The following is a 57671-nucleotide window of genomic DNA, read 5'->3' as shown; positions in this document are numbered from 1 at the left end:
CTTCCGGCAGGAGGGCGTCGAGATCTTCAACTCTTTCCCCATTCCGCCCGACTTCGCCGCCTTCTGGCGCCAGGCCGCCCAGCAGGGACTCACCCAGCAGATCAAGATCTGCCAGGTTGCCAAGACGGGCCTGTTTCCTTCCGACATCGAGGCGCTCGGCGATCTCGGCATGAACATCGGCAGCGCCGCCTATTGGCACAAGGCCTTCCCCTACAAATCGACGCTGACCGGCGTCTCGGGAACCGAGCTTGCCGATGGCTATGAAGCGACAAGCGGCAAGCAGTGGACGCAGCAGCTCGGCGCCAGCCTCGCGCTTCTCGATGCAGGCTTCGACGCGCTGAAGGCGAGCAGCGACGTCAAGAGCAAGGAGGCCGTTGCCAAGGCGCTCGCCTCGCTGAAGACGACGACGATCGCCGGCAAGGTCGACTTCACCAGCGGCCCCGTCGCCAATGTCTCGCCCGGACCGATCATCGGCACGCAATGGGTCAAGGCGGCCGAAGGCTCGAAATTCGCGCTCGACTACGTCGTCACCGAAAACGCCACCGACCCCAACGTCCCGGTCGGCGCCAAGCTCATCGCCTACAACGGATAACGCACGGTGCAGCAGCAAACTCAAAATCGGCCGGGAGGGGTCTTCCTCTCGGCCAGGGGAATCCACAAGCGGTTCGGCGCGCTCGTGGTCTTGGAAAATCTCGATTTTTCCATGGGCGACGGCGATGCGGTCGGCATCGTCGGGCCGAACGGCGCCGGCAAGACGACGCTGCTCTCCGTGCTCGCCGGCGCCTTCCCGCCGAGCGCGGGCACGATCACCTTCGACAGCGCCGACGTCACCAGCCGGACGGCGGCTGAGCGCTGCCGCTCGGGGCTGGTGCGCACCCACCAGATTCCGAAGCCTTTCAGCGGCATGACGACTTTCGAAAACGTCTTCGTCGCCGCCTCCCACGGCAATGCCGCAAGCCGCGACGAAGCCTATGCGCGGGTGGTGGATTCGCTTTCGCTCTGCGGCATGCTCGGCGTCGCCAACCGCCCGGCCGATACGCTCGGCCTGCTCGATCGCAAACGGCTGGAGCTTGCCCGCGCGCTCGCCACGCAGCCAAGGCTGCTGCTGCTCGACGAGATCGGCGGCGGGCTCACCGACGGCGAGGCGAGCGAACTCGTGGAAACCATTCTCGAATTGCGCCGCCGCGGCATCGGCATCGTCTGGATCGAGCATATCGTCCATATCCTGCTGCAGGTGGCCGAGCGGCTGATCTGCATGGATGCCGGGCGGATCATCGCCGATGGCGAGCCGAAAGCGGTCATGAGCAACGCCGAAGTCGTCAAGGCCTATCTCGGAGGAACGCCGGCATGAGCCTTCTCTCCATCCGTAACCTCGACGTCCGCCACGGCCTGCTGCAGGCGGTGCGCAGGGTCAGTTTCGATATCGCCAAGGGCGAGGTGCTGGCGCTGGTCGGCGCCAACGGCGCAGGCAAGACGACGCTGCTTCGCTCGATCGCCGGCGCCCACCTTCCCGCCTCCGGCGAGATCCTTCTCGACGGCGAGGATCTCGCCGCCATCCCCTCCCACAAGCGGATCGCCAGGGGCATCGCTTTGGTGCCAGAAGGCCGGCGCCTCTTTTCGCAGATGACCGTCGAGGAGAACCTGCTTCTCGGAAAGAGCTGCGGGCGCAAGGGCGAGTGGAGCGTCGATCGTGTCCTCGACGCCTTTCCGAACCTGAAGCCCCGCCGCCATGCCAGGACAGGGCATCTCTCGGGCGGGGAGCAGCAGGCGACCGCGATCGGCCGCGCCCTGATGAGCAACCCGGATATTTTGCTGTTGGACGAGGTCTCGCTCGGGCTTTCGCCGCTCGTCGTCGACCGCGTCTATACCCAGCTGCAAGCCCTGCTCACATCGGGGACGACGATCGTGCTCGTCGAGCAGGATCTCGCCCGCGCCATGAGCGTGGCAAGCCGGGTCATCTGCATGCTGGAAGGACGCATCGTGCTCGACAGGCCGGCGGCGGCCGTCACCCGCGAGCACGTCACCCAGGCCTATTTCGGATTGCACCGGGCCGCCGGCGAAAGGAGCGCATCATGATCAATTCCCTGATCCAGGGCATCCTGCTCGGCGGCTATTACGCCGTCATCGCCTGCGGACTGTCCTTCATGTTTTCGGTCATGCGGATCATCAATCTCGCGCATGGCAGCCTGGCGATCGCCGCCGCCTACGGGCTGTGGCTGCTCGCCGCCAAGGCCGGCATTCCGCCTTTCGCGGGCCTGCTGATCGTGCTGCCGGCCATGGCGGTCCTCGGCTGGCTGTTGCAGCGTTTCATCCTGGAACGCAGCGCCCGCGGCGGCACGCTGCTGCCGATCCTGACGACCTTCGGCCTGTCGATCGTCATCGACAATCTGCTGTTCGAACAGTTCGGCGCCGACACGCGCTCGCTCGCGCCCTTCATCGGCAATCTATCCTATGCATCCTGGCAGCTGCCGGGCCACATCTTCGTCGGCAAGCTCGCCGTCATGATGATGGTAACGGCGATCCTCCTTCTCGGCGCTCTGCAATTCTTCCTCAGCCGCTTTGCACTCGGCCGCGCCATCCGTGCCACGGCCGAAGATCCCGATACGGCTGGGCTCGTCGGCATCGATGCACGTAGGGTGAATGCCGTCGCCACCGCGATCACCATGGTCACGATCGGGATCGCCGGCGCCTTTCTCGGAATGCGGGCGACCTTCAGCCCCTATGCGGGCGGGCCGCAGCTGCTCTTCGCCTTCGAGGCGGCCGTCATCGGTGGAGCCGGATCGCTCTGGGGCACGCTTGCCGGCGGCATCATTCTCGGCCTTGCCCAGTCGCTCGGCGCGCAACTGCATCCGCAAGGCTTCCTGATCGGCGGCCACGCCGTATTCCTGCTCGTCCTTTTCGTCAGGCTGTCCCGGTTTGGCATGCCTCGGCTCGACAGGCTCGGCGCCTTCCTCAACCTTCGAGCACGTCTCAGGAGCCCGACATGACACTCGTCTCCAACGGAATATCGATCGAACGCTGGACGACATCGTCACGGATGGCGCTCGGCGCCATGGCCGGCTTGCTCGCCCTGCTGGCGCTCGCTCCCATAATGCTCGGCGCCGGCGCGATCGACCGGATGACGGCCCTGTTCATCTACGTGATCCTGGCCGCCATGTGGAATGCGCTCGCCGGTTTCGGCGGACTCGTCTCCGTCGGCCAGCAGGTGTTTTTCGGCCTCGGCGCCTATTTCACCATTCGCCTCGCCGATGCCGGCCTCGATCCCTTCCTCTCGGTCTTTGCCGCCGCGGTGGTGACCGGCGCGCTGTCGATCCCGCTTTCGCTTTTCATGCTGCGGCTGAAGGGCGGCGAATTCGCGATCGGCATGTGGGTCGTCGCCACGCTCGCCCATCTCCTCGTCAATCTCGACAGCCTCATCCAGGGCGAAACGGGAACCTCGCTGATCTCGCTCAACCTCTATGACAGCGGCATGCGGCGGGCGGCGATCTATTGGCTTGCGCTCGCCTCCATGGCGGCCCTGCTCGGCGCGCTCTTCATGCTGATGAGAAGCCGCGCGGGAGCGGCCATGCAGGCGATCCGCGACAATGAGGAGGCGGCGACCTCGGTCGGCGTACGGGTCACCGCGACCAAGCGGCTGCTCTTCGTACTCGCCGCCTTCGGCATCGCGGTTGCCGGCGGCCTGTGGCTCGCGAGCGCCACCACCTTCCAGCCGAAGACCTATTTCAGCGTCCAGTGGACCGCCTACATGATCTTCATGGTGCTCGTCGGCGGCATCGGCAAGTTCGAAGGCGCGATCCTCGGCGCTCTTCTGTTCTTCGTCATCGAAACCTTCTTCGGCAGCGCCGGCGTCTGGTATCTGATCGGTCTCGGCGCCACCGCCCTGATCTTCTCCCTCTACCTGCCGCGCGGGCTTTGGGGCGAAATCGAACGCCGCTTCGATTTCCAGCTTCTGCCCGTCGGCTATCGGCTGAAACTTCCCGGTCCGAATAAGATCAAATGGGAAGAATGAGCCTGCTTGCCTCCAGTTTCTCTTGTGAAAGGTGACATTCATGCTTTTTGGTAAAACGATCCTGGTAACCGGCGTGGCTTCCGGCATCGGCGCGCGCACGGCGGAACTGGCGGGCCAGATGGGCGCCGAGGTCATCGGCATCGACGTGCGCGAACCCGCCCATGGAGGCGCCGCCTTCATCCGGGGCGATCTATCCACGCCACCGGGCGTTGCCGAGATCGTCGCACAGCTGCCCTCGCGCCTCGATGCGCTCGCCAATGTCGCCGGCCTCTCCGGCAACACCGGCGTCGTCTCGACGCTCGCCGTCAATTTCTACGGTCTTCGCGCCCTGTCGGAAGCCGTGGCACCGCGCCTGCGCGAAGGCGGCGCCATCGTTAACGTCGCCTCGATTGCCGGCTATGGCTGGCGCGCCAATCTCGAGCGGGCAAAGATCCTGACCGGCATCGAAGGCTTTCCCGATGTCTCGGCGGTCGCCGCCGAACAAAGCCTCAAGGACGAGGAGGGCTATCCGCTTTCCAAGGAACTGCTCCTGCTCTGGACCATGCGCGCGGCGCACCAGCCGCTGTTCAAGGCGCGCGGCCTCCGCGTCAATGCGGTGAGCCCCGGGCCGGTGGAAACGCCGATCCTCAAACAGTTTCGCGCCGTGCTCGGCGATGCGAGAGTCGACAGCGACATCACCCGCGTCGGCCGCGCCGGCACCGCCGCCGATATCGCGCCCGCCGTGCTCTTTCTCTGCTCGGATGGCGCGCGCTGGATCAACGGCACCAATCTTGCCGCCGACGGCGGCCTCGAAGCATCCATCAATGCCGAAGTTCTCGGCTTCTAATTCTGTTTCTGAGGAGATCCCCGATGAATATTTCCCTGCTCATAAACGGCGCGGACCGCGCGGCCTCCGGCGGCCGGACCTATGACCGCCTCGATCCGTTCACCGAGAAGCTCGCCAGCCGCGCCGCCGCCGCAAGCCTGGAAGATGTCGCCGCCGCCGTCGACGCCGCTTCCGCCGCCTTCGCCGCCTGGTCGAAGACCGGCCCCGGCCAGCGCCGCACCATCCTGATGAAGGCGGCCGACATCATGGATGCCAAGGCCGGCGAGTTCACCCGGCTGATGATCGAGGAGACGGGCGCGACCGCGCCCTGGGCCGGCTTCAACGTCATGCTCGCCGCCAATATCCTGCGCGAGGCCGGCGCCATGACGACGCAGATATCAGGCGAAATCATTCCCTCCGACAAGCCGGGCACGCTCGCGATGGGCGTTCGCCAGGCAGCCGGCGTGTGCCTCGCCATCGCCCCCTGGAATGCACCCGTCATTCTCGCCACCCGCGCCATCGCCATGCCGATCGCCTGCGGCAACACCGTCATCCTCAAGGCATCCGAGCAGTGCCCCGGCACCCACCGGCTGATCGCCACGGCGCTGACCGAAGCAGGCCTTCCCGCCGGCGTCATCAACGTCCTCACCAACGCACCGGAGGATGCGCCTGAAATCGTTGCCGCGCTGATCGCCCATCCCGCCGTCAAGCGCGTCAATTTCACCGGTTCGACCAAGGTCGGCAGGATCATCGCGGAGACCTGCGGCAAATATCTCAAGCCCGCCCTTCTCGAACTCGGCGGCAAGGCGCCGCTCGTCATTCTCGACGACGCCGATATCGACGGCGCCGTCAATGCCGCAATCTTCGGCGCCTTCATGCATCAGGGCCAGATCTGCATGTCGACGGAGCGGATCATCGTCGACGAGGCGATCGCCGATGAGTTCGTCGCCAAACTCGCCGCCCGCGCCAGCCAACTGCCGGCCGGCGACCCGCGCGGCCATGTCGTGCTCGGTTCGCTGATCAGCCTCGACGCCGCCAAGAAAATGGAAGGGCTGATCGCCGATGCGACGGCCAAGGGCGCAAAACTCGTGGCTGGCGGCAAGCGCTCGGGCACTGTCGTCGAGGCGACGCTGCTCGATCGCGTCACACCTGAAATGCGCGTCTATGCGGAAGAATCCTTCGGGCCGGTCAAGCCGATCATTCGCGTCTCCGGCGAAGAGGAAGCGATCCGTATTGCCAACGACACCGAATACGGCCTGTCGTCCGCCGTTTTCAGCCGCGACGTCCAGCGGGCGATGGCGGTTGCGGCACGGATCGAATCCGGCATTTGCCACATCAATGGGCCGACACTGCATGACGAGGCACAGATGCCCTTCGGCGGCGTCAAAGGCAGCGGCTACGGCCGTTTCGGCGGCAAGGCGGCGATCGCCGAATTCACCGACCTGCGCTGGATCACGGTGGAGGATTCCGCCCAACACTATCCCTTCTGAGGGAGGCGCCACCGCGCCGCAATGGTTATTCCGTTGTGGCGCGGGTCCGCTCAGACCGAGAAGCGGGCCAGCGCCTCGGCAAGCTTCAGCCAGAGATCATGGGGCGGCGAAGGAATCGGCCGCGAATCCTCGTCGGAGGCCCTGACTTCGTAAGCGAGCTCGGTCGAGCCGGAGCCCGCCAGCATCCGGCGGAATTTCGTGGCCCTGTCCGTAAACCGATCCGAACCTCGTTCCCCGAGCACCGTACGGATCGTCACCAAGGCGAGATTGAAGTTCTTCTGCAGTTGCCCAAATGCGCCGCGATGTTTGTCCCGCATGCCTGCATGGAGATCTCCGTGAGCGAGAGCGGCCATCGCCGCATTGAAATCGCAGAGGTTGTCGTCGATCGACGCAATCAGCTCATTGAGAACAGCTGCCGAGCGGCGAAGATCCGCATCCGCATAGTCGGCGCTCATGCGCACCGTCAGATCACCGCTCATGACGGCAGGCACCAAGGCCGCGATTTCAGCGCAGAATCTGGCTTTCTGATCCGGATCCGGGACCGGGTTCACGGTCATATCCCGCCCCCGGCCATTCGTTGTCTCGACCATGCGCGCCAAGCCCTAGAGCAAAGCACCGTTGCGGCGAGAGCCGCAGCAAAGCATGAGAGCAAAACCGCTATGAACCATATCGTATTTCCATATGCCTACCTATCGCGCCTGTGCCACATCTGAGCGAGCCGGATCGCCCGGGTGGCGGAAACCGGCCTCATCCAAGGCGGTAACGCTTAAGGAAATCCTTCGCTGCCTCCGCAGCGGCCGGTTTTTCGCGCAGATCGGATAGTCCCTGCGTATTTTGATCACGATCGAGCCGTGGATACGTGCGGACATCCGCATTTCTCCCGCGTTGGTCGGTTGAAGCGCGTGACGCGGCAATATATTCCCCGGCCGACAGAAACCCAGCACCGCCGCCGGCGGGCTTTGACAGCTTTCTTGAGGCCGAGAATAGATGAAAATGCCGCAGCGGAAATTCGTCGTCGAATTCAAGTCGGGACGGCGACAGCCAAAGGCGCGGACGACCTCGATCTGGGGCGACACGGATTTCAAGGCCCTGGCGCGCGAAGTGGAGGACCAGTCGCCGCATCCGTTCAACGCAACCGAAACCGCCGCCGAAAGCCGCGACACCTTGCCCGAGCCGCTGAACCAACACCCCATCGGCCAGATCGATGCGAAGGCCGCGGAGGCGGCGCCGTCGGAACCGGCGCAACAGCAGGCCGCCATCTTGATTGCCGAAGCCACCGTGCCCGCGCAGGAGAGCCAGCCGGCATCGAAGCCTGCAGCCGCGTCGAAGCGCGCGCCGCGCAGATATTCGAAGCGCGAGCCGGCCGCGGTCGCATCCGCCTTGACCGTCGAGGCGAACCCGCGTCCGCAATTCGAAGCCGAAGACGCTCCGGCTTCCAAACAGGACATTGCCTTCCTCGAAGCGGAAAACAAGCGGCTCAAAAGCCTGCGGGCCGAACAGCTCCACGCCGAAAATCTTCAGCTCAGGACGATGCTCGCCCGCTTCGAGAGCTAAGCACGCCGGCTACACCGTCAGCCGAAGACTGTTCAAGGTGCGCGGCGGCGTTCAGCTCTCCAGCCATCGGGCGAGAAGCTTGACGAAGGCGGTCGAGTGGGGCTAGGCCGGCTCTCAGCATCTAAATTTCCATGCTCGCCGCGGTCAGTGCGCGATATTGTCGCCATGCTGATAGAATGTGAACGCGTTGCCGTCGTAACGGAATGCATGGCGGTTGGTCGCTATCCACAAAGCGTTATCAGACACGCTGTCGAGGCTGATGATCTGGGTCTTGCCGTCCAGCTTTTCGCCCGTAAGCAGCCTCACACGAGAGCCTTCGAGCACATAAAGACCATGCAAGGTGCCCAGATAGATCTTCCCTTGGAAGCTACGGACTGACCAGATGTAATCGCCAGGGAAAAACTCCCCCAAACTGCGGAAGCCCGCACGGGCATTGCCGATCAAAACAGTGCCGTCTTCGCCCACGACCAGCACTTCATCTGCTGAGATGCAATGCATCGCGGTTAGAATGGCATCTGTTTTGGTATCGATCTTAGCCCAGGCCTTTCCGTCGTAGTGAAAGAGGTTCCCACCATTGCCGCAAACATAGACATCCGTCTCGTTTGCGCCATCAATATCATTGAAATTAGGCGCTTGCCGCATCGATTGCGTAAACTGGCGCAGCATGTCATCGGAAACCGACGCCGCATCTGGAAACGGCAGGCTCAGGGCGTTTTTGCCGAGTTCCGCCAGTTCTCTGTCGATAGGCGCCCAACCGATCTCGTCGCGCCGATAGACCTGCCCGTAGTTGCCGCAGACAAACAAGGTAGAACCGATCTCTCTGATTCGTGTCACCGCGCCGAGAGCGCGCTTTCCCATCAGGCCTGCGTCGGAGATTTTTTCATAGATCTCCTCCGCAGAGTTCGCGATCTCGACGTCGCCCTCTCCCGTCAGAGCGCAGGCTGCGCGTCTCTTCCCTTCCCGCTGCCGTCGCAGGCCTAGCGACACCACCTGCTCGTTGGGCCAATCCCGATAGTGCCATACCTCCTCCGTTTCCGGGCACAGGTAATAAAGGCGGGTAAATTCCGCATCCTGCGGCAGTTCATCAGGGATCGTCGCAATAACGAAGATTTCGTCGGCTGCGGCGCAAGCGACAACGAATTTAACAGGTACGACCATTGGCCTCCAGAGAGCAAAGCGGGCGCCAGATGTCCCTTAGTCGTGCGGAGTGCACCTAAGCATCAATTGTCGATCAGACGGTCGTGACCGATCGTACGAACAGCTTCGAGATGCCCAAAGGCACCCCGACCGCCCTCCTTCGGATCGACGTAGCGTTCAAATGTAAATGATCCCATCTGCGTCAGAACGCCGAGATATTCGATGAAGCCGCCGATTGAGAAATCCTTGGCGGCACCATCACCGCCGAGCATGAGCTGCCGCTTTGACTTGACCCGCGTCGACGTCAGCAATGTTTCACGTGCTCCTGAAGGGGAACGCACGTCTGCCACGCTGTAGCAACCGCACGTCGGCACAAACTACCGGACGACACCCGCGGGGATCGTTTGAGATACAATTTGCTGCTGTCCTCCGACTTCAACTGCAAATGAATAGTAGATCTCGTCAGGCACGCGCGAGACGGCCTCGGAAATTTTGAGCTTCTGATAATGATCTGCCGTATTTCTTGCCGCATTCCTGTCTCGGAAATAGATCTCGTTCTCCGAAAGCTCACCCAGGCTCCGACGGAGCTGCGGTGTGAGGGCTTTACCGCTGTCGTCATAAATCGCCTTGTATGAATCCGCGCTCGTTGCCCCCAGCAATATGTTCCAGATGTCCTCCGGCGTAGACCTTGCCTCCAGAAACAGCTCGACCGCGTTGTGGGGCATCTCCACACCGGCCGCGCGATAGATCTCCTCCAGATCGTGGGGCGGGAGATCGGTTCGGGTTCTGCTTGTCAAATCCATCAGCAGCGCGACATCGAGTGAAAAAATGAAGTGCCGTCCGTTCCTATGCCAAAGATTGATGGTTCCCAGGCTTGAATATCCGAAGGCAGCAAGATCATCGGCATTCAATTCCGGCACAGCGGTCAGTATCTGGCCAGAGAACCCCTCGAAAAGAGCCGGCGTGCACAACCAATAGTTCCTGTTTGCATAATAACCCACGCCATGTTGGATACAGAACTCTCGCAAGTCCTCCGGAACGCGCTCAATGGCGCTGTCCCGCTTCGGCCTCGGAAATTCTCCTTGCTTCCCGGGGCTTGCCTCGTGCCTCAAGAAACTCCGCTACGCTCATTCGTATTTCAAACCGCGATTGGAAAATAAACCAATACTCTCTGCCTCGTCGGAATTTATCAGCCGCGACCTCATCGGCTCTGTGGCCCGATCGTTCGGCGCGGCGTCACTGTACCAAAACCGCCTTCTCCTTCAGCGGGCGGTGCATAGTCGTAATAGGTTGGCGGTTCCATTGACGCCAAAAAGACCAGATGCTCGACCAATGGCATCTTCTGAAGATTCTTCAGAATATTGCGGCCGCCCAGATTAAGCGCAGGCGCAAAGCCGTAAATTTCTCCCCATGTGAGAGGCCCCAGAGTTTCCAAAGCTCGAGGCATCATGTTTTTCCGATTTTCATCCTCCCATGGTGGCGTGGCCGGTGAGAAACGCCCTGAAAAACACAGACCCAGCATAACTTCGTCGGTCCATTCACGCTGGTTTTCCTCATCATACTCGCGAGGATCAACACTAACCTTGTTCATCAGGAGGTGCAGCCTGATCATGGCGTCGCCATACCAGATATCGATTTCCCCAAAGGCGGTGTAGCCGAAGGCATACATCTTTTCGGGATCGAGCTCCGGATCGCCGCGAAAGACATAGTCCAGCACCGGCTTGGGCAAGGATGGATCGCAAAGCCAATACTGACCGTTGGACCAGCTGCACCAGCCATGATCTGCCCAGAAACGGAGAAGAAAATCCGGCAACTTGCCGCGGTAGGCTTCTACGTTAGCATCACTCGGACGAATAACGTTCTCGATCTTGTAAGCCGAGAGAAATTCGTCGAACCAGTTGATCTCGAAAATGTTGTAATTTGATTTCTCAGTCACGTCTTATGCTTCAGAAGGAGCCTCGAACTTTAGCCGACACAACAATTGAAGCGGGGCATGGTAATCTCTGAAAACGAAAAAGCGGACGACATTTTTATCAGCCGGGCGGCTCACTCATCCGATGGGACGTACTGATGTATATTGCCCTCGCTCCAATCTCATCAGGTGGAACGTCCCCAACTGGGCCAGAATGGCAAAATGCTCCAGCGCCGCCACGCGTTTGATGTTCTCGACATCACGCAGTGGACTGTTCAGACCCACTGTGGCAATTGCGGGGAAATAGCCATAGCACTCTGCCCGTTCCAGATCACCATGCATGGCGCGACAACGATCGAACATGGGCTGATCTCGCGCGTCGAACTCCTCGTAATCCTTGCTTTCATAAGGCAAGAGAGAGCGGGCAAGAATATTCGGATCCGTGCTCCTTTGCCGATTTGCGAGATGTGCCGGGAGCACCAGTTGAGTCGGCGCCAGTTTGCTGGATGTCAGACGCAAGTCGACAAGATCGATCTCGAAGTGGTCATGGCGTTCCGACCAGCATACAAGCCGACCAAACGCAGAGTGGCCGATAACGAAACAATCCTTATGGCTGAAATCAGGATCTGCCTCGAAAACCAATGCAAGAATCGGTGAGAACTCAGCAGGATCACAATATTGAAGTTTGCGATTAAAATAATCGCCAAATCCGAAAGTACGCAAGAACTCCATAAAGCTACCGGGCAGATGGCGTGAAAGGCGGGCATCTTGCTCGGCAGTTAGCGGGATGCATCGCTGTGGAGAGCCGATGCGTGCAACCCTGTCCGAAAAATTCTTGTCCATTGCCATTCACGATACCTCGATTCCTACTCGCCGCAAATTTTTAGCTCGACATCCATCAGACTGCCAGCTTTTCCCTCCGACCGCATTTTATTCGCCATTTCTTTGACAGATTCCGCGCGACCTTTTTGAGCCCACATTGGGCCGATTCGCTGATTTTCCGCACCACCACCTATTCCGAGATCTGCTGGGTCACCGCCGGCAATCATGTCAAGATAATGGGTTGCGTTGACACGCGACATCTCCTCTTCAATGTCGGCTTCCGACAGACCTGCACTTTCAAGTGACCTGCGATAATCCGCCCTAACCGCATCCTGGGCTTTGCCATCACGCAGCAGATTGGTGAACGGTCCCTTTTTTCCGCTCGCCTCCCAGGCTTCTCGCGCGTGATCAAGGACCTTATGAGCGTACGCCATATCATCCGCGGTCATTTTGTTGATTGTATCCTGTTGCTCCTCGAGTTGCCGGCGGAATTCATCGCGCTTAACGCCTTTTGGCAGTTCGAAACACCTTACGTGGAGCTTATGTGTAACTCGCGCGCCATCCTTGCCATCTGTGCTCTCGCCTGGATTATTCCGCCGGGGGACGTGAGCATCGCCTGCCGCGTCTTCAATACGTTCAGCTTTATGAATCGCACTCGCCGCGTCACCTACCTCTTCAAGAGCTTCACCAGCGTGCTTAAGAGCCTTGATCTTTTTGCCTGGAGAGAAAATACTCGCGAGTACACCAACGCCAGCACCAGTGGCACCGGCCATCCCGTGTTTCTCATATCCCTGCCCGACGCTATCAATTGCGCCTTCTACTTGATCGACGGCCCATCCACCCGCAGACTTCGCGCTTCCAATGGGATCATTCACGACCTGCTCGCCCATGTGCAAGAGGCCAGATCCGATGTTCTGCGCCCCCTGCCAAATCTCAGCGCCAGTCGGAAGACTGTCATAGAGTCCTTTTGCATCACTGACGATCTTTGAGGGATCGTTGATCCACTCGCCCGTCCTTTTTACAGCCCCATCCAGCAATGCGGCTTCATCCGATGTCGCCTTCATTCCGGCCCAGAAATCGTCGGCAGCTTTCTTCGCGCCGTCATACCAAGCCTTGTTTTGTCCGTCGGTCGCATTAGGCGGAGGTTTCACATCTGTCGAACGAACGTAGCAGTATTCGCCGTCAGTATTGCCTTTGTTCATCGTGCAGCGGTCCGCGTGACGCTGTACGGGCTTCCCATTGACATGCACGATCGGTGAAGAAGTAACCGGCTCAACGACGTCTCCAACCGTATTTGATTTGCAGCCAAGCCCGGTACCTGGTTCGTCGCCATAACAGCGCGAAAATTTTGATTCATGGTGTTTTATGCGCTCACCATTTGCAAAAACATCCGGCGAATAGTTGGTATCATCGTCGGCCTTGCCCCAAATCGGGAAAGGACAGGGCTTGTCCGGAGCACGGCAGACGTCTGGCGAAAGACTAACTGCGAGCGCATCTTTATTATCCGGTATGATTTCCGGTGGTGAAGGGTTGGCTGCGGCAGGACGTGGCTGCTCCGCTGACTTCTCCTCCGTTCGTTTGGGAGGTGGCCAAGGACCATCGTATGCAAGGATGGGATTGCGACCATCGGACGTATTTGTGAGCAAGGTGCCCGACATTGGCGGCCCGACGATTTTCGTATCGGCAGGAAGCCCATAAAGAGCGGAAAAGTCTGCGTCATAAATTGGATCAGGAAATTGCCGTTCGCCCATCAAGCCACCCCTTGAGCGGAGCTTGCAAAGGCAATGCGCGGCAACCCTCGGCGCTCGGGCCAAGGGAAGCCAATTCGCCATGTTAGAAAAACACGTCCTACGCCAGGCCGCAGGTCAAAATGGACACCGTCAAGCACCATCTGACCGCGCGCTGCCCCCCTGCCCTGATCGAGAACAACTTCAAGCTGAATATCGGGCAGACGACCGTAAAAAATCTCGATCCCCGGCAGGAGATGGTCCAGCTCGAATGGCTCATTGCCCTCTAACCAGGGATCTGCCACCAAATCCGGGTGCGCCGCCTGCCAAAAGGAAAAGTCGAAGTCGCGCGGCAGCAACGGATGCCTTTGTGTCAGCCAAGCGTCGTCATAAGTACCGGCCTTATTAATCCGATCTCCCCAGAACGGTGAAAGCAGCCCAAAACCGGCAGGCGCGGGTCTACCGCCTACGGAGCGAATGGGCATATCCACGTCTTCAATCTGGGGTGCCTGCCATTCCGATCTATCGCGAAATCGAGCTTCATCGACAAGCCCGATTCCTACCGGATTTCGATCGCAAACCTCGCCCCCTTCGAGGCTGCCGCCAAATGCAAGTCGCCAGTCGATTGGAACAAAGCTGACCGGTTCACCATTGGTAAGTTCCCAGCCTTCAAGTGCATCTTCCTTGTCCCGCTCGAACAAGCCGCGCCAGGTTTTGCGAATCTTGGGGCGCCACCAACGCGGCCCGTGAACACGCAAGCGCTTTTCTACTGGCCCCACCCTAAGGCCGCATGTCCAGGAGGAGGAGGCTATTCCATTTGGCGCAAATGCAGCGCCGAGGAAAGTCACGTCCGTTCCCGGCTTGAATGGAGCCAGGTCAGTACACGCCATCTGCGGCGTTTGATGCGGATCTCCCTCATAGACATCCGACATTACCAGCGGACGCTGAATACTGTCTGGAATCAGAGGACCGCCGTTCATCAGCTTAAAGGTGCCGCGGGCGACAACCACACCAAGCAGATCACCCGTCAGATTATATTGGCGAAAGGCAAGCGAGGGAAAGGGCGTGCGGTTGTCGACCGACATCAGCGCATCAACCTTTCGCCGTCGCGTCGGATGTCGAAGGTGTTGCCTCGGAGAACCCGCCGCCCGGCTTGTTCAAATCAACGATTTTACCGTTTATCTGCGTCGGTCCAGACGCCGTGAAGTTGAAATGCGTGCCCAGGAGGAGAATGGTGCCATCCTTGCGCATGATGAATTTCGATGCGCCGCACTCGATGACAAACTCCTCACCGACGATAGTCTTTTTAAACTTCCCTACCTTTTCAAGCGATGTCTGTCCGACATTCGTGACCTTGCTAACGCCAATCTGTTCGGCGCGGGCTATCCCGACCGTATCGGACTTGAAAGAGCCGACGATCGTATTCATGATACCCGGTAGGGGGAACAGGCCGGAAGCAGAACTCCCCACTCCGCTACCTGAACCAGCGAGAGCGGTACCTGCATCTGCCCGGGGGCTGGCGCCTGAAACAACGCCTTCGCGGCTGCCGAGACCGCCCGCGCCAAGGAAGCCCAGCGCTGACGAAGCAATCGTACCGGCAAAAGCAGCAAGCCCGGCCCCGCCACCGCCCGCGATCTCTCCGGCCTGACCGAGGAGCCCGGCTGTCTGTCCCGCCAAGCCCTGCACGGAACTCATCAACGCCATCGCCATCGGCCCCGTGCCGCCGACGACCGTGTTCACCGAACCGCCGATCTCGTGCTTCTGGTTGCCGCTCACTTCCACTGCGCGGTTGCCGCCGATGGCAGAGACCTCGTGGCGATCGACGCGTTTGGTGCGATCGTTCAGCACGCGCGTCGTCTGATCCTTCTGCGCATGGAAGAACATGTTCTCCTGGCCGGCCTCGTCCTCGAAGGTCATTTCGTTGAAGCCGGTGCCCTTGTGCGTGTTCGAGCGCATGACCATGCGGGTCTTGTTGGCCGGCAGATCGTAGGGAACGGTGTTGGAAGGATTGGGCACCACGCCTGTCACAAGCGGCCGGTCGGGGTCGCCGTCGACGAAGGCGACCATCACCTCCATGCCGATGCGCGGAATGACCTGCGCGCCCCAGGTGCCGCCGCCCCAGACCTGGCTGACGCGCACCCAGCAGGTGTCGGAACCGTCCTTCTTGGCCTTGCGGTCCCAGGGGAACCACAGCTTGATGCGGCCGTACTGGTCGGGGTGGATCTCCTCGCCGGCGGGCCCAGCGACGATTGCCACCTGCGTGCCTTCGATGCGCGGCCGCTTGGTTTCGCGATGCGGCGTCATCGGCACCCGCGACGGCACCGCCTCGAAGGTGTTGGTATATTCCGGCTCATTGCTGTTGGTCTCGTAGGAGCGGTCGACGACGGTATGGGTCGCCTTCACCACCACATGCTCGTCATACACGTGATCGGGATGGGCGACCTCATAAGGCGTGAAGCGGCGCCCTGCCTCCAGTATGCGGGATGTGGAATCGCCGAAGACCCGGTCGTGATCGGCTTCGGAGGCCTGCATCCTGAGTTTTTCGGCCCGCTCGGCCTCGGCGACGGAGGAAATGCGCGCCGGATATTCGTAGAGTTCGCGCTTGGTCGCCTCTGGCATCTGCACGAGCGACGGCGTCATGGTGCCGGGCACCATGCGTGGGGTTTCGAAGTTCCAGTCGGCGCCGGCGCGCTGTCCCGGCACATAGGAATAGCGCCGGCTCCACTCTGTGATGTGGTTGCGGTCGGCCGAACCCTGCGCCAGGCGGACCCGGGCCTCGCCCTGCGCCGAGGGCGACGGGCCGAGCCAGGATTGGGCGCTGTCGGCCACATGCAGCTTGTGTTTGCCGTCCTCGTGCGAGAACCAGTAAAACAGGCCGTCTTCCTCGAAGCGGCGGGTGAGATAGGCAAGGTCGGTTTCGTTCCACTGCACCGAATAATGCTGCGGCGGCGGTGGCGTGATTACGCCCGACGTATCGGGCGCCGGGATGCCATGCTCGGAAAACAGCGTTTCGACGATGTCGACGGAGGTCTTGTCCATCCAGATGCGGCAGTCGGATCGGCGCGATAAGAGCCACATTTGCGGCCTCAGCACCATGGAATAGGAGCGCAGGCCGCGGGTGATCGGCGGGCCTTCGTTGAGCTCGGTCACCAGACCGTTGAACGGCCGGCGCACGCCACCCTCGCCATCGCCCTGCTGCACCTCCACGGAAACATCCATCAGCCGGCCGATCAGCTCCTCCGGCTTGACGGATGGCTTCTTGGCGCGCGCCGAAACCTTGATTTCGAAGAGCGAAGAAATGCCTTCCTCGATCGTCACGCGCTCCGGCAGAAGCTGGTCCTCGCCGAGCGGCGAAACGATCTTCAGAATACGGTTCGCCTGGATGAAATCGGCGGCGAGGGATTGCAAATCGTCCATAACATCACGTTCCGTCTTGGAAAGCCGAATTACTGCTGCTGCGGCCGAGGATGGGTCTTGAGGTAATCCGCCAGCGCCTGGAAATATCGTCCCAGCATCTCGCCATTGGCCTGGTCGGACACCCGCCTGTAACTTTCGACGAGCGCGTCGCGCTTGGCCTTTCCGCCCGAGCTCTCATAGAATTCCGTCAGCACCGACAGGTCTTCCGGCGGCAGGGTGGCCAGCACGAAGGTCAGCCGCGCCTTTTCGTCGGCCCGCGCCATGTCCTTGGGAAGCGGCTTCTCGTTTTCGCTTCTCGCACGCAGCGAGGCGATCACGCCCTTCATCTCGGATTGCAGATTGTCCTGCGAAACCGACGCCAGTTTTCCGGCATCGGCGCTGGAGAGGGCCTCCAGCGACAGATACATGGCTTGCGAGGTGACGGCGCTTTCCACGGCAAGATCCGGGCCGGCCATCAGATCGGCAAGCGCTTTGATAGCGGGGCCTTTGTCAGGGTCGGCAAGGCGTGTTTCGATCTCCTTCGCGGCTGCCTGATCCTGCGCCTGGTACATGCGCGCGACCTTTGCCTGCCCCTCTTGCCATGCCGCGGCCGCTTTGGCGAAAGCCTTGGGATCTGCGGCATCGCCGCCAGCCGCAGCCACCGCTTTCGAGATTTCGGCAAGCATGCCATCGGCGTCGAAGGAAGACCGCGCAGCGGTCTCGAGCAGCGGCTGCGCATCCGAGGTGAGAACGCTCCGGTCGGCGGCAGCCTTGGCGACGCTTTCAACGGCGGCCGGCGTGGCAAAAAGGCGCGACGATACCGCTTCGATCTCAAGCAGGGAGCGATCGGTGGAGTCGGATGCGCCGATCATGGCGGCAGCGCTCGCGACCATGACGCCCGCGAAAGCGGCCGCAACCAGGGGCCATCGCATGCGCCCCATCAATCCCTGCTTGAAAAGACCGGTCAACAGCATCGACACCGCCTTAGATCATCCTGACATCGGTGAGCTGCTTCGGCCGCGCATCGGCGGAAAGCCGGTTGATGATCTGCTCCGCCTTCGCCATCTGGGCGCCGCTCGTGGGGTCGATGAACAGCTTCTCGAGGGAATTCTGCTCCGGATAGAAGGAGGAGTTGCCGGTGAGGCGGCTGAGCGTGTTGATGCGTTCGCGCACCACCGATCCGATATTGTCGTATTCGATACGCTGACCGGGATCGTAGGGCTGGAAGGGCCGGCCCGTCAGGCGCGGCGAAATGGATTTCGGATAATCGGTTGCCGAGGGCAGCTGCGGAATGGCCTTCTTGCCGTATTCGATGTCGCGGCCGATGCCGCCGACAGTGCCGCCTGTGGAAGGTGCATAGGTCACGAGCTTGTCGGAATCCAGAACCGCGCTCATGTAGAACAGCAGCTCCATCTTCTGGGACAGCCGGTTTTCGTCCACGCGCCTGCTTTCGGGCGGATTGCAGAACGGCGTCTGAGCGACCAGCTCGGCAAGCCTGGATTTGCCGGCTTCGCTGATCGTGTTGTCATGCTGCACGCCCCTGACGAAATCGTGCACGCAGACGTGGTTGATGGCGATGAAATCGTCGATCCGCGTCTTGAAGTTGAGGGCAGTCGGCGCGGAGGCGACCGGCGCGCTGCTCGTCAGTTTTTCCGCGGCGCTCGTCACCTGCTTGTTGGCGAGCTTCTTGGCTTCGTCGAGCACGCCGCCGAGCGCAAACATCACCACCTTGTTGCTGACGGCGGCATGCATGACGTTGAAGGTACGGTTGAGGTTGTTGTTGCAGATCACGCTCAACGCGGCGCGGCCGGCCAGCACACGCACCGAGGTCGTCGCGAAGGCCGCCATCATGATGCTGCCGGTCAGGATCGACGCGGAAAACACGAAGAGCTCGGCCAGCATCCGGTCGCGGGCTTCCTGGGCTTTCGTCGTTTTCTGAAAATTATCGATGGCGAGATCGTAGGCCCTGACATAGGGACTGGAAACGTTCGTCTCCCACTGCGACTTGTACTTGGGCAATTCTACCAGAATATCGTTCAAACGCTCAGTTGCAGCCGACACGATCATCTCCATTGTCAAAGCGCGAGGATGTCTCTCAAATCATCTGCGGAAACAGCATGTTTCAGCGCCTTCCCCGAGGGCGGGGAAGGCAGCCGGAAACATGGAGTTGCAGTGCCAGCAACAAGGCTGGCACTGCCGATGTCGAGAGGCTTAGGCGGCCTTGGTGGTGGCGAGATCGTAGGAGGCGATCATCGGCGACTGCGGCGAGTGCTTGTCGTCGTAAGGCGTGTACTTCACTTCCATCTTGGTGAAGTTCAGCTTGATCGTCTCGACCGGGCGGTCGCCGTTGGAATCGATCGAGTAGCTGGCGATCAGCGTGTTCTCGAGCGAATATTCGATATAGGTGTCGCCGGGATTGCCCGTCGTGACGAGGTGGATGACGGAGCGCTTGCCGGTGCGGCCCGAGCAGGCCTCCTGGAAGAGCTTGGTCGACGAGGAGTCGCTCACCTTGGTGAGGATCACTTCCGAAACGGTCGGCTCGGAAGCCTCGCGGTTCGCGGCCGAACCGGCGGAGGTGTTCATGTTGCGGGAAACGTTCCAGTGAATGGCTTCGATGTCCATCCACTTGCGATGCTGCTCGTGAGTCGCATCACCCTGGATCCCGTCGATCTGAAGATAAATCGGCATGCTGTCAGCTCTCCTATTGGCGGTTGAGTGCCTAGTTGCGTCTAAGGCGTAGTTGCCTTTCTTTTCGCTGCTCCCCGAGTACGTTTGCGGCTCGGGGTTACTTCATCCGACAACCGGCTTTCCCCCGGCGTGCCGAATTCCTGTGGGGCGGCCTCTTCGGCATCAAGGCCGAATTGATGGCCGTCGTAACCGATGGTGATCCCCGTAATCTTCTTCTGCTGCGCGACCGCTTCGAGGAAAAACGTCGAAAGAACGGGCAGCAGGTCGCGCGCGATCATCACCTCGATGGCGCGGGCGCCCATCTCGCTGGTGCGGGCGCGGGAAATCAGCGCCTCGCGCGCCTGCGGCGAGAGCGAAAGCGTCGTCCCGTAGGTCGTCCCGACCCGCTCGCGGATGCGGCCGATCTGGATATCGACGATGCCGGACAGCGTCTCGGACCCAAGCGGCATGAAGGGCAGCACGGTGGTGCGGCCGAGGAAGGCCGGCTTGAAATGCTTCTGCAGTTCCGGCAGCAGCATCGCTTCCAGCACATCCGCCTCCGGCATGGTCTCGGGATCGGCGGCAAGGGCTGCGATCATCTCCGAGCCGGTATTGGCGGTCATGACGATAGTGGTGTTCTTGAAATCGATGTCGCGGCCTTCGCCGTCGCGCAGCGTTCCCTTGTCGAACACCTGGTAGAAGATTTCCTGAACGCCGGGATGCGCCTTGTCGATCTCGTCGAGCAGCAGCACGCCATAGGGCCTGCGCCTGACCGCTTCCGTCAGCACGCCGCCTTCGCCGTAGCCGACATAGCCGGGCGGCGAGCCGAGGAGCATGGAAATCTTATGCTCCTCCTTGAACTCGGACATGTTGATGGTGGTGAGATAACGGCTGCCGCCATAGAGCATGTCGGCAAGCGACAGCGCGGTTTCGGTCTTGCCGGTGCCGGACGTGCCGACGAGCAGGAAGACGGCCGGCGGGCGGCGGGGATCGGAGAGCCCGGCGCGCGCCGCGCGCATGGCCGAGGCGATCCGACCGATCGCCGCATCCTGCCCCAGCACCCTTTCCTTCAGGCGGGCATCGAGCGTCTTGACGGTCTCGATCTGGTCGGCGAGCAGCTTGCCGAGCGGAATTCCGGTCCAGCGGGCGACCACGGCGGCGACGACTTCCTTATCGACGACGCGCGGCAGCAGCGGCGTGCGGTCCGTCACTGCCGCCAGGCTGCGTTCGGTCGCGGCGAGGGCTGCCCGCGCGCTTTCCGCCGTCATGGCCTGCGGCGGGAATGGCGCGACATTCGTGCCGTCGCCAGAATTGTCGGCCGGCGCCAGCGGAGTGACGGCATCGTCGGGAGAGAAGAATTCTTCCAGCCGGTCGGCCTCGCGGACGAGCCGGTTCTCCTCGTCGAATTTCGACCGGAGCGCCTCGATTTCCGCGAGGATCTCCCGCTGCTTGACGGCGATCTCTTCAAGCCTGGCGAGCTTTTCCGGTGTCTCCGGTTCGCGCGCCAGCCAGCTTGACTCGGCTTCCAGAAGATCGCGTTCCTCGGAAAGCGATTTCAGCGCCTCCGGCATCGTCTGGCGCGCAAGCGCGACCGCCGCAGCGGCCGTGTCGATCAGGCTGATCGCCTTGTCGGGCAGCTGCCGGTCCGGCAGATAGCGCGCCGAAAGCCGGACGGCGGCGACGATCGCCTCGTCGCGGATGCGGACCTTGTGATGCGCTTTCAGGCTTTCGGCCACGCCGCGCAGCATGCGGATCGCCGATTCCTCGTCGGGTTCGCGAACATGCACGGTCTGGAAGCGGCGGGTCAGGGCCGCGTCCTTCTCGATGAAGCGCTTGTATTCGCCCCAGGTCGTCGCCGCGATCGTGCGCAGCTCGCCGCGCGCCAAAGCGGGCTTCAGAATGTTGGCAGCATCGCCCTGGCCCGCCTGCCCGCCGGCGCCGATCAGCCCATGGGCTTCGTCGATAAACAGGATGATCGGCTGCGGCGAGGTCTTCACCGCGTCGACCACGCCATGCAGCCGCCGCTCGAATTCGCCTTTGACGCCGGCGCCTGCCTGCAGCAGGCTCAGATCCAGGAGCAGCAGTTTCACATCTTTCAGCCGGTCCGGCACGTTGCCGGCGGCGATCTCCAGCGCCAGCGCTTCCGCCACCGCGGTCTTGCCGACACCCGCCTCGCCGACGAGAATCGGGTTGTTCTGCCGCCGGCGCGTCAGGATGTCGATCAGCTGCCGCAGCTCGCGATCGCGCCCGATAACCGGATCGATACGGCCCCCGCGGGCATCCGCCGTCATGTCGTGGGTGTAGAGGCGCAGGAACTCGTTGTCCCCGGACGAGGTACCCGGCACGGAAAGCTGTTCGGACGCGCTGGGCGCCGCCTTCTCCAGCAACCTATCGAGTGCCGCCCTGTCGAGATTGCGCAGGGAGGGGGCAATGCCGCGGATAACGGCGCGCAGCGCCGAATCGCTCGTCAGCGCGGCAAGCAGATCGGCGAGAAGCACGACATTGCGCCCGCATTGCAGCGATGCAACCAGCCAGGACTCCCGGCCGAGGGAAAGCAGGTTGGGCGAGAGCGCGAGTGCTGCGCCGGCTTCCCGGGGGACGTCGGCGATTGCGGCATCGAGCTCGGCTCTCAGCGCTTGGGAAGAAACCGCGAGCTCTTCGAAAACGGCGGAAAAGCCCGCAATATCAAGAAGGGAGCGAAGCCAGTGGGCGATGTCCACCATGGCGTGCTGATGACGCACGGCGAGCGACGCCGCTGTCTCAAGACCGACACGTAGATTGGGCTCAAGCGTTCTTATGAGACGATTGAGATCGATATGAGACATCCGCAAGTCCTGTTTATACGTCGAAATTCGGCGCGCTCTCGTGATGCGAAGCAACAACTAGGGCGCTCATAAACCCTTGTCCAGAACAAAAACGACTCTATTTAAAAAAATGAGCATAAAGAAAGTCGTCATAAATCCGTCATCGTTCTGAAACGGTTGACAAGCCAATACAGGCCGCCCAAAATGCCATCTCTCCGCAGTATGCTCTGATTTTTGAGGTATTTAACAGCGTGAACGTCCGAGAAATTATAAATTCACTTGAAGAAGATCGCCCGTGCGGAGAAAACGTGCGTAACAATACTATGCATCGTGAAATATACTATAGAATTAAGGACGCGAGAAACGCCGCTCGTACAGCCGAACGTAGTATTTCTCCGGGTGAAGTTATTACGCTTGCACCTGCTTGGCACGATGTTAGCAATCTTGGATTGCAAATCCTTTCTTCCCGGAGCAAGGACATCGAAGTATTGGCCTGGCTTGCCGAAGCCCAGTTGCGGCTGCGCGGCTTCTCAGGATTGCGTGACGTATATGTTGCAACCGTGTCGCTTTTAGACAAGTATTTCGATGCCTTGCATTCGATCGGCGATGGCGACTTCGAGGAACGGTTTGCGCCTTTCGCGGGCCTCAACGGCGTGGGCGGCGAGGGAACGCTGATCCAGGCTATTCGTTTGACATCGTTGATCCCGGACGGAAAGTTCGCCCAGTTTTCGCTGTGGGATTTCCAGCTTTCGCAGCGGCCGAACGAGATCGAGCGGCGCAAGGAATTGCAGCAGGCGGCGGCGGAAGCCGGTGTCGCTCACATGTCAGCCTATCTCGGCGTGCTCACCGAGTGCATCGCCGCTTTCGATCGCATGGTCGAAATACTTGACGAGCACTGCGGCGACCAGGCGCCGCCGAGTTCGAATACACGCAATGTGTTGCAAGAGGCCGCCGCTGCAATCCGCGTACTCGCCGGTATAGAAGATCCCGTCGCGGCGTCCGAATCCCCTGCTGCGCATGATTTCGAGCCCCCTCAGGCCGCCGGCGGCGGCCAGGCGGAGGCCATTCGGCCGAGGCCCGTCAGCACCGAGGCGATTCGCTCGCGGGAAGAAGCCTTTGAGCTTCTGGCCGCCGTTGCCCGCTATTTCCGCCGTACCGAGCCCCATTCACCCATTTCCATGTCGATCGAGACGCTGGTGCGCCGCGGCCGCATGGATTTTTCCGAGCTTCTTGCCGAGCTTCTGCCCGAACAGCACGCCCGCAATGCCGTGCTGACGGCAGCCGGCATACAGCCCGCAAACGACAGGGGAGGCTGACGGCGTACGGCCCGGCCGTAATCCGCATCTTCCCAATCCGTAATCCGCCGATGAGACGAAGGAGAGCCTCGATGGCAAGTGTGCATGAGAAACTGGAACGGGTTCGCAAGCCCAGGGTCCACATCAAATACGAAGTGGAAACCGAAGGCGCGATGGTGGTGAAGGAACTGCCCTTCGTCGTCGGCGTGCTCGGCGACTTTTCCGGCAATCCCACGCAGCCGCTGAAGCCTTTCGGCGAACGCAAGTTCGTGCAGGTCGACCGCGACAATTTCGACGACGTCATGCGCCGGATGACGCCGGGCCTGACGATCTCCGTCGAGAATACGCTCGAGAAAAACGGGACGGAGCTTCCGGTTTCGCTGAAATTCGAAAGCTTGGCCGATTTCGAACCCGGCGCGATCGTCGATCAGGTGCCGGCGCTGAAGGCCCTGCTCAATGCGCGCAACCAGCTGCGCGACCTGATGAGCAAGGCGGACCGCTCCGAGGAGCTCGAGCGGCTGCTCGAAGACATTCTCCAGAACAAGGCCGACCTCTCGCAGCTGATCGCCCAGCTTGGCGGCGGCAAGGCCGACGAGCCGAAGGCCGTGGTGAACTGAATACCCGGGATCGCGGGCCTGTCGCCGCCCGCATGCCGAATGCCTGAAGAGTCGTTGTCCGGCAGCGGCCCCTTCGAAGGGAAGCCTCATCCCTCAAGGGCCGCCGCTTTCGCAAAAAGGATCGTATAGATGACCGCTGAAACGCAACTGCAGACCAGGGAAGAAGCAGGATTCGCGCCTGATCAGGACCTGCTTTCGAAGGTCGTGGCCGCAACCCGCCAGACCGAGCCCGACCGTGCCCAGGACCTCCTGCGCACGCTCACCGACCAGGCCCTCAAGGGCACCGTTACCTATGATCGCAACCTGACGATCACCCTGAACAACGCCATCGCCGAGATCGACAAGGCGATATCAGGCCAGCTCGCCGCGATCATGCAATCGCCCGAGTTCACCAAGCTCGAAGGCGCCTGGCGCGGCCTGCACTATCTCGTCAAGAACACCGAGACGAGCGCCAATCTGAAGATCCGCGTGCTCAACGCATCCAAGCGGGATATCGCCAAGGATCTCGCCAAGGCCGTCGAGTTCGACCAGTCCCGGCTGTTCAAATCGGTCTATGAAGACGAGTTCGGCACGCCGGGCGGCGAGCCGATGGGCGCGCTGATCGGCGATTACGAATTCGACAATTCCTTCGACGACGTGCAGCTCCTGCAGGGCGTCTCGATGATCGCCGCCGCCGCCTTCGCCCCGTTCATCTCGGCCGCCAGCCCGCGGATGTTCGGCTTCGAGGATTTCCGCGAGCTGGCAAAACCGCGCGATCTCGAAAAGATCTTCGAGACAGTGGAATATGCCAAGTGGCGCAGCCTGCGGGAAAGCGACGATTCGCGCTTCGTGACCCTCGCCATGCCGCGCGTGCTCGCCCGCATGCCCTACGGCCCGAAAACCAGCCCGATCGAGGAATTCAACTTCGATGAGACCGGCGGCTCCAAGACCGGCGAACTGCCGCACGGCTCCTATTGCTGGATGAATGCGGCCTATGTGATGGGCACGCGCCTGACCGAAGCCTTCGCCAAGAACGGCTGGTGTACGGCCATTCGCGGCGCCGAAAACGGCGGCAAGGTCGAAGGCCTGCCGATGCACATCTTCTCCAGCGACGACGGCGATCTCGACCTGAAATGCCCGACGGAAGTCGGCATCACCGACCGCCGCGACGCCGAACTCGGCAAGCTCGGCTTCCTGCCGCTCTGCCACTACAAGAATACGGACTATGCCGTGTTCTTCGGCGCCCAGACGGCGCACAAGCCGAAGCTCTACGACCGCCCCGAGGCCAACGCCAATGCGGCGGTCTCGGCTCGCCTGCCCTATATGATGGCGACTTCGCGCTTTGCCCATTACCTCAAGGTCATGGGCCGCGACAAGATCGGCTCCTTCATGGAGGCGGAGGATTGCGAGGCCTGGCTCAACCGCTGGATCTCCAACTACGTCAACGCCAATGACGAGGCCGGCGAAGAATCGCGCGCCAAATATCCGCTGCGCGAGGCCAAGGTCACCGTGCAGGAAATCCCCGGCAGGCCGGGCGCCTACAACGCCGTCGCCTGGATGCGTCCCTGGCTGCAGATGGAAGAATTGACCACCTCGCTGCGCATGGTCGCCCGGATTCCCTCGAAGAACTGATGAAACCGGGACCGGCGCGGCAATCCAGCTGCGCCGGTCCTCTCGAAACATCTCTCTCAGGTTGACGATGGGTTCCAGCACTGAATGGCGGCGCCGGGCGGATCAGCTGATCGCGCTGATCGACGAGGCGTTGAACAGGCAAGTCAATGCCATTCTCCACCATCCCGATTTCCAGGCGATGGAGGCGAGATGGCGCGGCCTTGCCATGCTCGTGCGCGAGGCAAGCCGCAGCGGCGAAGTGAAGGTCAAGCTGCTCGGCGTCAGCTGGCGCGAACTCGCGCGCAGCATGGAGCGCGCCAGCGATTTCGACCAGAGCCATCTGTTCGAGCTGATCTACAGCCGCGAATTCGGCATGCCGGGCGGCGAGCCCTTCGGTCTGCTGATCGGCGATTATCATCTGTCTCCCGCCGATCCCGCCGACGGCGATCCCGTCAGCACGCTGTCGCAGCTCGGCATGGTGGCGGCTGCCGCCTTCTGCCCCTTCGTTGCGGGCGCTGCGCCGCTTGCGGTCGGCCTTGAGGATTTTCACGAGCTGAACCGGGTCAACGACTTTTCCTGGCTTGCCACCGAGACGGCCCGCATCCGCTGGAACAGCCTCCGCGCCAGCGAGGATGCACGTTTCCTCGGTCTCGCCGCGCCGCGCATCCTGATGCGCTCGCCGCTGATGCCGCATTCCCGCCATCGCAATGATGGCTTTCCCTTCCGCGAAAGCATTGCCGCCGACGGCAGTTCGCTGCTCTGGGGCAATGCCGCCTTCGCCTTCGCGACCGTCGTCATCCGGAATTTCATCAATTCCGGCTGGTTCGCCGATATTCGCGGCGTCACCCAGGATGCGATCGACGGCGGCCTGCTGAGCGGTGCCGAATTGCCGCCCTATGACTTCGGCACCGAAAGCAACGGGCTCTCCGCCCAGGCGCCTGTCGAAATCCACCTGACCAGCAGCCAGGAACAGCAGCTCTGCGAACTCGGCATCATTCCCGCCGCGACCACCTATCTCTCTTCCTCGGCGATCTTCAACTCCAATCAGTCGCTGCATGCGCCGCCGCATTATGCCAACGAGCATGCGCGCCAGAACGCGCGGCTCGCCGCCATGCTGCAATATGTGCTCTGCGCCTCGCGCTTCTCGCATTATCTCAAGGTCATCATGCGCGACGAGATCGGCCAGCTCTCCGATGCGATCTCGATCGAGCGCAAGCTCATGGACTGGCTGACCGCCTATACGCTCGGCAACGACGATGCCGATATCGCGCTGCGCACCCGCTTTCCGCTCCGCTCCGCCGGCATCAGCGTCGCCGAAATTCCGGGCAAGCCCGGCAGCTTCTCCTGTACCGTCCGCCTGCAGCCGCATTTCCAGCTCGATGACGTCGCCACGAGCTTCCACCTGATCGCCGAGACCGCGACCACGGGCCAGATCCTGAGCCGTCCCGTCGCCATGCCCGAGAGGATGTCCGCATGACGCTTTCCGCCAACATCGCCCAATCGCTGAGCGACAACGCCCTCGACGAGGCGCTCGAAGAGGTCAAGGCGCATCTGAAGGCCAGGCCATCGGATCAGGAGGCGCGGCACCTCTATATCGATCTCCTGGTCCTTGCTGGCGAATATGAGCGCGCCGACAATCAGTGCAGCCTCGCGGCCACGCTGACACCCGACGCCACGATGGGCTTCGCCCTGCTGCGCAACGAGCTGCGGGCGATGGCGGCACGTGATGCCTGGTTTGTGAGCGGCGCCGTGCCGGAGTTTCCGCAGGGGCCGAGCGAGCTCGACAAGCTCGCCCTGCGGCTCGGCATCGCCGATCGCGGCGGCAATGCCGATGACGCGAAGGCCGCGCTCGATGCGCTCGAAACCGTCAGGGGCGAGCGTCCGCTGATCTGGAACGGCAAGGCAATCTCCGATTTCCGCGATCTCGACGACCGCATCCCGCACGCCCTCGAGGTCATCATGACAGGCGGCGCCTATCTCTGGATCGATTTCGCCAAGATATCGGCCGTATCGATCGAGCCAATCGCCCGGCCGCGCGATCTCGCCTTCCGCCGCGCCGAGCTGTCGCTGATCGACGGCGCCGCCGCATCGGTGCTGCTGCCGGCGGTCTATCATGGCACCGGCAAGGACGCGGCGCTGAGACTCGGCCGCGAAACCGAATGGGTCGAGGAAAAGTGCGGCATCACCACCGGCCGCGGCCAGCGCTGCTTCCTCGCCGGCGACGAACTCGTCTCCTTCCATGACACCCAGACTCTGGAGATCGTCCCGGCAAGCTCCGCCGGCAGGCAGGCCGCGCATGGTTGATCCGCTCGAACGCTACCGGCAACACGACCGCGTCCTTGCCCGCTCGATCCTCGACAGGCTGATCGACGAGGCTCCGGATCGCGCCGCCGATCCGCCGATGAGCTTCGTCGACCAGGTTCGCGACGTCAGGGAAGCGATCCGCCGCGATCTCGAAGCGCTGCTCAACACGCGCCGCTGCCCGGCCACGCCGCCGGCAGCACTTGCCGAACTGAAGGATGCGCTGGTGAGCTACGGCGTCGACGGCGTCGTCTCGGCCAATCTGATGACCGACGAAGCGAAGCTCAGGCTGGCGGCCGCGATCGAGCGGCGGATCGCGCTCTTCGAAACGCGGCTTTCCGATGTCAGGGTGACGATCCTGAAAAGCCGGACGATGACCGAGCGGGCGCTGCGCCTGCGAATCCAGGCGACCTTCCGCCTGCATGAAGGCATGCCGCCGATCAGCTTCGAATCGACCATCGATCCCTCCACCCAGCGCTTCCTGGTGGAGGCCGCGCATGGCTGAAGGCTTCCTTCACCGTTACAATGAGGAATTGCTGGCGCTGCGCCGCCGGGCCGCGCGCTTTGCCGATGCCTTTCCGAAAATCGCCGGCAGGCTGCGCATGACCGGCGACGTCGCCGACGATCCGCATGTGGAGCGGCTGATCCAGAGCTTCGCCTATTCCGCCGCGCGTGTTCGGCAGAAACTCGACGACGAATTTCCCGAGCTGACAGATAACCTGCTCGAAACGCTCTATCCGCATTATCTCGCGCCCCTGCCATCGATGAGCATCGTGAAGTTCCGCCCAAGCGATACGCTGGCCTCGGTGCAGACCGTGCCGCGCCACACCGAGATCCTGGCCGAGCCGGTGCGCGGCGAAGCCTGCCGCTTCCGCACGACGCAGGATGTGGAAATCGCGCCGATCGAAATTACAGGCGCCACCCTTTCCGGCCAGCCGATCAATGCGCCGCTTTCGGCCTATGCCGGCGTTGCCGGCTGTCTCAGGCTCTCCATCCGCTCCCTCGATGCCCGCAAACCCCTGGGCAGCCTCGGCGTGAACCGGCTGCGCCTGCACATTCCTTCCCCCTGGCAGCAGGCGGTGGCGATCTACGAACTGCTGGCCAATCACACGCTCGGCATCGCGCTTGCCAAGCATGCGGACGATCGTTCGCCGGTCTTCCTCCCGGCCAAAAATCTCAAGCCCGTCGGCTTCGAGCCCGAAGAGGCGATGCTGCCTTATCCGGCGCCGAGCTTCACCGGTTACCGGCTACTCACCGAATTCTTCGCCCTGCCCAGAAAGTTTCTGTTTCTCGACATCGAAGGGCTCGATGCCTGGAAGGGCGAGACGCTGGAGCTCTTCATCTATCTCAAGGAGAGCGACGCCAAGCTGGAGCGGGCGGTGTCGGTCCGCGACTTCGCGCTCAACGCCACGCCCGTCGTCAATCTCTTCCGCCAGGTCTGCGAGCCGATCGCCATCGACGGCACCCGCACAGAATATCGCCTGATGCCCGATGCGCGGCGCCAGAAGACCCGCGAAATCTATTCGATCGACCGCGTGCTGGTGACCGGATCGCGCGGCCAGGAGGAATTCTGCCAGCCCTTCTTCGGCCGATCGCAGCGGGCGGGCGCGAGCGCGACCTACTGGCAGGCCTATCGCCGCTTCGACGAGGACGACCGGACCAGCGACATGGATATCGCCTTCGTCGACAGGCAGCGCCGCTCCGCCGGTCCCGTCGATGCGGTGGCGAGCGTCGATACGCTCTGCATCAACCGCGACCTGCCGGAACAGCTTCCCTTCGGCGGCGGCCATCCTTTCCTGCAGCTTGCCTCCGGTCATGAGGCGGTGGCGGGCGTTGAAGCGCTGATCCCGCCGACGCCCTCGGTGCGGATGAACGATCAGGAAGGGCGGAACTGGCGGCTGATCTCGCATCTCGCGCTCAATCACCTCTCGCTCTTCGACAATGGCGGCGCGGCGCTGAAAGATATCCTGTCGCTCTACGCTTTCCGCGACAGCCCCGAGACCAAGCAGTTCGTCGATGCGCTCGTACGGATCAAGGCCGCCAATTCGACCGCCCGTCTCGGCAGCGGCGGCATGGTGCCCGGCACCGAAATCACGCTGGAATTCGATCCGGCCGCCATCGACCGGCCCTCGGCCTTCCTGTTCGGCAGCCTGCTCGACCGCTTCTTCAGCCTCTACACCTCGGTCAACAGCTTCACCCGGCTCACCGTCGGCATGAAGGGTCAGTCGAGACCGATCGCCCAATGGCCGGCGCGTGCCGCCGAACGCCCGCTTCTCTAAGGAAGGATCGCCAGCCAACCATGGACATGCAAGCCGCCAGCAAGCCAGATGCGCTGACCGACCTGCTCGAACGCGACCCCGGCCGCTTCGAGCCGGTGACGGCTTTCCGCGTCGCGCAGGCGTCGGTCGGCGAAGGACGGCTCGACGTCGCCTCCCATGTCGGCGTCTCGCCGGCGCCGCTTGCGGTCAGCGGATACAAGCGCAAGGCCGGCCGCGCTACCGTGCGCAGCGCACTTGCCGGCCTCGTCGGCGCGCTCGGTTCGATGCCTTCGGCCTATAACGAACTCATCATGCGCGAGGAGCGCAACCGGTCGCGGGCGCTGGCGGGCTTCTTCGATCTCTTCGGCGCGCGCATGGCCGAACTCTTCGCCGATGCCAGCGAGAAATACCGCATCGCCCGGCGGCTGCGCTGGGGCGGGGTTTCGGCGAGCAATGCCTTCGTCACCACGCTGCTTTCGCTCACCGGTTTCGGCACCAAGCGTCTCGTCGAAAAAAGCGGTGTCGAGGAAGAGTTGATCCTGCGCTTTTCCGGCTTCTTTGCCGCGCGCAACCGCAATGCCGTCAATCTGCGCGCCATGCTCCGCGAATTCAGCGGCCTGCCTGTGGAAATCGAATTGTTCCGCGGCCGCTGGCTCACCATTCCGATGGAGGAGCGCAGCCGCATGGGCCAGCCGCAGGGCGTCCAGCTCGGCGTCAATGCGACGGCGGGTGCTGCCATCCACGATTTCAGCGGCGGTTTTCGCATCGTCATCGGCCCGCTCGGTTACGCCGATTACCTTTCGCTGGCGCCGGGCGGGCGGGCCATCGCCGAACTCTTCGCCCTGACGCGGCTCTATGTCGGCGCGGCGCTCGAATTCGACATTCAGGTCATCCTGAAGAAGGAGGACGTTCCCTTCTGCCGGCTCGGACAGGCTGACGATCCGCCGCGCCTCGGCTGGAACAGCTGGGCGCGGGTCGCCCCGGCGGCAAAAGACAGCGGCGATGCGGTGATCGTCGAGCGTCTGCCGGCCGAGATGCGGTGAGGGAGGCAAGGATGCGGCTCGAACTGAGAGAGATCACCAGCGACGTGGCAATGCCGGCCGGCCGATCGAAATGGTTCTTCGAACGTGGCCGGCGCACGCTCGGCCGGGCACCCGATTGCGACTGGCGGCTGCCGGAGGACCGGCGCTCGATTTCGAAGCTGCATTGCATCATCGAGCGCGACCGCGATGGCTTCCTGCTGCGCGACCAGAGCGCCAACGGCTCCCGGGTCGATGGCGTCACCGTGCATGAAGGCGAGATCGCGAGACTCTCCGACCGGTCGCGGCTGGAGATGGGCGGACTTGCCTTCTCGGTCCACATTTCAGGCAGCGGCGACCAGGAAGTCGAAGATCCCGATGCCGGCCTCGTGCTCAGCGACGAACCGCTGACCATTTCCGCGATCCTCGCCGACATCGCCCCGGGTGGCCGGACCGCCAGCGGCATTCTCGGCGAGCGCATCGCCGATGACTGGACCCTGCCCGACCAGAGCGGCAGGAAGGGTGCCGCCTCCTCCCGCAATGTCGAGATCGGCTGGAGCGGCCCTCCGGAAACCCGCTCGGTCACCCAGCTTCTGCCGGAGGACTGGAATTCCGACGAGACCGAATATGGCAGCCACCTCGAACATGGCGCCGCCACCCATGTCTCCGTGCCGATCGCGCAGCGCAGGTCTGCGGCGGTCGAGATCGTCAATGACAACGATCCGCAGCCCGAGGCCGAGGACTTTCCGACCCTGACGATCGGCCGGCCGGAAACCTTTGCGGATCGTCTGGAGCCGCTGCTTGCCCGGCTCGAAGAGGCAGTCGATGGCGCTTATGCCGTCTTCGACATGAACGCGCCGCCCTCCGGGCCGGAACCGGATTTCCTGGCCGACCGGGAGGAGGCGCTCCTCGCACGCATCGAGGCTCTGCTCGGCCAGCAGCTCATGCTCAATTCCGCGCTCGAGGCCCTTGTCCAGACCGCGACCCGGCTGGAACCGCGCATTGTCGAGGCGCAGGTCGAGACCGGCGCCTGGGGCCTGCCCTGGCGCCGCGACCGGAATTATTGGCAGGCCTATCGGGCAGAATTCGAAAAGGACGGCAGGAGCCGGTCGATCCAGGATGTTTTCCGCGACGCGATGACCGAAGCAGTGAACGGCAGAGAGACAGCGCCTCGTTTGCAAGACGGGCAGGAAGGAAAAGACGCGCATCATGAGGAATGAGAACCGGGTGGCCTGGAGCGAAGGCATGTTCCTTCGCGTGCAGCATTTCCAACAGGCGGATCGCTGGACCGAGCGGCTCGTGCGCACCGCCACGCACGGCCTGTCGCCTTACCCCTGGGGGATAGCGGAGATCGGCATCGACCGCGGGGCGCTGGCGATCGGCCAATTCGCGCTGTCGAACCTGCGCGGCGTGTTGCCCGACGGCACGCCGTTCGACGCCCCCGTCGATGCGGACCTGCCGCCGCCGCTCGATCTCGACGAGAACACCAAGAATGCGGTCGTCTATCTCGCACTTCCCGCCCGCCAGCCCGGCAAGGCGGATGTGGCGCTGAACGGCGGCGCTCAGCGCAACAGCGTCCGCCTCGTGGCCTCGCCCTATGAGGCGCCCGATGCCAATGTCGAGACCGACTTCATGGCGCCGATTGACGTCGGCCGCCTCAGCCTGCGTTATCTCAAGACCGGCGACGAGCTTGCCGGCTACGAGCTGATCGGCCTTGCCCGCATCATCGAAGTCCGTTCCGACAGGGCGGTCATTCTCGATCACGACTACATCCTGCCGAGCCTCAACTGCACGGCGGCCGGCCGGCTGAACGAATTGATCACCGAATTGCTCGGCATCGTACGCCACCGCGCCGAAGCGATCGCCGAACGGATCGGCGATCCCACCATTCGCGGCACGGCGGAGGTTGGCGACTATCTGCTCCTGCAGATCCTCAACCGCGTCGATCCGATGCTAAAGCATATTTCGGCCAATGCGACGCGCATCCACCCGATCGTCTTTTACGAGCACTGCATCCAGCTTGCCGGCGAGCTCGCCACCTTCACGACCGACCGCAAGCGCGCCAGCGATTTCGCACCCTACCGGCATGACGACCTGAAGGCGACCTTCGCTGCCGTCTTCGACGATCTGAGAGCCTCGCTTTCCTCGGTGCTCGAACAGGCGGCGGTCGCGATCGAGCTTGCCGAACGCCGGCACGGTGTCAGGATCGGCACGATCAACGACCGTTCGCTGCTTCGCGATGCCGGCTTCGTGCTGGCGGTCCGCGCCGAAATGCCGGCCGAAGAGGTGCGCCGCAAGCTGCCTGCGCAGATCAAGGTCGGCCCGGTCGAGCGCATCGCCGACCTCGTCAACGTGGCGCTGCCGGGCATTCCCGTGCGGCCGCTGCCGGTGCTGCCGCGCCAGCTGCCCTATCGCTCTGGCACCATCTACTTCGAACTCGACACCAAGAATCCGCTCTGGAAACAACTCGATACCTCCGGCGCCATCGCCGTGCATCTCGCCGGCGATTTCCCCGGGCTCGAAATTGAACTGTGGGCCCTTAGAGAATGAAGAACGAATCCGCTTCCACCTGGCAAAGCCTGCCGACCATCGTCGAACTGACCGAGGATGGCGTGAAGAAAAAACAATCCGCCCGCAAGATGGCGGAGATGCTGGACGACGTTCTCGATTTTCCCGAAGGCGAGAAGGGAACGGCGTCGGCGGGAGCGTCCGCGACCGGCGGAGTCTCGGTCGAAACGCTCGTCCGGGATTTCCGCTTCGGCGCCGAAGACGTGCCGACCCTGGTGCGCTCGGCCGCACCGCTGCTCAATCTCGCCCATGGTCTGCGCTACACGGAAGAGCAGCCCGATATCGATGAACTGAGAGCGGTGGCGATCGCAGCCGTCGGCCGGTACGAGCGGGATCTCGCGAGCGCGCGCATCAGCCCCGAACGGGCGCGCGCCGCCCATTATGTCGTCTGCGCGACGGTCGACGATGTGGTGCTCAGCAAAGCCTGGGGCGTGCGCGCCGGCTGGGCGCGCTCCGGCCTCGTCTCCACCTTCCATATGGACGTGACCGGCGGCGAACGCGTGTTCGATCTGCTCGACCATTTCCACCAGAGCCCGGGCGCCAACAAGGACCTGCTGCTGCTCATCTATCTCTGCCTGTCGCTCGCCTTCGAGGGCCGCACCCGCGTTTCCGCGCGCGGCGGGCTGGAACTCGCACGCATCCGCGACAGTCTCTATAAGACGCTGCTCGGCCAATACGGCGTCTTCGAACGGGAGCTTTCGCCGCATTGGAAAGGCGTGTCCGCCCGGCACCAGCCGCTGCGCACCGCCGCGGCACTCTGGACGCTTCTTTCCGTCCTGACGCTGATCCTGGCGCTCGGCTATCTCTTCTTCACGCTCTCGCTGAACCGCGCCTCCGACGGCACGTTCGAGCGCCTCGCCAAGCTGCCGCCTCGCGAGACGCCCAGCGTGCTGGTCGAGGTGCCGGAGCCGCCGCGCGAAGCGCCGCCTGTCGTCGTCGCGGAAACGCCGCCGCCACCGCCTCCGCCGCCGCAGCAGGTCAAGCCGCCGAGCCGGCTCGACAATCTGCTCGCCTTCCTCCAGCCGGAGGTCGAGAAGAAGCTCGTCACGCTCTCGGATTCGAACGGCAGGCTGCTGGTGCGCATCAGCAATTCCGGCCTCTTTGCCACCGGCAGCGCCGAAGTCAGCGAGAAGTTCCACGATCTCCTGCAGCGGATCGGCGGCGCGCTCGCCGCCGAGAAATTCCGCGCCGTCGTCGTGGGCTATACGGATAATGTACCAATCCGCACCGTCCAGTTCCCATCCAACTGGCACTTGTCGGAAGCCCGCGCCAAGGCGGTCGGCGAAATCCTGGCCTCGTTCACCGGGCCGGGGGCGATCCTGACCGAGGGACGCGCCGACAGCGATCCGATCGCCGGCAACGACACGCAGGAGGGCCGGGAGATGAACCGCCGCACCGAGATCCTGGTGCTGACCGATCCGAGCGAACGGCTGAGCGACGCCAGCTTCGAGACGCCACCGATCGAGGCCGAAAGACCGAATGAACCGGCTGCCGCCGCAGGAGGCGCGTCGCGATGAATCCGCTAAGCTATTTCTATACGCTCCGTTCCTATGTGGAGGCCTATGCCGGCCTCCTCGGCCGCCGCTTCATCTCGATCATCTGGGTGGCGGCGATCTGCATCGTCATCTGGTTCTACGGCTATCTCGCCGCCTATGGCGATTTCAAGCCGCTCGCCAGCGCTTCGGCGCGGCTGACGCTGATCGGCGTCGTACTCGCCGCCTGGCTCGCCTATCTCCTCTTTACTATCATTCGCGACCGGCGCCGCGACAAGCAGCTGGTCGAGGGAATCGAGCGCGACGCCGAGGCCGAAGCGGCCGCCAGCCAGCAGGCCGAAGTCGGCGAGATCCATAGCCGGCTCAAGGAAGCCCTGCAGCTCCTGCGCCGCATCACCAAGCGGCGCTTCGGCTATATCTACGAGCTGCCCTGGTACGTGATCTTCGGCGCGCCGGGCTCCGGCAAGACGACGGCGCTCAGCAATTCCGGCCTCAAATTCCCGCTCGGCGATGCGCTCGGCAGCAATTCGGTCCAGGGCATCGGCGGCACGCGCAACTGCAATTGGTGGTTCACCGACGAGGCGATCCTCATCGATACCGCCGGCCGCTACACCACGCAGGACGATCTGAACGGCACCGCCAAGGCCGGCTGGGAAGGCTTTCTCGGCCTCTTGCGCAAATACCGCCGGTCGCAGCCGATCAACGGCGCGCTGGTGACGCTGTCGATCGGCGATCTCTTGACGCGCGACCCCGAAGCGCAGCGCGAGGAAATCCGGGCGATCCGTCAGCGGCTTTCCGAGCTCGACGAGCTCCTGCATGCACGCGTGCCGGTCTATCTGCTCCTGACCAAGGCCGATCTCCTGACCGGCTTCGTCGAGTTCTTCGACGGTTTCAACAAGAGCGACCGCGAACAGGTCTGGGGCACGACCTTCGGGCTCGACGAGAGCTATAAGGCGGCAAACCTGCCGGAGCGCTTCACCGAGGAATTCACCCTGCTGCAGCAGCGCGTCGACGCCATGCTGATCGAGCGCCTGCAGCAGGAGCCCAATCCCGAACTGCGCGGCCGCATCTTCCGCTTCCCCGCCGAGCTCGCCTCGCTGAAGGAGCGCCTGCACGAGGTGATGACGGAGCTTTGCTCGGGCTCGAAACTGGTCGAGGCGCCGCTCCTGCGCGGCATCTATTTCGCCTCCGGCACCCAGAGGGAGGAAGCAGCCGCGACGCCGCGCATGCGGCGCAGCTATTTCCTCTCACGCCTCTTCAAGGAGGTGATCTTCGGCGAGGCCTCGCTGGTTGCCCGCGACAAGCGGCTTTCCGGCCGGCAGTTGCTCTTCCGCCGCGCAGCTTACGCGAGCGCGGTCCTGGTGCTGGCCGTGGTGCTGACGAGCTGGACCGCCACCTACTTCCAGAACACCACGGCGCTCGCCGGCGCGGAAAGACGCATCGATGCCTATGAGGAGCTGGTGCGCGGCGTGCCGGTGCGCGACGTCTCGGATGCGGATTTCCTGCGCATTCTGCCGGCGCTCGACAATCTCGCCGCCGTCACCACCGATTTTTCCAGAACGCGCGTCTGGCCGGTGAGCCTCGGCCTCGATCAGGAGGGCAAGGTCGCGAGCCGCCAGCGCGAAGCCTATCAGCGGGCACTGAACACTCTGCTTCTGCCGCGCATGCTGGTCCAGCTCCAGAAGGACATGACCGAGACCACCGACATTAACAGAACCTTCGACGCGCTGAAATTCTACGGCATGCTCGGCGGGCTCGGCCCTGTGAATGCGGATTTCGCTTCTTTGGAAGCGGAGGACATGTTCACTAGGCTCTATCCCGACGAAGGCCGGGCCGCGGCCCGCAAGGCGATGATCGCCCATGCCGAGACCATGGCGCGCGGCGCGCTGCCGCCGATCGAACTCGACAAAGCGCTGATCGCCAAAGCGCGCGAGATCATCCGCTCGCAGAACATCGCCAGCCGCGCCTATGACATCATGGCCGGATACCGCGCTTCCCGCGCCCTTCCCGCCTGGAGCCCGGCCGGCGCGCTCGGCCCGCTCGGAGAGCAGGCTTTCGAGCGGGCCTCCAAAACACCGCTCGCGGACGGTATTCCCGGCCTCTTCTCCGCGACCGGCTACCGCGCCGTCGTCCTGCCCGGCATCACCGACGCCGCGCGCGAAGCGCTCGACGAGCAATGGGTGCGCGGCGATCCCAATCCCGCCGGCGTCACGGTCGATACCGTCGCCCAGGCCACCCTTCAGCTCTATTTCGACAATTTCGACCAGCGCTGGTCGACGCTGCTTGCCGATATCAGGGTGAAGCCTTCGCAGACGATCAGCGATGCGGCGGAAACCACCCGCATCCTGGCGGGCAGGCCCGGCCCGGTCGAGACGATCGCAAAATCGATCGCCGCCGCCACCGACCTGCGCGGCCCCGGCGCCGAAATCGCCTCGGCCGCCGGCGACAGCCTGCCCGGTTCGAGCACGGCGCTTGCCGGCGCCGCCAATGCGCCCGATCCCTTCGGCCGTCTTCGCGACGCGCTGAAGGCACCGGCCGGCCAGTCCTCGTCTGCGGACCAGAAGGAGGCGCCGCGGTCGGAAATCGGGCAGCTCGAACCGATCCTGCAGAGGGTGCAGGAACAGCTTTCGCGCGCCACGACCTCCTCCGCCGAAGTCGCGAAGGTCTTCGACGTCGACAGCCAGCTCACCGACGCCAATCAGGATCTGCTCCAGCAGGCACGCAAGCTGCCCGCGCCGGTCGACACCTGGATGGCCGGGCTCGCCGCGGATGTCGGATCGCTGGCGGTCAAATCCGCCCGGTCGCGCATCAGCGACGCCTGGGCCGCGGAGGGCGCGGGCTTCTGCTCGAATGTCGTCACCGGCCGTTATCCTTTCGACCGAAGCGCTCAGCGCGACGTGGCGATGAGCGACTTCGTCAGGCTTTTCGGACCGGAAGGCCTGTTTAAGAGCTTCTTCAAGGAGAAGCTCGAAGCCTTCGTCGATACCAGCGCTTCGCCATGGGGCTGGAAGGGCACCTTCGGCGCGGCGAGCATTCCGAGCGCGGCGATCGCCCAGTTCGAGAATGCCGACAAGATCAACCGCGCCTTCTTTCCGGCCGGCAGCAAGGATCCGTCGATCACGATCAACGTCAAGCCGGTGTCCCTGACCGATGCCGCCAGCGCCGTGATGCTGGAGATCGAGGGCGAACGGGTGGTCTATTTCCACGGACCGATCCAGTCGAAATCGATCACTTGGCCGTCGGCGGAAGCAAGCAACGCTTCACGGGTCGCCTTCCAGCCGGGCGGCTGGCAGCAGGCCTTGACCGAGAACGGCGACTGGTCGCCCTTCCGGCTCTTCGACGATGCGAATGTCACGATCCAGGGCGACGATCTTTTCCGGGCGAAATTCGAGCAGGATGGCCGGGCGGCGGAGTTCGACGTGCAGTTCGGTTCGGTGCTCAATCCATTCCGGCTGGAGGCGCTCGGCGCCTTCTCCTGCCCGGCACAGTTCTGATCGGGACGTCATGAACGAGCGCGCCACCCTCGAGCGAAATCCTGCCGAAGCCGACAGGATCGGCTTTTACGGTAAGCTGCCGAGCCACGGCGATTTCGTTTCGATGGGGCTCGGCCGCAGCCTGCAATCTGCGCTCGACGCCTGGCTGCAGGCGGGGATGCAAGCGGCGCAGCAGGAACTCGGCGAGGATTGGGAACGCCGCTTCCGCGCGATGCCGGCCTGGCGCTTTATCATCGAACGCGGCCTCTGGGGATCGGCAACCGTCGCCGGGGTGCTGCTGCCCAGCCTCGACCGCGTCGGCCGCAGTTTTCCGCTCGTCATCGCCGCCCAGCTTCACGGCTTTGCCGAACATCCGCGCCAGCTTTATCTCGACGACACATGGTTCACCGCGGCCGAGGCGATCGGCGAAAGTTCGGCCAAGCGCGATTTCGACATCAATCATTTCACCGCAAGCCTGAAGCGGCTGCGCAGCTTGCGCCCGGCCGACCTCGCGGAGAACGAGACGCTGCGGGACAGAGCTTCCAGCCGCGGCACGATCTGGTGGCGGATCGACCCGGAGGAGCGGCGGGCCAAGGGTTTTGGCGTCAGCGGCGCCCCCGAACCCGCGCATTTTTCGAAGCTGCTGCACGACTATTCTCCACCCGTTTCGCCGCCGCCCGAAACAGCCGCGACGCCGCGCCCCGTCATCGCCGAGCCACAGCATTCTCTGCTGCTCCGGCATAGTCACGCCACGCATCCCGGCACGCGGCTTACGGTCACTGCCGATGCGCTGCTGATTTCCGAAACGCCCTCGCTCTTTGCCGTCGCCGATGGCGTCGGCGAGGGCAATAACGCGGCCGAGGCCGGCAAGATCGCCGTTCATGTGCTGGCTGAAACCGCCGGACAGGAGACGATCGAAGCTCTGGTGCAGGAGGTCAAAGGCAAGCTCGGCCGCGCCCACGGTCTGCTTCAGTCGGCCTATCTTTCCCAGGACCGCGAGCCGTCGGCCGCAAGCATCGTGGTGCTCGCCACGCTCGACGAGAGCTGCGCCGTACTCTGGGTCGGCGATGCCCGCGGCTACCTGCTGCGGGACGGCATGATGCGCTGCCTCACGCGGGATCATGTGGAGGTCGGCCTGCGGCGCAGGCTCTCACGCGCCATCGGCATGCGCGGACATCTGACGCCCGAAGTCGTGAGCGGCGGATTGCAGGCCGGCGACCGGCTCCTGCTCTGCAGCGCGGCCCTTCCGCATGCGGTTCCCGAGCGCAACATCGCTGAAATCCTGCTTTCGGCAGACATCGAAAAGGCCGCCGATATTCTCGTGCAGGAAGGGCTAATCGCTAATTGCCGCGAGAACCTCAGCGCCATCGTGATCGACGTGAAGACCGATGGCGGATGATCATCCCGCGGGTTTCGAGGAAATCGCCCGCCGCTTTTCGCATCTCTGGCAGGCGCTGAACGGCCATGCCCATTCGCCCGATATCAGGAAGATGCTGATAGACAGGGTTCGGGATGCGCTCGATCGCGGCGAGGCTCGTCTCGGCGCTGCCGATCCCGCGATCATCGCCAACAGTTTCGTGCTGGAGGCGCTGGTTCATGACGGCGCGGCGACCCAGGTCTATCGCGCCCGCCTTCGCGATCTCGGAACGCTTCACGCCATCAAGATGCCGCGGCCCGACCACGCCGACGACCCCGTGCTGAGAAAACTCATGCTGCGCGAGGCCGAGATCGGCATGGCGCTCCGCCATCCCCATATTGCCGCGACACAAACCGTCCTGCGCCTTGCCGACGGGAGGCCTGCCCTTGTCATGGAATGGCGCGGGAAGCGGCTCGCGGATCTTCTGCAGGAAAGGCCGCTATCCCCGCGCGAAATCACTGAGGTGATGACTTCGGTGCTTTCCGGCCTCAAGGCCATCCACGCCGCCGGCCTCGTACATTGCGACCTGTCGCCGCTCAACCTTCTGTTCGATGGCAACCTCGCGCATCTGAAGATCGCCGATTTCGGCATCGCGCTGAAAGCCGGATGCCGGCACGAAGAGTTCGATCTCGCCTTTGCCGGCCAGCCGGATTTCGCATCGCCGGAACAGACGGCCGGCGGGCCGCTCGACGGGCGATCCGATCTTTACGTGGCCGGGCGTCTGCTGGCCCTGCTGCTCAGCCATTGCAGCGCGGAGCGCGACGAAAAGTTGGAAGCTTTGGCCATCCGTCTTTCCCAGCCGAACCCGCAAGACAGGCCGGAAAATGCAGAGGCCGCCTTGCATCTGCTCGGCGGCCTCTGAAATCTGCTGTCGATAATTAGTTGCCGCTCGAATTGGGGATCGGTGCTGCGGCCGTCGGCGCGCTCTTCTGGTAGACGTTGAAGAACTTCGCGAAGTCCACCAAGCCGGCATTGCTGGCGTAGATGATATCGCCGTCCATCATCTGGAACCGCTGCATCAGCGCTAGATTGGAAACGTCCTTCATGTTGACGCGGTAGATCGCCGGCTTGCTGCTGACCACGACCGGGGCTGCCGTCTTGGCATTCGCCACCGCGACCTGGGTATAGACCGGCTGGTTGCGCAGTACGTAGAAATTGCTCGCATCGGCCCGGTCGTCGAGCAGGCCGCCGGCGCGGCCGAGTGCCTGGGCCAGCGTCAGCCTGCCTGGCTCGAATTCGAACTCACCGACGCTCTTGAAGGCGCCGAAGGCGGTGAAGGTCGGCGAATCCTTGTCGATGTAGATCTGATCATCCGGCAGCAGGTAGACATTCTGCTTGCTGTCGTCGATGACGCGCTGCAGCGGCACGGTGGCGCGCTGCTTGCCGCGCATCAGCGTGACGGTCGCCGAGCCCGGCGCGGAAGATGCGCCGCCGGCAAGCGCGACCGCATCGAGCACGCGCTCCTTGCGTGCGGTCAGCGGGAAACGGCCGGCGGAACGCACGTCGCCATTGACGGTGACGCCGCTGGAGGGCCTGTCGACCACCGTGACGACTGCCTGCGGATTGACGGCGGAACCCTTCAGGCCGGTAACGATGCGCGTCTGCAGGGCCTCGGTCGAGGAGTCCACGACCCGCTGCTTGCCGACGAAGGGAAGCGTCACATTGCCTGTCGAATCGACGGTGAAGCGGCCGAGATTGAGGGTCTTGCTCTCGGTCGAAGAGAAAAGCCCGTCCTCGCCGGGATCGAGGATCGTCACCTCGATGACGTCGCCGCGCCTGAGCCGCGTATCGGCAAATCCGCTCGAGCGCATGGCGCTGAGGCCCGGATCGGTAGAGGCATAGGCGAGCGGTGTGGCGGAAACCGGCCCCATCGGCGCCTCCGAAAGCCGTACAACCGGAATGCGCTCGTTGGTTTGCGGCGACGTGGCGTTGTAAAAACCACCAGCAGTTGGGCCATCCGATGGCCGGGCGCAGGCACTGAGAACCGCGACAAGGATGAACGGCGCCAACTTTCGCATCACGTATCCTTTTGGCAATGTTGAGAGAATCGGAAAATATCAGCGGCAGATGACCGAGCAATACCAGTTGCACGCGAAAAATCAATTGTGACAGTTCAGAGGCGCACCGCTGTGGCTAATTGGCAACCATTGTCTGCGGCGGAACTAAATCCTCAGCCGAGTTGTTCGTCGGGAACGAGCTTTCCGAACAAGGCGGATGATCGAATGGCCTTGCACATCAAACGGATCTACGAGCCGAAGGACGACAAGGACGGCACGCGCATCCTTGTCGACAGGCTTTGGCCGCACGGGCTGAGCAAGCAGGATGCGGCGATCGATATCTGGCTGAAGGATATCGCCCCGAGCCCGGCGCTACGCCGATGGTTCGGCCATGATCCCGCCAAATGGACCGAGTTCCAGCGCCGCTACCGCGACGAACTCGAAGAGAATTCGTCGGCCGTGGAAGACCTTATACGGCATATCGGGAAATCGACGGCAACGCTTCTCTATGCGGCGAAAGACGCGGACCACAACCACGCGATCGTGCTTCGGCATTTCATCGGCAAGCGCTGACGAGCCATTTTTGCCGAGGCCAAAATATCCGGGAACCTTTTGATCCGATCTGCATCCAACGCTCGCTTCCCAAGCGCACCACCGCTGCTGGGAGACGTTCCGTCCTATGACATAAGGGAGACAGATCATGTTGAAACAAATTCTCGGCGCAGCCCTGCTTGCGGTCTCGCTCGGCACGGCTTCGCTTGCCGCCGATGCCAAGCCGACCGATCCTCAGATTGCGCATATCGCCTATACGGCCGGCCAGATCGACGTCACCGCCGCGGAGCAGGCGTTGAAGAAAAGCAAGAATGCCGACGTCATCGAATTCGCCAAGACCATGGAGCGCGACCACAAGGCCGTCAACGACCAGGCGCTCGCCCTCGTCAAGACGCTGAAGGTAACGCCTGAGGACAATGCCATCAGCCAGTCGCTGTCGAGCCAGGCGAGCAAGGAACTGACGAGGCTCGACGCGCTCGACGGCGCGGCATTCGACAAGGCCTATGTCGAAAACGAGGTCGCCTATCATAAGTCGGTCAATGATGCGCTTGCCAAGGTGCTGATCCCTTCGGCTCAGAACAAGGAGTTGAAGTCGCTTCTGGAAACGGGCCTGGCCCTGTTCAAACAGCACCAGATGCATGCCGAACATCTTGCTTCGACGATGAAGTAGGCCGGCGATGATCTCGCTGATGAAATCGCTGCTGCTGTTCTCCGCCCTGCTTTGGGCGGACGCTGCCCCGGCGGCGGACTATCAGGTCACCATATCAGGCATGAAATTCGGCCCGCCGCCCGCCGGGCTCAAAGTCGGCGACGTGATCGTCTGGCGAAACGATGATATATTCCGGCATACGGCAACGGCCCGCGACAAAAGCTTCGATATCGACCTGCCGCCGAAATCGGAAGGCCGCATGACGATCAGCCAAGCGGGAGCGGTCGATTTTTATTGCCGCTTTCATCCCGCCATGACGGGCAAACTGGAGGTCCGGCCTTAGGCCGGACTCCGAAGGAACGACAAAGCAGCAGGCGTAGTTTCCATGACAGCCATTCCGGTTCCGGCCCCGCAACACCGGCCTGACATATCGACGCTTTCCGATGTCGATCTCGTCTCGCTTGCGAAGACGGGTGATGAGTCCGCCATCCGCGCCTTGGTCCAGCGCCACAATCGTCGCCTGTTCCGCACCGCGCGCGCCGTCATTCGCAACGATGCGGAGGCGGAGGATGTCGTGCAGGCCGCCTACGTCAAAGCTTTTACCAATCTGGCTGCGTTCCGGGGGGAGGCCGAGCTTTCGACATGGCTGACCCGGATTGCGCTCAACGAGGCGCTCGGCCGGGTGCGAGCGCGGAAAAACACCACCGGGCTTGAGGAAATCGACATGCAGACGACGTCGCCGGGCGGCCAGCTATTGCAGTTTCCATCCTCCCTGCCGGCGGCCGACCCGGAAACTGAGCTGTCGCGAAGCCAGGCGCGGCATCTCCTGGAAAACGCGGTAGACGAGCTCCCGGATGACTTTCGCGCCATCTTCGTGCTGCGGGATGTCGAGGGCATGAGCACCGACGAGGCCGCATCCTATCTCGGCATAAGGCCCGAAACCGCCAAGACCCGGCTGCACCGGGCGCGCCGGATGATGCGCCAGTCGATCGAAAAACGGCTCTCCGGCGCCTTCTCGGCGCTGTTCCCTTTCGATGGCGCCCGCTGCGCTTTCATGGCCGACCGCGTCATCGCCGCTCTTCGCCAGCCGTCATGATATCCCGCAATATCAGCGGCAGAATTCCTCCGGCTTTGAGCGTTTCGACCTCGGCCATCGTCTCGATGGCGGCGGCTGCCGCAAACGAGATCCGATCGCCGCCGGCCCGCCGGATAGCCACGCGGACGGGAGAGCGTGGCGCGACGAGGTGATCTTCCGCCGCGATCTCGATGACATCGCCGGCCGTGAGCTTCAGGGAAGCCGGCTCGTATCCGGACGGCAGCCGCAGCGGTAATATTCCCATGCCGATGAGATTGGAGCGATGGATCCGCTCGAAGCTTTGCGCCAGCACGGCGCGCACGCCGAGCAGCGACGCGCCTTTCGCCGCCCAGTCGCGCGACGAGCCCATGCCGTATCTTTCACCGGCGACGATCACCACCGGCTGCCGCTCGGCCGCATATCGCTCCGCCGCCTTCCACAGGGGCAGGATTTCTTGCGACGGCCAATGGATCGTGGAGCCGGCAGGGATCTCATCCCCCAACATGTTGCGGACCGTCCGGTTGGTGAAGAGACCGCGGACCATGGCCTCCCAATTGCCGCGCCGGGAGGCATAGACATTCAGATCCGTCGGGCTGTCGCCCATGCCGATCAGATATCGGCCCGTCTCGCTGGCGGCGGGAATGGCGCCGGCCGGCGAAATATGGTCGGTGGTGATGTCGTCGCCGAGCGCGAGCAGGGGCCGCGCCGCATAGGTTCCGAGCATGCTTCCCTTGCCGGCACCGGCGAAGGGGGGCCTGCGAATATAGGTCGAAGCCTCGTCCCAGGGAAAGATCGTGGTTTCAGGAGCTTCGAGCTCCCGCCAGATCCGGCTGGCTTCCGCCTCGTCATAGGCCGGCGTGAAGTCGTCAGGGTCCGACGCCGAAACGAGGGCGTCGTCGATCTCGAAACTCTCAGGCCAGAGCATCGACAATGTGACCGGCTCGCCGGCCCCGGAATGACCGATGACATCGTTCATGATATCGAGTTCGACCGTGCCGGCGAGCGCGAAAGCGATCACCATCGGCGGCGAGGCCAGAAAGCCCGCCTCGAGCTGCGGATGGACCCGGCCCGGAAAATTCCGGTTTCCCGAGAGAACCGCGACCGGCAGGATGCCGCGCTCGGCCATCGCCGTGGAGACCGGCTCGGTCAACGGCCCCGAATTGCCGATGCATGTCGTGCAGCCATAGCCGACGATGCCGAAACCGACCGCCTCCAGGTCGTCAAGCAGCCCCGAGCGCCGGAGATAGCGTTCGGCCGTCGGCGAGCCCGGCGCAAGCGAGGTCTTGACCCAATACGGCGGGCGCAGGCCGTAGGCTCTTGCCTTGCGGGCAAGCAGGCCGGCGGCGACGACCAGTCTCGGATCGGATGTATTGGTGCAGCTGGTGATCGCGGCGATGGCGACCGCGCCGTCGTTCGGACCGCCGGCGGCGGGCGCCGAGGCCTTTTTCATCGGGGCGATCGCCGCTTTGGTCGCGCTCGCGGCCAGCCGGTCCTGCGGCCGCGCCGGGCCCGCGAGGCTGGGCTCGACGAGCGACAGGTCAATCTCGACGATGCTCGTGTAGCGCGGCGCAGCATCCGGATCGAACCAGAGGCCGGCACGGCGACAGTAGGTCTCGACCAGGCGGATCTGCGCCTCTGTCCGGCCGGTGGCGCGGAGATAGGCGAGCGTATTGCCGTCGATGGGGAAATAGCCGCTATTGCCGCCGAATTCCGGCGTCATGTTCGCGACAACAGCCCGGTCGCCTGCCGTCAGCGCCGACACGCCTGGCCCGAAGAATTCGACATATTTGTCCTGAAGATCGATCTTGCGAAGGGTGTGAGTGACGACGAGCGCAAGATCGGTCGCCAGCACGCCGTCCTTCAATGCGCCCGACAGCCGCACGCCGACCACATCGGGTACGCGAAGCGCGACCGGCTTGCCGAAGAAAACGCTTTCGGCCTCCAATCCGCCCACGCCCCAGGCCAGCACCCCGATGCCGTTGATCATCGGCGTGTGGCTGTCGGTGCCGATCAGCGTATCGGGCGCAATCCAGGTCCTGCCGCCCCGGGAGATGACGCTCACCACGGTCGCCAGCCTTTCGAGGTTCAGCGTGTGCATAATGCCGGTGCCGGGCGGATGGACGTGGAAGTCCGAGAGGGTATTCGTCGCCCATTTCATGAAGCGGTAGCGCTCGGCGTTGCGCTCGAATTCGCGCGCCATGTTGCGGGAGAGCGAACCGGCGCCGCCGAAGAAATCGACCGCCACCGAATGATCGGTGGAGACGTCGACGCGCACGACCGGATTGAGCCGCGCCGGATCGGCGCCGGCTTCGGCCAAGGCCGAACGCATACCGGCAATATCGACGAGGGCCGGGCCGCAAGTGGTGTCGTGCATCAGAACGCGGTTGGGCAGGAACGGGATTTCCAGATCGCTGGTGCCGGTATCGAGCCACCCGAGGATCGCGGCTTGCGCCCTCCCGGCATCTTGCCCCGCCGTGCGAAGCACGTTTTCCAGCAGGATGCGATGGATGTAGGGAAGGCGTGCGAGTTCGTCGCCGGCTGCCTTGGGCAGGTCGATGAAATCATACTCCCTCCCGTCGATCGTCATTTTGGAGATCATCGTCACTTCCCGCATCCTATCCGCATTTGTTTACATTATATAATTATAAAATGTAATTTGACATTGCCATCGCCTCACCGCGTTCCGTAGTCGAATTGCTGAGAACCTCGTGAACTAGACCTTGGGCGCCTTGATGCGCCCGGCGCCCATGATGTGGGTGTAGAGAAACGCCGCCGCTTCGCTGCGCCTGTCGCTTTCGAGCATGTCGAGGATATGCAGATGTTCCGCCGTCTGCCGCGGCAGGCGGCTTCTGTCGATGGTGATGTGGTATTCGACCAGTCGCCGCAACCTGTTGATACGCTTCAGGGAATCCAGGAAGAACTCGTTTTTCGAGCAAGCGACGAGCATTTCATGGAAATCATTGTTGGCTTTGAATATCTCGGCGCGCGACCAGGTTTCGTATCCGCCGTCGCGCAACGCCGTCTGCGTCTCCCGCGCCTTGCGGAAGCCCTCCTCGTCAGGCTCGAATGTCGGCAGCAGCATCGCCTGCTGTTCGATCACCGCACGGAAGACATAGCCTTCCTCGTAGCTTTGCCTCGATGTCAGCGTCTGACGGAACGACCATCCGTTGCCGGGAAGGCGTTCTATCCATCCTTCGTCGGCGATGCGATGTAGGACTTTCAAGAGCTTGGTGCGCGGCAGATCGTAGATCCGCATGAGTTCGTTTTCACTGACCCGCTCGGGCAGGGCACCGGAGAGCCGGTCCTCGGCGATTTTGAAATAGACCGCTTCGTCGCCGTCCGGCCGCTCGTCGCCATCCGCCTTCGCCACCTCGATCTCGTTGCCATCCATGCCGAGGAAATATCCGCGATTGGGCTCGGCGCGGACGATGCCGCGCTCCTCCAGCTTGCGCAGCGCGCTCATGATCGGCGCGCGGGAGACGCGGAACGTATCGGCGAGCATCTGCAGCGGCAGATGTTCGCCCTTGCGCATCCCGTTGCTCTTCACGAATTCGATAATGCTCGTGCTGATCTGCGGTGAGAGGCTATTCCTTGCCATGTAAGTCCGGAGCCACTTCTTCAATTCGACAACAGGAACGAGGCGCCCCGGCTGCCCGACATCATCCACAGCATGTCGCGCAACCGGCGCCACGACGTCAATCCTCATCCTGCCGGAAGCGCGACAAGCCACGGAAGAGGAAAGGCGCGATCAGGGCAATCGTCGCAATGGCGATCATGATCGCCGAGCTCGGATGCTGGAGCAATATCATCGGATCGCCGAGGCTCATCTGCAGCGAACGGCGCAACGCATTGTCGGCCAGCGGCCCGAGGATCAGCCCGACGACCGCCGGCGCGATGGGATAATCGTACCGCCGCATCAGAAAACCGACGATGCCGAAGCCCGTCAGCAGCAGCAATTCGACGACGGAGGGATTGGCGGCGATCGTTCCCATCGACGCGAAGACCAGAATGCCGGCATAGAGCCACGGCAAGGGGATCGCCAGAAGCCGCACCCACATGCCGACCAGGGGAAGGTTGAGCACCAGCAGCATGACATTGGCGATGAACAGGCTTGCCACCAGGCCCCAGACCAGATCGGCATGCTGGGTGAACAGCAGCGGGCCGGGCTGGATATTGTACTGCTGGAAGCCGGCGAGCATCACCGCTGCTGTCGCCGAGGTCGGCAGCCCCAGCGTCAGCAGCGGCACGAGCGTGCCGGCGGCCGAGGCATTGTTGGCGGCCTCCGGCCCGGCGACACCTTCGATCGCGCCCTGGCCGAATTCTTCCGGTTTCCGGCTCAGCTGCCGCTCGATATTATAGCTGAGGAAGGTCGGAATTTCCGCGCCGCCGGCCGGCAGCGCGCCGATCGGAAAGCCGATGAAGGTTCCGCGCAGCCAGGGTTTCCAGGAGCGCTTCCAGTCCTCCCTCGTCATCCAGATCGATCCCTTCACGGGGATGGGTTTCTCCGGCTTGTGGAGATGGCGCGAGGCGACGAAAAACGCCTCGCCGATCGCAAACAGGCCGACGGCGAGCGTCGTCACTTCTACGCCGTCGAGCAGTTCGGGAACGCCGAAGGTCAGCCGGGCCTGGCCGGTGAGCTGATCTATTCCCATGAGGCCGAGCCAGAGACCGAAGGCAAGGCTCGTCAGGCCCCGCATAGGCGAGGAACCGAATGTGGCCGAGACCGTGACGAAGGCGATCAGCATCAGACCGAAATAGTCCCAAGGACCGAACTTCACGGCAATCTTGACCAGCAGCGGCGCCAGAAAGGCGAGCCCGAGCGTCGCGATCAGCGCCGCGACGAAGGAGCCTATGGCGGCGGTCGCCAGCGCCGGGCCGCCCCGGCCGGAACGGGCCATCTTGTTGCCTTCGAGCGCGGTCACCACGGACGCACTTTCGCCCGGCGTGTTCAAGAGGATCGCCGTGGTCGAGCCGCCATACATGCCACCGTAATAGATGCCGGCGAACATGATGATCGAACCGCCGGGATCGAGCTTGAAGGTCACGGGCAGGAGCAGCGCCACGGTAAGCGCCGGGCCGATGCCGGGCAGGACGCCGACGGCCGTGCCGATCATCACGCCGATCGCCGCATAGATCAGGTTTGCAGGCTGGATCGCGAGCGCAAAGCCGTCGATGAGAAAGGAAATGGAATCCATCGGGCGCCCCTCAGAAAAGCCGCTCGAGCAGGCCTTGCGGCAAGGCGAGCGTCAGAAGCTTGTTGAACAGCAGGAAAACGACGAGCCCGATTCCGGCCCCAAGACAGAGATCCGCCAGAAAGGCCCTACGGCCGAAGGCGCGGGCAGTCAGGGCAAAAAGCAAGGTCGAACCGATGATGAAACCCGCCCCGAGCCAAATGGAGCCGATCAGGCCGCAGAGCGCCAGGCCGACCCAGGCGACAGCCTTCCAGTCGGCAGTCTCGACCTCGACATCAGAGGGCTTGAAGGCTGACAACAGATGCCCGATGCCGAGAACGGCGAAGAGGAGAGCGACGAAGTACCACGCAGCGCTGGCGCTCATCCCGTAGGCCGCACGGGCGGTCATATGGCTGGCGTCCCAATAGGTGATGGCCGCGATCGCAAACAGGACGACGGCGGTCACCACCGGAGGACGGTTCGGAGAGTGGATTGTCTTGGGGGTCATGGTTTCCTCGCCGCGAAAGGGAGGAGCCAGCCCCTCCCCGTCGCCGTCACGTCAGTCGGCAAGCCCGATCGAGGTCAGGATCGTCCTGACGCGGTCGGTCTCGGAGGCGATGAAGCTCTTGAACTCGTCGGAGGGAGCGTAATAGTCGGACCAGCCGCGCGCCTTCAGGATCGCCTTCCACTGCTCCGACTTGACCGTCTTATCGACGGCCGCCTTTAGCGCGTCGAGATCGGCGCCCTCAACACCCGGGCCGGCGAAGATGCCGCGCCAGTTCACCAGCTCGATATCGAGGCCCTGCGCCTTGAGCGGCTTGGCTTCGATGCCTTCGATCGGCTCAGGATAGGAAATGGCCAGCGCCCTGAGATCGCCCGACTTGATCTGGCCTTCCCATTCGCCATAGCCCGACACACCGGCCGTCGCCTGGTCGCCCAACATGGCCGCAAGGGATTCGCCGCCGCCGGAATAGGCGACATAGTTGATCTTGGCCGGATCCGCGCCGGCCGCCTTGGTGACGAGCGCCGCCAGGATGTGGTCGGCGCCGCCCGCCGATCCGCCGACCCAGATGGTCTTGGCGACATCGGCCTTGATGGCGGCCAGCAGATCGTCGATCGACTTGATGGGCGAATCCTTCGGGACGACGATCACGAGCGGATCGCCGGTCAGGCGCGCAAGCGGCGTCACCTGCGTCAGGTCGACCGGCGACTTGTTGGAAATGCTGGCGCCGACGAGGGTGATGCCGGCGACGAGAAGCTGGTTGGGCGAACCCTTGGCCGTTCCGATGAACTGGGCAAGCCCGACCGTGCCTCCGGCGCCGGGAACATTGACCACCTGCACGCTCTTCGTATTGCCGCTCGCCATCATGGCTTCCTGCAGCGAGCGGGAGGCGGAATCCCAGCCGCCGCCTGCGCCGGCAGGCGCCGTGATGGTCAGTTCGAGATCCTGGGCGGTCGCGGAGATGCTTCCGACGCTCAGCGCGGTGCCGATCATCGCAGCCATCAAACCGTATTTCATGAAATTGCGCATCGCGATTTTCCTCCTCGCATCGCGGGGCTCACCTCTGAGCCGGACGTGGCAAATTTGCATTATATAATTATAAAAGTAAATACGGGAAATTCGGCGACAGGACGAAGACCTGTCATGCGGCAGGTGAATCCGCTGGGAAACAGTGATGGACGAGCGCATGCCGCCACCCAAACTGGGCTGCGCCACCGTTCGTTTCGTGAAGTGCTGGATCGAAGACCTAAACCCGGACGGATCGAGATCCGACGCTTTCTTAGGCGAGCGTCAGGTGGGCGCTCGCCGCCCGGCAGTCATCGGCGCTGTCCACCTCTTCCATCTCCTGACGAGAACTCAGCGTCATATCTGGCGCGACGGCCATCGACAGCGCGATATCGATCGAGGAGCTCAGCTTTGACCACTGCTTTGATTCCGCTCCGCCTTGCGGAAAAATCGCCTCAGTGAAGTCAGGTGGCGGGACCGGTGAAGATCCCGCCGGCGATCGTCTGCTCTATCAGCCTTCAACGATCAATTGGCTCAACTCGCCGTTCAGCCTGTCGAGTTCGTCCAGAACCTTGCGGATCCGGGCGCGCGCCTGAAGCATCTGATCAATATCGGTATCCGTGGCGGCGGACGGCCCACCCACGGCCTGCGGCTCGCAAGCGTCTACCGAGATGTTGGAAAGCTGATGGGGAAAGGGAATGATTTCGGCAATGTGCATTTCATTATTTCGTATTCTGAAGGACAGGAAACGCTCATGTCTCCAGGTCCGATTGCGCATGGGCTGCGGCGTGCTTCATCGCCGGACAACCGGAACAGTTCGCCATTCATTTCAATGAGTTGCTTCGTGTTCATAGAGCAGTAAACGCCGGATCAGCCTTAACAAAACCCTACTTTGGGGCGCCTCGCAGCTCACTTTGCGGCTTTGCTGCGCCATGTGGACAGAGCTGCGACAATCGGATAGCGCAATCGAAAGCTGCAGGACTGTCGGCGATCCTTCATCAGACGCGCTCACCCGCGAGGCCACATCTCGCCTGCGCTGGAGCCGCCGGCCGGAGAGCGCAGCCGCAGCGCGATGATCTCCGCTTTCGGCACGGCTCTGCTGTAGAGGAAGCCTTGCGCGGAGCCGCATCCGTTGGCGGCAAGGAAGGCCGCCTGCTCGGCGGTTTCGACGCCTTCCGCAACGACATTCTGCCCCAGACAGCGGGCGATGGAGAGGATCGCCTTGACGAGTTCCTCGTTGCGCCGGTCGGCGCTGTTGATGAACGACCGGTCGATCTTCAGCGTGTCGATCGGAAAGCGCGCCAAATAGTTCAGCGCCGAATAGCCGGTGCCGAAATCGTCGATGGCGATCGAAAATCCCATGTCGCGAAGTTCGGAGAGTGTCTGCAGCGTCTCGTCCTTCTGATCCAGGAGAAGACTTTCGGTGATTTCGATTTCGATCCATTCGGCGCGGCAGCCGGTCACGTCGAGAATCTCGGCGATCGACTTCACCAGCCCGGCGGACTGGAACTGTTTGACCGACAGGTTGACCGCCACCTTGTGCGGGGCCCGGCTGTCGGTGTTCAATTCCACGGCGGTCTGGCAGGCCTCGCGCAGCACCCATCGCCCGAGTTCGACGATCAGCCCGGTATCTTCGGCGACCGGAATGAACCGGTCGGGAGGGATCATGCCCATCTCGGCGTGACGCCATCGCAGCAGTGCCTCTGAGCCGACCATTGTGCCGCTGTCCAGAAGCACCTTCGGCTGGTAGTGCAGCTCCAGCTCTTCGCGCTCGATGGCGCGGCGCAATTCCGATTCCAGCCGCATGCGCTCCTCGGCGCTCGCCGTCAGATCCTTGGAATAGAAGCGAAAATTATTTCGCCCCGAGCGCTTGGCGAGATACATCGCCGAGTCCGCATATTTCACCAGATCGTTGGCGTCGGCGCTGTCGCCGGGATAGAGCGCGATGCCGACGCTGCAGGAGATGAAGACCTCCTTGCCATCAAGCAGGAAGCCGCCCTTGAACTTTTCCAGAATGCTGCCGGCGATGCGGCCGAGATCATCGCCTTGCCTGAGATCCGGCAGCAGGATGGCGAACTCGTCGCCGCCGAGACGGGCGACGGTATCGTAGTCGCGGACGCTGGCATTGAGACGGGCAGCCGCCTGACAGAGCAATTCGTCGCCGACGGGATGGCCCATCGTATCGTTGACGACCTTGAAGTGGTCGATATCGATCAGCATCACGCCGGCTCGTTGACCGCGCGATCCGGCCGAGGTGATCATCTGCCGCAGCCGATCGTTGAACAGCGAGCGGTTCGGCAGCGAGGTCAGCGGATCGTAAAAAGCCATCTGGTGGATTTTCTGGCGCGAAGCGTTCAACTCCGTCACATCACGCGCCACGCCGAGAACGCCGACGATTTCTCCCGCCGCATCCGTGACCGGAACTTTACGCGTTTCCAGCAGAATGGATTGGCCGCTCTCCTGCGAAACAACCCATTCCTCGTCACTGAGGATGCATTCGCCGGCCTTGATCGCCGCTTTGTCCGACTCCTGAAAGAATCGGGCCCTTTCCATATCGAACAGCTCGAAATCCGTCTTTCCGACGACCTCGGCTTCCGCCAGCCCGGTCAGCCGCTCGAAAGTGTGGTTGCACAGCAGGTAGGCGCCATTCATGTCCTTGACCCAGATCATGTCGGGCATGGTCTGGAGCACGCTCAGCAACTGCGTCCGCACCGAATTGATGGCGTCTTCAGCCTGTTTTCGCTCGGTGATATCTCGCGAGAATGCCAGCAAAGTGGTCGCGGCTGTGGGATCGGCGCTCGGCCGTCTGGCCACGGAGAGCTCGAACCACCTCGTTTCGCCATTCGGCAAGGCGATGCGGATGCATCGGCCGTAGGCTACTCCGTCCCGGCCAGCCGTGCGGAGAGCCTCCATCGCGATGGCCGCCTGATCGACTGCAAGCACATCGTTGACCGTCTTGCCGAGCAGCATCTCCCTCTGCTGGGCGAGCAGTTCGGGATTTCGCGTCCAGACCTGGAGATAACGGCCCTCCTCATCCGCTTCGAACAGGACATCCGGTATGGCGGTGAGGATGCCTTCTGCGAATTCGAGCGCCTTCTTCAGCTCGCGCTCGGCCTGCTTGCGTTCGGTAATGTCGACGACGGCGCCGATCAGCCCGGCCGGATTGCCGTTTTCGCCTGAGAGCACTGCCTTGTTCCAGACGACATCCCGCACCGCGCCGTCTGCGGTGATCATCTTTCTTTCGGAATACTGGGCTCCGCCTCTTTCGAGGAGGGTTTCGTTCTCGATCAGATAGAGTTCAGCCAGATGCTTCGAGTTGAGATCGAAATCCGTTTTCCCGATGATCTCTTCGCGCCCATGGCCGCAGAAATCTTCGAACGCCTTGTTGCAGCCGATATAACGGCCATGCGGATTCTTGTAGAACACCGGAAGGGGAAACGGCCCCAGCAGCGCATCGAGAAGCGCTTCCCGGTCGATTGCGGCGTCCTGATGCTCGGCTCCTTTTCCCTCGCCGCCGTGCTTCTCCATAAAGCGGGCAGGCGGCCGAGACGATTGGGACGACGGCTTCGTCATGAGTTTACTCACCATGAGCAACAACCGGATGCGTCATCCACCCGGCCGAGTATTCTTCCAAGAAGCCGCCCAAGTCATTTGAGGGGCGCGGGTCCGCTGCAATCGAGCACATCGCTCGACCGAAACACTGCGGTCAGAAAATTAAGAGATCGCTCTGTCTGCGGAGGTGGTGCAATTTTCGGCGCGCGATACGGATCGTCCGCGCGCAAAGTGGATAGTCCCGCCGGCAAAACCGCCGCCATCGCCCGGTTTTCGCTGCGGCAATCGCCTGGGCGCATCGGCCGGACGGCCTGAACGCGAGGCCGGTGCGCAAGCAATTTCGAAGCGGGACAGATTTTTATCCGAAATCCGAACCCGATAGCCAAATCACGACGCTTTCATATCCGATTTCCTGCAAGAAGCTGGTTTCATTGCCTTTTCAGCAGAAGCATTTACGCTTCTGAAACCAGACCTTCCGCAGTTTGATCATCAATGAGGTGCTGCTTGAACTTCTCCGCCATGACGACGGATTGCGGACGAGCCAGAATCCGCGCCGTGCGTCAGGGAAGACGGCACAGGCCGAAGGGGGAGGAAAAATGGTCGACAATTCAGGATCCGCATGACGGCAACTCTTAACGGCGCGGCGCGGTGGCGCCGGCGCTGAAAGAGCGGAACATTCCTGTCATTTGACATTCGTGAGGCGCAGACTTGCGCCTGCATTTGCTCGCGGCAAGCGCCTCGAGCGAAGGCGCGCGCTGCCGCGGTTTCAAGAGCTCCCGCGGCAGCGCTGCAGCCGGCGGCAAACGCCAGGAACGGCGCCCATCGGCGGCGCGGTTCCACATTTCCCGCGTGCCAGTGCCCGGCGCGCGGACCAGGGCCATGACGGCCGATCTCCAGGTAAATCATCGTGACGCAACCGTCCGGCGCCAAGGCGTTTGGCTCGAAGCCTGCCTGTTGGAGGCAGAACAATCTCAAGAACGAGTTCAACGGCGCTGAGGCCGAAAGCAGCTCGGCCGGCTATCCTTCCTGACGGGGCGTGAATGGTGATTGGATCAGATATCGAAGATACGGCGCCGTCCGGCGAGTCCCATTCCTCCGTGGCGAAATATATTCGCTCCATCGGGCGGCACTACGTCGCGGCCGTCGTCGTCATGACGGTTCTGATCGGCGCGACCTTCCTCACGGTCAAGATGGCCCTCGATCGCCATACGCTGCAACAGGACATCAGCTATCTCACCGGGCGCCAGTTCATCCGCTTCCAGCAGCTTGCCAACCAGACGCGGGCGGTCATGCGCGCCTCGACCGATCCGAATATGCCGGAATACATCATCCGGCCGATGGTCGAGGACGTTCAAAAGGCGATCGGTGAGATCCGCGCCATGAGCGTCGATCTGAACGACCTGAACGACAGGGTCGAGGCGAACCTCCTCCAGCGGCTCAACGGGCCGGACCCGGCGGCCGAGAAACTGCGGCTCGAACTCGACGGACGGCTGGAGGATTTCCTTCAGAGAGCCGAACGCGTCGTCTCGGCGAAATTGCAGGAGCGGCGGGAGCGTTACAGCTTCTGGGGACCGATCGACTTCGCCGTTTCCTCCGACAGCATGCTGATGCGTCAGTTCAGCGCCTTGATCGACAGCGCGCATGACAGAAGCGACGTGAGCATCGATCATACCCGCCTCATCAGCGCCGTGCTTCTCAGCCTGACCGCGGCCACGCTCATTCTGGCAACGCTCATCCTCTTCATACCGCTGCTGGTAAAGCTGCGCACCGAGCACCGCCGGACGCTCGATTTCGAAATCAAGCTCACCCATCTCGCGCATACGGACACGCTGACGGGCCTCGGCAACCGCTCCTCGTTCAATGACGCGTTGAACGGGCTGTTCGCCTCCCTCGATCGGACGGGCGCAGGCTTTTCGATGCTGCTGGTCGATCTCGATTACTTCAAGGCCACCAACGACAGTTTCGGCCATCCAGCCGGCGATGCCGTCCTCAGCCATGTCGCGACCGCATTGCAGAAGACCTTCCGCGCCGGCGATGTCGTCGCCCGGCTCGGCGGCGACGAGTTTGCCGCTCTGCTTCCCGGCATTTCGGACGCCGCGACGCTGGAGGGCATTGCCGCGCGCGCCGTTGCCGCGATCGCGGCGGAGTGTCATTTCGAGGGCCGGCTGCTGCCGGTCTCGGCAAGCGTCGGCGGTGCCGTCGTTCCCGGCCACGCCGCCGACGAGACGACCCTCATGCGCATCGCCGACGTGGCGCTCTATGCCGCCAAGGCCAAGCGCAACACGGCCGTCATCTTCGACGAAGCATCCCTCGCTCAGCGCCTGGAACAGAACCAGCTTGCCGCAGCCCTCGCCTTCGCCGCCGACCGTGACGAGTTCGTCGTCTACTACCAGCAGAAGGTCGACCTGCAGACGGGCAGGCATCTCGGCTTCGAGGCGCTGGTGCGCTGGCGCCACCCGCAGCTCGGCATACTGCCGCCCGGCCGTTTCCTGCCGCTGATGGAGGGGCATCTGATCCAAAGCATGACGCGCTGCATCGTCAATACGGTCGCGCGCGATCTCAGGGCATGGAAGGCGGCGGGGCTCGCCGCCGGTTCGGTCGCCATCAATCTGCCGGAAGCCCTGCTGGTCAGCCATGACGGCTATGATCTCATCGCTGCGGCGGTCAAGGCGAACCGGCTCGACTGGCGCAATTTCGCCATCGAGGTCACGGAAGACGTGTTTCTCAACCGCGGCGCCAACCAGATCGCCGAAACCATCTCGCGGTTCCGCGAGCATGGGGTCTCCGTCTCGCTCGACGATTTCGGCACCGGCT

At 62.9% G+C, this 57671-nt stretch carries 49 protein-coding genes (2 of these 49 cut by a window edge); 28 read left to right on the top strand and 21 right to left on the bottom strand.

Annotated elements, in window-relative coordinates; genetic code table 11:
- The 7 genes in view from ATY77_RS01050 to ATY77_RS01020 are tightly spaced (at most 40 nt apart) and all read left to right on the top strand, a layout consistent with a single transcriptional unit that may run on beyond the window.
- A protein-coding gene (locus tag ATY77_RS01050; RefSeq protein ID WP_088685696.1) for an ABC transporter substrate-binding protein crosses the window boundary here: on the top strand, window positions 1-592 show its 3' portion. The gene continues 713 nt to the left of window position 1, outside the view; the window shows 592 of its 1305 coding nt (coding positions 714-1305); its start codon lies off the left edge, out of view; the stop codon is at window positions 590-592.
- Between the two features lie 6 nt (window positions 593-598).
- Window positions 599-1351 (top strand): ABC transporter ATP-binding protein, encoded by a 753-nt coding sequence (locus ATY77_RS01045; protein ID WP_088685695.1) that lies wholly within the window; start codon window positions 599-601, stop codon window positions 1349-1351.
- Window positions 1348-2076 (top strand): ABC transporter ATP-binding protein, encoded by a 729-nt coding sequence (locus tag ATY77_RS01040; protein WP_088685694.1) that lies wholly within the window; start codon window positions 1348-1350, stop codon window positions 2074-2076. The genes ATY77_RS01045 and ATY77_RS01040 overlap by 4 nt, the downstream gene beginning before the upstream one ends.
- Window positions 2073-2987, top strand: a complete 915-nt coding sequence (locus tag ATY77_RS01035) for a branched-chain amino acid ABC transporter permease (RefSeq protein ID WP_088685693.1) — start codon at window positions 2073-2075, stop codon at window positions 2985-2987. Before ATY77_RS01040 ends, ATY77_RS01035 begins: the two co-directional genes overlap by 4 nt.
- Window positions 2984-4009 carry a branched-chain amino acid ABC transporter permease gene (locus ATY77_RS01030; protein ID WP_088685692.1) on the top strand — a complete coding sequence of 342 codons (1026 nt, stop codon included), beginning with the start codon at window positions 2984-2986 and terminating at the stop codon, window positions 4007-4009. Before ATY77_RS01035 ends, ATY77_RS01030 begins: the two co-directional genes overlap by 4 nt.
- 40 nt (window positions 4010-4049) lie before the next feature.
- Entirely contained in the window at window positions 4050-4835 is a 786-nt protein-coding gene (locus ATY77_RS01025) for a coniferyl-alcohol dehydrogenase (protein WP_088685691.1), read from the top strand.
- 23 nt (window positions 4836-4858) lie between these two features.
- Complete coding sequence (locus ATY77_RS01020) at window positions 4859-6304, top strand: aldehyde dehydrogenase (protein ID WP_088685690.1); 1446 nt, start codon at window positions 4859-4861, stop codon at window positions 6302-6304.
- A gap of 50 nt (window positions 6305-6354) precedes the next feature.
- Here the strand turns inward: ATY77_RS01020 and ATY77_RS01015 are convergent, their stop codons facing one another.
- Window positions 6355-6861, bottom strand: coding sequence for a chemotaxis protein (locus tag ATY77_RS01015; RefSeq protein WP_245314267.1), 507 nt, complete (start codon window positions 6859-6861; stop codon window positions 6355-6357).
- 436 nt (window positions 6862-7297) lie between these two features.
- Between ATY77_RS01015 and ATY77_RS01010 the strand changes: the two genes are divergently transcribed.
- Complete coding sequence (locus ATY77_RS01010) at window positions 7298-7858, top strand: hypothetical protein (RefSeq protein WP_245314266.1); 561 nt, start codon at window positions 7298-7300, stop codon at window positions 7856-7858.
- 144 nt (window positions 7859-8002) lie between these two features.
- On the opposite strand, the gene ATY77_RS01005 is transcribed toward ATY77_RS01010, so the two are convergent.
- The 12 genes from ATY77_RS01005 to tssH form a co-directional block, all read right to left on the bottom strand.
- Window positions 8003-9016 carry a hypothetical protein gene (locus tag ATY77_RS01005; RefSeq protein WP_088685687.1) on the bottom strand — a complete coding sequence of 338 codons (1014 nt, stop codon included), beginning with the start codon at window positions 9014-9016 and terminating at the stop codon, window positions 8003-8005.
- Window positions 9017-9078: 62 nt separating this feature from the next.
- Entirely contained in the window at window positions 9079-9306 is a 228-nt protein-coding gene (locus tag ATY77_RS01000; RefSeq protein ID WP_245314265.1) for a hypothetical protein, read from the bottom strand.
- 66 nt (window positions 9307-9372) lie between these two features.
- The gene (locus ATY77_RS00995) at window positions 9373-10107 is read right to left on the bottom strand and encodes a GAD-like domain-containing protein (protein WP_088685686.1); all 735 of its coding nucleotides are present in this window, start codon (window positions 10105-10107) and stop codon (window positions 9373-9375) included.
- Between the two features lie 89 nt (window positions 10108-10196).
- Window positions 10197-10931, bottom strand: coding sequence for a GAD-like domain-containing protein (locus ATY77_RS00990; protein ID WP_088685685.1), 735 nt, complete (start codon window positions 10929-10931; stop codon window positions 10197-10199).
- A gap of 114 nt (window positions 10932-11045) precedes the next feature.
- Window positions 11046-11756, bottom strand: coding sequence for a GAD-like domain-containing protein (locus ATY77_RS00985; protein WP_088685684.1), 711 nt, complete (start codon window positions 11754-11756; stop codon window positions 11046-11048).
- Between the two features lie 17 nt (window positions 11757-11773).
- Window positions 11774-13480, bottom strand: coding sequence for a PAAR-like domain-containing protein (locus ATY77_RS00980; RefSeq protein ID WP_190237556.1), 1707 nt, complete (start codon window positions 13478-13480; stop codon window positions 11774-11776).
- Window positions 13480-14541 (bottom strand): DUF2169 domain-containing protein, encoded by a 1062-nt coding sequence (locus ATY77_RS00975; RefSeq protein WP_088685682.1) that lies wholly within the window; start codon window positions 14539-14541, stop codon window positions 13480-13482. Before ATY77_RS00975 ends, ATY77_RS00980 begins: the two co-directional genes overlap by 1 nt.
- A gap of 7 nt (window positions 14542-14548) precedes the next feature.
- Window positions 14549-16873 carry a type VI secretion system tip protein TssI/VgrG gene (tssI, locus tag ATY77_RS00970; protein ID WP_088685681.1) on the bottom strand — a complete coding sequence of 775 codons (2325 nt, stop codon included), beginning with the start codon at window positions 16871-16873 and terminating at the stop codon, window positions 14549-14551.
- Window positions 16874-16902: 29 nt separating this feature from the next.
- A complete protein-coding gene (locus ATY77_RS00965; RefSeq protein ID WP_245314264.1) occupies window positions 16903-17826 on the bottom strand; it encodes a hypothetical protein in 924 nt (307 codons plus the stop codon).
- Between the two features lie 10 nt (window positions 17827-17836).
- Window positions 17837-18919, bottom strand: a complete 1083-nt coding sequence (locus tag ATY77_RS00960) for a hypothetical protein (RefSeq protein ID WP_245314290.1) — start codon at window positions 18917-18919, stop codon at window positions 17837-17839.
- 144 nt (window positions 18920-19063) lie between these two features.
- Entirely contained in the window at window positions 19064-19540 is a 477-nt protein-coding gene (locus ATY77_RS00955) for a type VI secretion system tube protein Hcp (RefSeq protein ID WP_009990920.1), read from the bottom strand.
- A gap of 41 nt (window positions 19541-19581) precedes the next feature.
- On the bottom strand, window positions 19582-22344 hold the full coding sequence (gene tssH / locus ATY77_RS00950) for a type VI secretion system ATPase TssH (protein WP_088685680.1): 2763 nt from the start codon (window positions 22342-22344) through the stop codon (window positions 19582-19584).
- Window positions 22345-22574: 230 nt separating this feature from the next.
- Between tssH and tssA the strand changes: the two genes are divergently transcribed.
- The 14 genes from tssA (at window position 22575) to ATY77_RS00880 (ending at window position 41216) form a co-directional block, all read left to right on the top strand.
- On the top strand, window positions 22575-23639 hold the full coding sequence (tssA, locus tag ATY77_RS00945; protein WP_088685679.1) for a type VI secretion system protein TssA: 1065 nt from the start codon (window positions 22575-22577) through the stop codon (window positions 23637-23639).
- 71 nt (window positions 23640-23710) lie between these two features.
- The gene (gene tssB / locus ATY77_RS00940; protein WP_088685678.1) at window positions 23711-24235 is read left to right on the top strand and encodes a type VI secretion system contractile sheath small subunit; all 525 of its coding nucleotides are present in this window, start codon (window positions 23711-23713) and stop codon (window positions 24233-24235) included.
- A 129-nt stretch (window positions 24236-24364) separates the two neighbouring features.
- The gene (tssC, locus tag ATY77_RS00935; protein WP_088685677.1) at window positions 24365-25846 is read left to right on the top strand and encodes a type VI secretion system contractile sheath large subunit; all 1482 of its coding nucleotides are present in this window, start codon (window positions 24365-24367) and stop codon (window positions 25844-25846) included.
- Between the two features lie 67 nt (window positions 25847-25913).
- On the top strand, window positions 25914-27302 hold the full coding sequence (gene tssC, locus ATY77_RS00930; RefSeq protein WP_088675569.1) for a type VI secretion system contractile sheath large subunit: 1389 nt from the start codon (window positions 25914-25916) through the stop codon (window positions 27300-27302).
- Entirely contained in the window at window positions 27299-28129 is an 831-nt protein-coding gene (locus ATY77_RS00925) for a type VI secretion system accessory protein TagJ (RefSeq protein WP_088685676.1), read from the top strand. The genes tssC (ATY77_RS00930) and ATY77_RS00925 overlap by 4 nt, the downstream gene beginning before the upstream one ends.
- Window positions 28122-28631 carry a type VI secretion system baseplate subunit TssE gene (tssE, locus tag ATY77_RS00920; RefSeq protein WP_088685675.1) on the top strand — a complete coding sequence of 170 codons (510 nt, stop codon included), beginning with the start codon at window positions 28122-28124 and terminating at the stop codon, window positions 28629-28631. The genes ATY77_RS00925 and tssE overlap by 8 nt, the downstream gene beginning before the upstream one ends.
- Complete coding sequence (gene tssF, locus ATY77_RS00915) at window positions 28624-30405, top strand: type VI secretion system baseplate subunit TssF (RefSeq protein ID WP_088685674.1); 1782 nt, start codon at window positions 28624-28626, stop codon at window positions 30403-30405. The genes tssE and tssF overlap by 8 nt, the downstream gene beginning before the upstream one ends.
- Before the next feature lie 20 nt (window positions 30406-30425).
- Window positions 30426-31427: a type VI secretion system baseplate subunit TssG gene (tssG, locus tag ATY77_RS00910; RefSeq protein WP_088685673.1), complete on the top strand. Its 1002-nt coding sequence runs from the start codon at window positions 30426-30428 to the stop codon at window positions 31425-31427.
- 11 nt (window positions 31428-31438) lie between these two features.
- Complete coding sequence (locus tag ATY77_RS00905; protein ID WP_088685672.1) at window positions 31439-32623, top strand: FHA domain-containing protein; 1185 nt, start codon at window positions 31439-31441, stop codon at window positions 32621-32623.
- On the top strand, window positions 32613-33953 hold the full coding sequence (gene tssK / locus ATY77_RS00900; RefSeq protein ID WP_088685671.1) for a type VI secretion system baseplate subunit TssK: 1341 nt from the start codon (window positions 32613-32615) through the stop codon (window positions 33951-33953). The genes ATY77_RS00905 and tssK overlap by 11 nt, the downstream gene beginning before the upstream one ends.
- Window positions 33950-35488, top strand: a complete 1539-nt coding sequence (tssL, locus tag ATY77_RS00895; RefSeq protein WP_088685670.1) for a type VI secretion system protein TssL, long form — start codon at window positions 33950-33952, stop codon at window positions 35486-35488. The genes tssK and tssL overlap by 4 nt, the downstream gene beginning before the upstream one ends.
- A complete protein-coding gene (tssM, locus tag ATY77_RS00890; protein WP_088685669.1) occupies window positions 35485-38958 on the top strand; it encodes a type VI secretion system membrane subunit TssM in 3474 nt (1157 codons plus the stop codon). Before tssL ends, tssM begins: the two co-directional genes overlap by 4 nt.
- Before the next feature lie 10 nt (window positions 38959-38968).
- Window positions 38969-40336 (top strand): type VI secretion system-associated protein TagF, encoded by a 1368-nt coding sequence (gene tagF, locus ATY77_RS00885; RefSeq protein ID WP_088685668.1) that lies wholly within the window; start codon window positions 38969-38971, stop codon window positions 40334-40336.
- Entirely contained in the window at window positions 40326-41216 is an 891-nt protein-coding gene (locus tag ATY77_RS00880; RefSeq protein ID WP_088685667.1) for a serine/threonine-protein kinase, read from the top strand. The genes tagF and ATY77_RS00880 overlap by 11 nt, the downstream gene beginning before the upstream one ends.
- Window positions 41217-41232: 16 nt before the next feature.
- Here the strand turns inward: ATY77_RS00880 and ATY77_RS00875 are convergent, their stop codons facing one another.
- Complete coding sequence (locus ATY77_RS00875) at window positions 41233-42372, bottom strand: polysaccharide biosynthesis/export family protein (RefSeq protein ID WP_088685666.1); 1140 nt, start codon at window positions 42370-42372, stop codon at window positions 41233-41235.
- A gap of 204 nt (window positions 42373-42576) precedes the next feature.
- Between ATY77_RS00875 and ATY77_RS00870 the strand changes: the two genes are divergently transcribed.
- The 4 genes from ATY77_RS00870 (at window position 42577) to ATY77_RS00855 (ending at window position 44648) form a co-directional block, all read left to right on the top strand.
- Window positions 42577-42924 carry a DUF488 domain-containing protein gene (locus ATY77_RS00870; protein WP_088685665.1) on the top strand — a complete coding sequence of 116 codons (348 nt, stop codon included), beginning with the start codon at window positions 42577-42579 and terminating at the stop codon, window positions 42922-42924.
- Between the two features lie 127 nt (window positions 42925-43051).
- Window positions 43052-43573: a DUF4142 domain-containing protein gene (locus tag ATY77_RS00865; protein WP_088685664.1), complete on the top strand. Its 522-nt coding sequence runs from the start codon at window positions 43052-43054 to the stop codon at window positions 43571-43573.
- Between the two features lie 7 nt (window positions 43574-43580).
- A complete protein-coding gene (locus ATY77_RS00860) occupies window positions 43581-43895 on the top strand; it encodes a cupredoxin family copper-binding protein (RefSeq protein WP_088685663.1) in 315 nt (104 codons plus the stop codon).
- A 42-nt stretch (window positions 43896-43937) separates the two neighbouring features.
- A complete protein-coding gene (locus ATY77_RS00855; RefSeq protein ID WP_088685662.1) occupies window positions 43938-44648 on the top strand; it encodes an RNA polymerase sigma factor in 711 nt (236 codons plus the stop codon).
- Here the strand turns inward: ATY77_RS00855 and acnA are convergent.
- From acnA to ATY77_RS00830, 5 genes are all read right to left on the bottom strand, one after another.
- On the bottom strand, window positions 44620-47226 hold the full coding sequence (gene acnA, locus ATY77_RS00850; RefSeq protein ID WP_245314263.1) for an aconitate hydratase AcnA: 2607 nt from the start codon (window positions 47224-47226) through the stop codon (window positions 44620-44622). The two genes, ATY77_RS00855 and acnA, sit on opposite strands and share 29 nt — an antisense overlap.
- A gap of 114 nt (window positions 47227-47340) precedes the next feature.
- On the bottom strand, window positions 47341-48225 hold the full coding sequence (locus ATY77_RS00845; protein ID WP_088686220.1) for a GntR family transcriptional regulator: 885 nt from the start codon (window positions 48223-48225) through the stop codon (window positions 47341-47343).
- Between the two features lie 97 nt (window positions 48226-48322).
- The gene (locus tag ATY77_RS00840) at window positions 48323-49822 is read right to left on the bottom strand and encodes a tripartite tricarboxylate transporter permease (RefSeq protein ID WP_088685661.1); all 1500 of its coding nucleotides are present in this window, start codon (window positions 49820-49822) and stop codon (window positions 48323-48325) included.
- 10 nt (window positions 49823-49832) lie between these two features.
- The gene (locus tag ATY77_RS00835) at window positions 49833-50306 is read right to left on the bottom strand and encodes a tripartite tricarboxylate transporter TctB family protein (RefSeq protein WP_088685660.1); all 474 of its coding nucleotides are present in this window, start codon (window positions 50304-50306) and stop codon (window positions 49833-49835) included.
- A 51-nt stretch (window positions 50307-50357) separates the two neighbouring features.
- Window positions 50358-51329 carry a tripartite tricarboxylate transporter substrate-binding protein gene (locus tag ATY77_RS00830; RefSeq protein ID WP_088685659.1) on the bottom strand — a complete coding sequence of 324 codons (972 nt, stop codon included), beginning with the start codon at window positions 51327-51329 and terminating at the stop codon, window positions 50358-50360.
- A 145-nt stretch (window positions 51330-51474) separates the two neighbouring features.
- Here ATY77_RS00830 and ATY77_RS00825 point away from each other — a divergent pair, with 145 nt between their 5' ends.
- Window positions 51475-51720 carry a hypothetical protein gene (locus ATY77_RS00825; RefSeq protein WP_088685658.1) on the top strand — a complete coding sequence of 82 codons (246 nt, stop codon included), beginning with the start codon at window positions 51475-51477 and terminating at the stop codon, window positions 51718-51720.
- 96 nt (window positions 51721-51816) lie between these two features.
- Here ATY77_RS00825 and ATY77_RS00820 read toward each other — a convergent pair whose 3' ends face one another.
- Together ATY77_RS00820 and ATY77_RS00815 are read right to left on the bottom strand one after the other, a co-directional pair.
- Window positions 51817-52023, bottom strand: a complete 207-nt coding sequence (locus tag ATY77_RS00820) for a hypothetical protein (RefSeq protein WP_088685657.1) — start codon at window positions 52021-52023, stop codon at window positions 51817-51819.
- 290 nt (window positions 52024-52313) lie between these two features.
- Window positions 52314-54833 (bottom strand): EAL domain-containing protein, encoded by a 2520-nt coding sequence (locus tag ATY77_RS00815; protein ID WP_088685656.1) that lies wholly within the window; start codon window positions 54831-54833, stop codon window positions 52314-52316.
- Between the two features lie 1064 nt (window positions 54834-55897).
- Here ATY77_RS00815 and ATY77_RS00805 point away from each other — a divergent pair.
- Window positions 55898-57671, top strand: partial view of an EAL domain-containing protein gene (locus ATY77_RS00805; RefSeq protein ID WP_088685654.1) — the 5' portion only. 335 nt of this gene lie beyond the right edge of the window; 1774 of the gene's 2109 nt are visible here — the first part of the coding sequence; the start codon lies at window positions 55898-55900; its stop codon lies off the right edge, out of view.

It is taken from the genome of Rhizobium sp. R634, assembly GCF_002211305.1.
In the GTDB taxonomy this organism is placed as follows: Bacteria; Pseudomonadota; Alphaproteobacteria; order Rhizobiales; family Rhizobiaceae; genus Rhizobium.
This window is presented reverse-complemented; position numbering and strand designations above follow the sequence as displayed.

What these genes read in the sequence shown, in the direction of transcription:
- ATY77_RS01040 (WP_088685694.1), top strand. Translation starts at nt 1,348, where the DNA reads ATGAGCCTTCTCTCCATCCGTAACCTCGACGTCCGCCACGGCCTGCTG.
- ATY77_RS01035 (WP_088685693.1), top strand. Translation starts at nt 2,073, where the DNA reads ATGATCAATTCCCTGATCCAGGGCATCCTGCTCGGCGGCTATTACGCC.
- ATY77_RS01030 (WP_088685692.1), top strand. Translation starts at nt 2,984, where the DNA reads ATGACACTCGTCTCCAACGGAATATCGATCGAACGCTGGACGACATCG.
- ATY77_RS01025 (WP_088685691.1), top strand. Translation starts at nt 4,050, where the DNA reads ATGCTTTTTGGTAAAACGATCCTGGTAACCGGCGTGGCTTCCGGCATC.
- ATY77_RS01020 (WP_088685690.1), top strand. Translation starts at nt 4,859, where the DNA reads ATGAATATTTCCCTGCTCATAAACGGCGCGGACCGCGCGGCCTCCGGC.
- ATY77_RS01015 (WP_245314267.1), bottom strand. Translation starts at nt 6,861, where the DNA reads ATGACCGTGAACCCGGTCCCGGATCCGGATCAGAAAGCCAGATTCTGC.
- ATY77_RS01010 (WP_245314266.1), top strand. Translation starts at nt 7,298, where the DNA reads ATGCCGCAGCGGAAATTCGTCGTCGAATTCAAGTCGGGACGGCGACAG.
- ATY77_RS01005 (WP_088685687.1), bottom strand. Translation starts at nt 9,016, where the DNA reads ATGGTCGTACCTGTTAAATTCGTTGTCGCTTGCGCCGCAGCCGACGAA.
- ATY77_RS00985 (WP_088685684.1), bottom strand. Translation starts at nt 11,756, where the DNA reads ATGGCAATGGACAAGAATTTTTCGGACAGGGTTGCACGCATCGGCTCT.
- ATY77_RS00980 (WP_190237556.1), bottom strand. Translation starts at nt 13,480, where the DNA reads ATGGGCGAACGGCAATTTCCTGATCCAATTTATGACGCAGACTTTTCC.
- ATY77_RS00975 (WP_088685682.1), bottom strand. Translation starts at nt 14,541, where the DNA reads ATGTCGGTCGACAACCGCACGCCCTTTCCCTCGCTTGCCTTTCGCCAA.
- tssI (WP_088685681.1), bottom strand. Translation starts at nt 16,873, where the DNA reads ATGGACGATTTGCAATCCCTCGCCGCCGATTTCATCCAGGCGAACCGT.
- ATY77_RS00965 (WP_245314264.1), bottom strand. Translation starts at nt 17,826, where the DNA reads ATGCTGTTGACCGGTCTTTTCAAGCAGGGATTGATGGGGCGCATGCGA.
- ATY77_RS00960 (WP_245314290.1), bottom strand. Translation starts at nt 18,919, where the DNA reads ATGATCGTGTCGGCTGCAACTGAGCGTTTGAACGATATTCTGGTAGAA.
- ATY77_RS00955 (WP_009990920.1), bottom strand. Translation starts at nt 19,540, where the DNA reads ATGCCGATTTATCTTCAGATCGACGGGATCCAGGGTGATGCGACTCAC.
- tssH (WP_088685680.1), bottom strand. Translation starts at nt 22,344, where the DNA reads ATGTCTCATATCGATCTCAATCGTCTCATAAGAACGCTTGAGCCCAAT.
- tssB (WP_088685678.1), top strand. Translation starts at nt 23,711, where the DNA reads ATGGCAAGTGTGCATGAGAAACTGGAACGGGTTCGCAAGCCCAGGGTC.
- tssC (WP_088685677.1), top strand. Translation starts at nt 24,365, where the DNA reads ATGACCGCTGAAACGCAACTGCAGACCAGGGAAGAAGCAGGATTCGCG.
- tssC (WP_088675569.1), top strand. Translation starts at nt 25,914, where the DNA reads ATGGGTTCCAGCACTGAATGGCGGCGCCGGGCGGATCAGCTGATCGCG.
- ATY77_RS00925 (WP_088685676.1), top strand. Translation starts at nt 27,299, where the DNA reads ATGACGCTTTCCGCCAACATCGCCCAATCGCTGAGCGACAACGCCCTC.
- tssE (WP_088685675.1), top strand. Translation starts at nt 28,122, where the DNA reads ATGGTTGATCCGCTCGAACGCTACCGGCAACACGACCGCGTCCTTGCC.
- tssF (WP_088685674.1), top strand. Translation starts at nt 28,624, where the DNA reads ATGGCTGAAGGCTTCCTTCACCGTTACAATGAGGAATTGCTGGCGCTG.
- tssG (WP_088685673.1), top strand. Translation starts at nt 30,426, where the DNA reads ATGGACATGCAAGCCGCCAGCAAGCCAGATGCGCTGACCGACCTGCTC.
- ATY77_RS00905 (WP_088685672.1), top strand. Translation starts at nt 31,439, where the DNA reads ATGCGGCTCGAACTGAGAGAGATCACCAGCGACGTGGCAATGCCGGCC.
- tssK (WP_088685671.1), top strand. Translation starts at nt 32,613, where the DNA reads ATGAGGAATGAGAACCGGGTGGCCTGGAGCGAAGGCATGTTCCTTCGC.
- tssL (WP_088685670.1), top strand. Translation starts at nt 33,950, where the DNA reads ATGAAGAACGAATCCGCTTCCACCTGGCAAAGCCTGCCGACCATCGTC.
- tssM (WP_088685669.1), top strand. Translation starts at nt 35,485, where the DNA reads ATGAATCCGCTAAGCTATTTCTATACGCTCCGTTCCTATGTGGAGGCC.
- tagF (WP_088685668.1), top strand. Translation starts at nt 38,969, where the DNA reads ATGAACGAGCGCGCCACCCTCGAGCGAAATCCTGCCGAAGCCGACAGG.
- ATY77_RS00880 (WP_088685667.1), top strand. Translation starts at nt 40,326, where the DNA reads ATGGCGGATGATCATCCCGCGGGTTTCGAGGAAATCGCCCGCCGCTTT.
- ATY77_RS00875 (WP_088685666.1), bottom strand. Translation starts at nt 42,372, where the DNA reads ATGCGAAAGTTGGCGCCGTTCATCCTTGTCGCGGTTCTCAGTGCCTGC.
- ATY77_RS00870 (WP_088685665.1), top strand. Translation starts at nt 42,577, where the DNA reads ATGGCCTTGCACATCAAACGGATCTACGAGCCGAAGGACGACAAGGAC.
- ATY77_RS00865 (WP_088685664.1), top strand. Translation starts at nt 43,052, where the DNA reads ATGTTGAAACAAATTCTCGGCGCAGCCCTGCTTGCGGTCTCGCTCGGC.
- ATY77_RS00860 (WP_088685663.1), top strand. Translation starts at nt 43,581, where the DNA reads ATGATCTCGCTGATGAAATCGCTGCTGCTGTTCTCCGCCCTGCTTTGG.
- ATY77_RS00855 (WP_088685662.1), top strand. Translation starts at nt 43,938, where the DNA reads ATGACAGCCATTCCGGTTCCGGCCCCGCAACACCGGCCTGACATATCG.
- acnA (WP_245314263.1), bottom strand. Translation starts at nt 47,226, where the DNA reads ATGATCTCCAAAATGACGATCGACGGGAGGGAGTATGATTTCATCGAC.
- ATY77_RS00845 (WP_088686220.1), bottom strand. Translation starts at nt 48,225, where the DNA reads ATGGCAAGGAATAGCCTCTCACCGCAGATCAGCACGAGCATTATCGAA.
- ATY77_RS00840 (WP_088685661.1), bottom strand. Translation starts at nt 49,822, where the DNA reads ATGGATTCCATTTCCTTTCTCATCGACGGCTTTGCGCTCGCGATCCAG.
- ATY77_RS00835 (WP_088685660.1), bottom strand. Translation starts at nt 50,306, where the DNA reads ATGACCCCCAAGACAATCCACTCTCCGAACCGTCCTCCGGTGGTGACC.
- ATY77_RS00830 (WP_088685659.1), bottom strand. Translation starts at nt 51,329, where the DNA reads ATGCGCAATTTCATGAAATACGGTTTGATGGCTGCGATGATCGGCACC.
- ATY77_RS00825 (WP_088685658.1), top strand. Translation starts at nt 51,475, where the DNA reads ATGGACGAGCGCATGCCGCCACCCAAACTGGGCTGCGCCACCGTTCGT.
- ATY77_RS00820 (WP_088685657.1), bottom strand. Translation starts at nt 52,023, where the DNA reads ATGCACATTGCCGAAATCATTCCCTTTCCCCATCAGCTTTCCAACATC.
- ATY77_RS00815 (WP_088685656.1), bottom strand. Translation starts at nt 54,833, where the DNA reads ATGGAGAAGCACGGCGGCGAGGGAAAAGGAGCCGAGCATCAGGACGCC.